Source organism: Alkalimonas collagenimarina (assembly GCF_030717845.1).
Taxonomy (GTDB): Bacteria; Pseudomonadota; Gammaproteobacteria; order Enterobacterales; family Alteromonadaceae; genus Alkalimonas; species Alkalimonas collagenimarina.
On the sequence record NZ_JAUZVZ010000013.1, the window covers coordinates 57,672 to 115,342 of the forward strand.

Consider the following 57,671-nt stretch of genomic DNA (forward strand, 5'->3'; position numbering starts at 1 on the left):
TTGTTTATTATCAACGGCATTCAACAACGTTACCAGCACATCACTGGAGGCTTAAAATGAAGCCATCCAGCACCCTGAATAGCCAGCAACGCTGGCTACGGCCACTGTTGATTGGCACCGGTGTTACCCTAACGGTGGTATTGCTGGTGATCCCACTAGTGTTTATCTTTTATGCCGCTATGTCGGCTGGGTTGGGTGGCCTTTGGCACAATCTGAAAGATCCGGATATGTTGCATGCCATCTGCCTGACCTTGTTTGTCGCTGGCCTGACAGTGCCAATCAACCTGGTATTTGGTACCCTGATTGCCTGGTGCGTGACCCGCTTTACCTTTCCGGGCCGCCGCTTGCTGCTCACGATGATAGACATCCCCTTTGCCGTTTCGCCGGTAGTTGCTGGCTTACTGTACTTACTGCTGTATGGCGCCAACGGGCCTTTTGCCAACCTGCTGGATCACTACGACATGCAGCTAATGTTCGCCTGGCCCGGCTTGGTCATGGTAACCGTATTTGTCTCCTGCCCCTTTGTGGTGCGGGAGTTGGTGCCTTTGATGTCCACGCTTGGCACCGAGCAAGAAGAAGCCGCGGTGCTGTTAGGGGCCAGTGGCTGGAAAGTGTTCTGGGATATTACCTTGCCTAATATCCGCTGGGCCTTGTTGTACGGCGTCATTTTAACCAACGCCCGGGCTGTCGGTGAATTTGGCGCTGTGTCGGTGGTCTCTGGCACCATTCGCGGCCAGACCAACACCCTGCCGCTGCACATTGAGTTGCTGCAACAAGACTACAACACCGCCGGCGCCTTTATCGCGGCAGCTTTATTGACACTGATTGCCATTGCTACTCTGGTGGTGAAAGCCTTTTTGCAGTGGAAGCTGGCCAAGGACTAAAAGCAGTTACTACATATATCAAAATGTAATTTAAAAACACTTCAACGAAACTAATTTGCATATTAAATTAATAACTCCACAGCAGCATTGCCCCCCAAAAAACACCAAAACTTCTTAGCACACACAGGACAAATTTATGAAACAGATCGTTCGTAGCCCACTTGCTGCGGCCATTTTACTGGGCCTTATTGCCCCACTGCAGGCTGCCGATTTAACCATTTACGGCAGAGCCAATCTTTCCGTCGATCAACTGGACAATGGCGTGGATAGTGCTACCAATGCCTCCAGCAACTCCAGTCGATTGGGCTTTCGAGGTGCTACTAGCCTGGAAGGCGGTTTGGAAGCCTTTTTCCAGATTGAGCAAACCATTTTTCTTGATGAGGGTCGCGGTAACTTTGCTGATCGTGACACTTTTTTAGGCCTGCGCGGTGACTTTGGCAGCCTGCGTATTGGCCAGTTCGATACCCCGCTAAAAGTGATCCGCGCCCGGGTAGATTTATTTGGCAACCGCATTGGTGATATTCGGAATGTAAGCCGGGTGAATACCGGCGGCGATCTGATTGGCAATGTGTTTGATGAGCGCTTTAAAAACGGCATCGCCTACCGCAGCCCTACCGTCAATAACGTCTCTGTTGATGTGCATTACAGCCCACATCATGCCACAGGCGCGACCACTGACAATAAGCGGGAAGCGCTGAGCACAGCCATCACCTATGCGGCCAAGGGGAGTTATGTATCTCTGGCCTATGAACGCTCTGAGGGAAATGAAGAGTTTAACCCCAGCGCCTGGCGCCTGGGTGCTTTTTATGATGTGACAGAACAACTGCGCCTGACTACTTTTGCTCAACTGGATAAAGATCTGCCAATTGGCGATCGCACCCTGTTTGGCGCTGGTGCTGCTTACAAACTGGAGCAATACACCCTCAAGGGCCAGCTCTATCGGGTGAACAACCGGGATGCCGATGATGCGGACGCAACCTTGCTGGTCCTGGGGGTTGATCGCCAGTTTGGCCGCGCTCTGGTGGGCTATCTGGCCTATGCCATCAGCAGCAACGAGGACAATGCTGCTTATCGGGTGTCTGGTGGTGGCCGCAGCACTCAGCAAGCGACCGTGGTAGGAGAAAATGCCAGCGGTCTGTCGCTTGGCCTGGAATACCGCTTTTAACGATTTGGATCCTTGCAGGGATGCCATGGATGGTGTCGGTTTACTTGGTGCTTCACCTGTTGTTTTGCCCCTGCTTGCAGGGGCTTTTTTTAGCTGATACTTAGCGACAAAAAAACCGGCCGCATTGGGCCGGTTCATTGGTATCTTCGGGTTAAATCCCTTCGCCCAAAAACACCTGGCTATACTTAGGCTTGATCCAGGCGGCATCGCCTGATTTTAAATTTAGAGCTTTGAATTGCTCTTTAGGTAATTCAATATGTACCAGCTTACCATCCTGTTGGTTTAAAACCTCCAGCCGGGCAGTTGGGCCGACCATGGTGATCAAGTCCAAAGTGACTGGCAGTGCATCTGGCTCAGCAGAAGTCAGTACTTCAATTTCATGAGCGCGGACATAAGCCAGTCCATCCTGTTCATCAGCCTGTTGTGCAGTATCATCACTGGCAGAAGTAAACTTTGTTTCACCACTGGCCTTCACTCTGGCGTGAAACAAGTTCACGTTGCCCAGAAACTCATAGACAAAGGGGTTCGCTGGGTTGTCGTATACTTGCTCTGGGGTACCATCCTGCTCAATGCGGCCTTTGTTCATCACCACGATACGATCCGCTACCTCCAGCGCTTCTTCCTGATCGTGCGTGACAAACACACTGGTGACGTGAATTTCATCGTGCAGGCGACGCAACCAGCGGCGTAGCTCGGCCCTAACTTTAGCATCCAGCGCGCCGAAGGGTTCATCCAGCAGCAAGACTTTGGGCTCAACGGCCAGCGCACGTGCCAGCGCGATTCGTTGCCGCTGGCCACCAGAGAGTTGCGACGGGTAACGATCGGCCGTCCAGTCCAATTGCACCAGCTCCAGCAATTTATTCACTTTTTTGGCGATCTCGGCCTTACTTGGCCGCAGCTTTTTCGGTTTTACTGTCAGGCCATAGGCCACATTTTCAAATACCGTCATGTGCTTAAACAGCGCATAATGCTGAAACACAAAGCCAACGCCACGCTCACTGACATGCTGGCCGGTAATGTCTTCGCTGTTAAAGCGGATCACACCGCTATCCGGGTGCTCCAGACCAGCGATAATCCGCAGCAAGGTGGTTTTACCGGAACCCGAAGGGCCCAGCAAGGCGGTCAATTCGCCGGTTTTAATGTCCAGGTTCACATTGTCAACCGCGACAAAATCACCAAAGCGCTTATTTACGCCTTCAATATGGATACTCATAACGACCTCTTCACTCTTTAACGCGCTGTTGACGATGTTTTTTTGCGTTCATCTTTCCACTCAATCCAGCTTTTTACCACGATGGTAACCAGGGCCAACCCGGTCAATAAGGATGAAACGGCAAAAGCAGCAGTGAACATGTATTCGTTGTACAACACTTCTATGTGTAGCGGCATGGTATTGGTTTCGCCACGAATACGGCCAGAGACAATGGCGACAGCGCCAAACTCTCCCATAGCCCTGGCATTACACAGCACCACGCCATAAATCAGCCCCCATTTGATGTTGGGCAGGGTGACATACCAGAAGGTTTTCCAACCACTGGCACCCAGCGTCAGGGATGCTTCTTCTTCCTCTTTGCCTTGCTGCTGCATCAACGGGATCAGCTCGCGGGCAACGAAGGGCAAGGTACCAAACAAAATAACGATGACGATGCCGGGTACGGCGAAAATAATCCGCAAATCGTGCTCAGCCAGCCAGGGGCCAAACCAGCCTTGCGAGCCGAGCAAAATAACAAAGATAAGCCCGACCACCACTGGCGAAATAGCAAAAGGCATATCGATAATCGATATTAAAATGGTTTTGCCACGAAACTCAAACTTGGCAATGGCCCAGGCTATGGCCACGCCAAAAACGGCATTTAGTGGCACCACAATCAGCAGCACAAACAGCGTCAACCGGATGGCCGCCAGCGCATCGGGCTCTGTGACCGCTTGCCACCATACCTGCATGCCTGCTTCAAAAGCACCATACAATACCACCATCAACGGCAGTATTAAAAACAAGGTTAAAAACGTCAGGGCGGTACCGACCAGTGTCCATTTAACCCAGCGCGGCTCGGCTGTTGCTTTAGGTGTATCCTGTACAGCTGCAGCACTAGTCAGTGGTAAAGTGTTCGTTGTTGTCATTAGCTTATCCTCGGCGACTCGCCCACCACTGCAGGCCATTAATCAGCAGCAGCAAAATAAAGGCTGCACCCAACATCACCACACCTATGGCAGCAGCACCGTGATAATCGTACTGCTCGGCTTTGGCGACAATCAGCAACGGGGTGATCTCAGTGCGGTATGGCAGGTTACCGGAAATAAATATAACCGAACCGTATTCGCCAACAGCACGGGCAAAGGCCAGTGCATAGCCAGTAAGCAGTGCTGGTAAAATAGCTGGGAAAATCACCCGCCGTATGGTGGTCAGCCGGTTAGCGCCTAATGCTGCCGAGGCTTCTTCCAGTTCTTTTTCAAAATCTGCTAACACCGGCTGCACAGTTCGAACCACAAAGGGCAAGCCAATGTAGGTTAGTGCAATCACCACGCCAATCTGACTATAAGCGATACGGATGCCAAAGGGCTCAAAGTACTGCCCTACCCAACCAGTACCGGCATAGAGCGTCACCAATGCGATACCAGCCACAGCTGTTGGCAAGGCAAAAGGCAAGTCCACCAGGCCATCAATAATACGTTTACCGGGGAAGCGGTAACGCACAAGAACCCAGGCAACCAGGGTGCCAAATACTGCATTAATGCTGGCGCCAATAAAGGACGCCAGAAACGATAATTTATACGAAGCCACTACTTGCGGATGGCTGACTGCACGCCAGAAATCTTCCCAGCTCATTTGCAGGGTAAACAGAATTAGCCCGGCTACAGGGATGATCAATAACAAACTTAAGTACAGTACCGAAAAGCCCATGGTCAGTCCAAACCCTGGGATCACCGGTTTTAAGGCTGCAGTACGCATCTTGCTCTCTCTTATCACGATGGACGGCCTGACTGTCAGTACACTATTGGCAAAGTACAGTTCAGGCCGGCTTCACACTTAACTGTGACTCATTACTTTATAACGACGGCTAGTGGCTTTTTAACGGCGGCTAATGGCTTCTAAAATCCGGTCAAAGTGGCCACCATCATTAAAATGGTCATTTTGTGCTTTGTCCCAACCACCAAATACATCGTCGATACCGAACAGATTCACTTTTGGAAACTTCTCCAGATACTGTTCTGCAATTTCCGGCCGACCAGGTCGGTAAAAATGCTTTGCTGCCAGATGCTGTGCTTCATCGCTATACAGATAGTTCAGATAGGCTTCGGCCACAGCGCGGGTCCCTTTGCGATCAACATTGCGATCCACCACAGTGACTGGTGGTTCAGCCAGAATGCTGACACTGGGTACCACAATTTCATACTCGCCACGGCCCAGTTGCTCGACCGACAAAAAGGCTTCGTTTTCCCAGGCAATAAATACATCACCAATCCGACGCTGGACAAAGGTGTTGGTGGCACCGCGGGCTGCAGGATCCAGTACTGGTACGTTTTTGAAAATTTTCTCTACAAAATCATAGGCTTTTTCTTCAGAGCCGTATTTTTTCAGGGCATAACCCCAGGCCGCCAGATAATTCCAACGGGCGCCACCGGAGGTTTTCGGGTTCGGCGTAATCACCTGTACATCATCACGTGCTAAATCATCCCAATCCTGAATGTTCTTCGGGTTGCCTTTACGCACCAGCAACACGATGGTCGAGGTATAGGGCGAGCTATTCAGTGGTAAACGGCTTTGCCAGTCTTGTGGGATCAGATCGGCTCGTACCCGCAGGGCATCCACATCATAAGCCAATGCTAAAGTAACAACATCGGCATCCAGCCCATCAATGACTGAACGGGCCTGAGAGCCTGAGCCGCCATGCGACTGTCGTACTCTGGGTGCGGTATGCCCCTGTGCACTCCAGTGATCGCTAAATAACTGGTTGTATTCACGATAAAATTCGCGGGTTGGATCGTAAGAAACATTTAAAATGGTGTTGCTGGCTGTAGCAAGGCTAGATACCACTAATGCGGCACTGGCCAGAATTGTTTTAAACTTCATGCTGAGGTCCTTTATAGTTTGCTAATAAAGAGCCAGGCTTCCGGTGGTCCGGTCAGCATGGGGTGTTATTCAAAGTGCTGGTTTATCCAGTCGAATTTTTTCAATTTTCTCCAGTTGAACCAGCTTGCCGTGGTGAAACACCAGTTCAATAGAGCCGTACTCAATTCGACCAACCAGCTGTTCAATACGGCTGGCTAATTCCACCAGTTGTTCCGCTGTTTGCTGAGTGTTGGTCATACTTTCTCCATGCAGGCAATCAATTACCTGCATGCAGCATAATTCGGAGTTTTAATAATTAAAAATAATAAATTTAGATATATTAATTCCAAAAAGGAATATAGAGATATCGACTTATAAGGCAAGTAACGGCTAACCGGAAAAATGCGCCAGGCAGTGTTGATAAAACTTGGCTACCAACCTGGGCATCGGGGCGTAAGCAGAGTAAATAAAACCGTACTGATGCTGGATCTTCGGCCGAAGATGAATAAGTTTCATCTGTGTGTCCAGGTATTGCTCAGCCAATACCTCGTTCAAAATGGCAATACCCAGCCCTTTTTTCACATAAGCGCAAGCAGTTGCCACGGTATGAGTTTCCAGCCGGACATTCATCCGAACTCCGGCTTTTTTAAACTCATTCTCTAACCTGATCCGGCTTGGTCTGCCCTGCCCCAGCATGATTAATGGCTCGGATCCCAATTCACTGATAGCCACTGAATCTCGGACTGATAGCTCATGATGCTCTGGCACAGCGCACACCAAATCACTGCTAAGCAAATGTTCACAGATCAGACCCGGGTGATTTTCTGGTAACTGAATAAAGCCACAATCCACTGAGCGATGCGCCACTAAATCACGTGCAATTTGCGGGCTATGGGCATCAATACTGACAGAAACCGACGGATATTGTTTAATAAAACTAGTCACTACATCGGCTAAGGGACCGGCACTAAAGCTGGCTGGTGCCACAATTTTCAACGAGCCCATTTCCGACTTTGCAATGGAGTCTGCCAGTGCTTTAAAACGATCCACACTGCTAAGCAATAGCGCGATTTCCTGCTCTAAGTAACGAGCTTCATCCGTGGCAATTAACCGGCTATGCTCACGATAAAACAAGGCAAAACCCAGCTGCTGTTCAAGCACGCTGATCAAGCGACTAACAGCGGGTTGTGTCACACTTAATTGCTTAGCTGCCGCAGTAGCTGAACCGGTTAGCATGATGGCCTGGAAGCACTCCAGACTTTTTAAATTCAGTGAGCTCATAACAAAATGTTATCGGTTAATGATGGTTTCTAATAATATTGCATGGATTATATGCCTTTGCTAGCTTGAATTTCGAACAGGCACTCAGATCAGTGCTTTGAGTTCAAAGGCACAAGGGGAAAACAATGACAACAGGACATTATAAAAAATCACTACTGGCATTGGCCGTTATGAGTGCATGCTCGATTGGCACACAGGTTTATGCAGACACAGATACCAACGACGGCGAAAACGCCAGCAACCGCTCTATGGAAGTAATTGCCGTGACAGGGACTCGTATCATGCGTCGCGGTGAAACCGAAGCGAGCCCGATACAAACCATTGATCGCAGCGAGCTCGACTTAAAAGGTGCTTTATCTCTTGGTGAAGTGCTGCAGGAAATGCCATCGGTAGGTGCCAGTCTGAACGACAATGGCTCGGCCGGCATCAGCCATGGTACCTCCAGCATTAACTTACGAAATTTAGGCGACAACCGCTCTCTTGTGCTGGTGAATGGCAACCGCTGGGTTAATGGAGCTGGTACCCGTGGTTTCCGTGATTTTGTTGATTTAAATACCATTCCATTTGCCATGATTGATCGGGTAGAGGTATTGCAAGACGGTGCAACTGCCATTTATGGTGCTGATGCCATCGCTGGTGTAGTGAATATTCATACCTTTAAAGATTTCACCGGTGTGCATACCAGAGCCTATTATGGCCAGACTTCAGAAAGTGATCGTGAAACTGTTAATCTTGATTTACGATTAGGTCATGACCTTGGTAACCATAATTTGATGTTCGTTGCCAGCTATTCCGATCAAAAACCTATTTTGACCCAAGACCGTGAATTAACGGCGATACCACTGAATGGGTTATCCCTTGGTACTGGTGAAGGGTTATTTCGTAGCAATGCACTTAGCTCTGTCTTTGGCTTTGATATTCCCGCACAAGGCATCACCCGTGAACCCGGCACCGATGGCAATCAACTGGCCAGCTGGCGCCCTGCATCGACCAACGATCGATTTAATCGTTACCACGACAACTATGTTGTAGGGCCGAGCAAACGGTTAAGTTTGTATGGCCAGGGCGTGTTTGAGCTGGGTCAGTTGGGCTTTTTACAAGATACCAGCTTTCGGGTTGAAGCGGTGTACAACAAACGTGAATCTGACCAGCAATTCTCTGCTGTTATCCCTACGGTAAATGGTAGTCGTGGTTTTGTCGTCCCCAACAACCCACTGGTGAACCCTTTTGGTGTTGAGTTATCAGGCAGCGACTTTGTGGCCACCAACTTTTTTGTCAATAACGGCTTACGGGTAAATGCCCAGAAAGTTGAAACCACGCGGCTTGGTTTTGGTTTTGAAGGCTATACCGCAGGGGATTGGCACTGGGATCTATTTGCTTCATTTGCCCGTAACAAAGGGGAGTTCACCTCAAATAATCAGCTGCATCTGGACAAGCTGGCTTTAGGCATGCGTGCCTGTGATAGTACGGGCATCACAGCAGATATAAGCGATTTAATAGCTGGCTGCGTTCCAGTCAATCTGTTTAATACACTGACTCCGGATATGGTGAATTACATCAACTTTACCGGTTACGATAGCAATGAGGCCAAGCAACAACATGTTCGTTTCAACGTAACCAACAGTATTTTTGATTTACCGGCAGGTGATGTGATGATGGCTGCAGGCATGGAATACCGGAAAGAAACCGGAACCGATGTACCAGATAGTATCATTAACTCTGACGCCAGAGTGAACACCTTCAGAACCACCTCTTCAGCCCCACGCACCGGCACCGAAGGCAGCTACGATTTATACGAAGCCTATGCTGAACTCAGCATCCCTTTGCTGGCAAATCATCAGTTGGCAAGGTACCTGGAAGTGAACCTGGCCAGTCGTTTTTCTGATTACAGTACCTTTGGCAGCACCGTCAACAGTAAAGCTGGCATTTTGTACCGCCCAGTCGACGATCTGATGATACGTGCCACCTGGGCCGAAGGGTTCAGAGCCCCTTCTCTGCTGGAGTTATATGAGGGTGAGCGCGAATCCTTCGCTCCGGTGAATGATCCTTGTTCCGGCGGTGCCAGCCTGCCAGGATGTAGCGGTGTTCCAGCAGATTATTCACAAAATGAGGCAGCAGTGCCCATTAGGGTAGGTGGTAATATTTTGCTTGAGCCTGAAACCTCAGAGAATATTTCCATGGGTGTGGTGTATACACCATCTCAACTTGATGGTTTTAGCCTGACGCTGGATTGGTACAATATTCAAATAGACAATACCATTAGCTCTTTCGGCAGTCAGAACCTGTTGGATTTATGTGCCACCACCAACCGCAACTGCGGCGTGATCCAACGTAGCGCCAGCGGTCAAATTACCAATATCATTGATGGCCCTGTCAACCTGAACAAAACCGAAGTATCTGGCATGGATGCAGTGGTACGCTATGCCTTCAACACAGATCATGGCCGCTGGAACTTATCAGCCAATTTGTCACGGCTTGGTAAATTTGTTGAATCCTCCACCTTACCGGATGGCACCTTTGTCGAGGTTGATAAAAAAGGTACCGCAGCCTCACGGGAAGCCTTTCCTGAATGGCGTGGCTTCTTATCTGCTCAGTGGAACCAGGATGCATGGAATGCTGGCTACACGCTTCGTTACATTGGTGATACCACAGAAACCTTTGCCGGAGAACCGCTTAGTATAGGCTCTATGGTGTACCACTCGGTGTCAGCAGGATATAACTTCGACAATGGCATTGGTATTAAATTAGGCGTGAACAATCTACTGGACAAGCAACCGCCAACCTCACGGACTAATTTGAACATTAACTTTGATCAGCAGACCTATAATGCCATAGGCCGCTTCATGTATGTTCAGGTTAGTTACGACTTTTAATTGAGGCATGCAGACACAGCAATGCTGTGTCTGCATGAGTGTTGCTACCCAGGAGTAAATACATGACGACGAACCCATCCAAAGCCAGCTATGCGCTGTTAAATCCTGAAACCCCAGAAAAAATTCCACTGGTATTCGATTCACCGCACAGTGGGCTTGAGCTGCCGGCTGACTTTCAGTATGCCGTTACTATCGATGAATTAAAAACTGGCTGGGACGCCTTTATTGATGAACTCTGGTCCCCTGCCACCACATTTGGCGCTTATTTACTCAGCGCAAAAACTTCACGGATGTACATTGATTTAAACCGGGCACCTACCGATATTGATCCAGCGTTACTTAATGAGCCCTGGCCTGAACCACTTCAGCCAACCAAATACACAGAACGAGGTATGGGGCTTATAAGACGGTTCGCCTTGCCGGGCTTGGCTATCAATAAAAAGCCTCTTAGCGTTGCAGAAATTCAACACCGAATAAAGCACTACTATCAACCCTATCATCAGCAACTGGCTCAGTTGCTATCCAGCTTGCATCAAGCTTATGGCGGTGTCTGGCATATCGATTGTCATTCGATGAAATCACGAGGTAATGCTATGAACATCGATCAAAACCAGACCCGGCCTGACATTATTCTGGGCAACCTTGATGGCACCTCGGCCAGCCCTGAATTTACCGAGGTCATCCAGCAAGCCTTTGCTGATCTTGGCTATAGCGTGGTACTGAATACCCCATATAAAGGGGGGTATCTAACCCAATGCTTCGCCAACCCAGCAGAGAATAAACACAGTATTCAGATCGAAATAAACCGCGAGCTCTATATGGACGAAAAAGAATTTAGCAAGAACGAAAAATTCAGTGCTTTTCAATCTGATTTAACCAAGGTTAGCGCTTGTATTGCCAACTTCGTTAAGAGCAAGCTATAACTTAGCCGTTGCTGCGTCAGTACACTCTTGGGATAACAATTTCGTTGGGATAACTATGTCGAACAACAAACAGGATAAAATCGCTGCTCACCTGACGGGACAAACTACCTCTGCAAGCAAGGTATTGGCCAATCACGAGCACAAAGGCAATAACCCGATCATTATTTTACTTGGTATTTTGTTGTTTGCAGCAGCTCTGACCTACTTAGTGGACGCCGGAGAATTTGCCCGCGATGGCAACCTGGTGGTACCTGGCTCCTTTCAAAAAATAGAAAAAAGCAACAGTCTGACCAATGTATGGCGCTTAAGTGATGACCCGGATATCGCCCAACCAGCCAGCCTTGCTCAGGTTGCCATGGCGATCCCTCAAGGCCTGGAACGCGGCGCCAATTTGATTTTTATGGTGCTGATTATTGGAGGTATGTTCGGCATTCTTACCAAGGCAGGCGCCATCACAGCAGGTTTGGAGCGCTTATTGGGCGCGGTTCGGGGCAATGTCTATCTGCTGGTTCCTTCGCTTATGATCGTGTTTGCCGCAGGCAGTACTTTCCTTGGGCTTGCATCCGAGTATTTACTCATTATTCCATTGATGGTTGAAATGGCTCGTCGACTCGGCCTTTCAAACCTGATGGGGTTGGCAATTTTAACCGTCCCCGTTAAAGCAGGTTTTCTGGCATCAGTCACCAATCCGGTGGCATTAACAGTCGCCCAACCACTGGTGGACGTTCCCATCTTCAGTGGCATTAGTATGCGTTTGTTTGCCTTCGTGGTGTTCACACTGGTCGGTATCATCTTTATTATGCTGATGATCAAGCGAGAGGGTTTTGATCCGACGGCGAAGATAGAATTTGACAGCTCTCGTTTAAGTGGCCGCCACACGCTGATGCTCAGTATTTTATGTGTTGGTATTGCCATGCTGGTGTATGGCTCGACCACCTTTGAATGGCACAATCAGCAGTTAACCGCATTTTATATTGCCTTAGCCGTGGTCATCGCCTGTATAAGTGGCTTAGGAGCGAATGGAGCAGCTGATGCATTTGTAGAAGGCATGCGGAAAATACTGCTGGCAGCTATTCTGATCGGGGTAGCCTTTGCCATCGCTGTCACCCTGCAAAATGGCCAGATTTTAGATACTGTGATTTATCAGCTCACCAGCATTGTTGGTGAAGACAACCCAATCCTGGCGGTGCAAGGCATGTTTATCTCACAGTTGCTATTGGATTTTTTAATTCCATCCACCTCCGGCCAGGCCGCTGTTAGTATGCCTATTCTAGGCCCAATCGGTCAGTTGGTTGGTGTAAGCCCACATACAACGGTGTTGGCTTTCCTGTTTGGTAATGGCATTACTACCATCTTCACCCCAACTTCAGGCACATTGCTCGCTTATTTAGCTACTGCCCAGGTCGCCTGGACCACCTGGGCACGATTTGTGTTACCCCTGGTTGGCATTTATATCGTGCTTGCTGTAGCTATGCTGGCCATGGCAGTGCTGATTGGTTATTAAAATAAACATCGCCACCGCAAGGTGGCGAAATTACCATTTAGTGACATATAAAAAATATTTGTATCAAAAATGTTCTTACGATACAATTTCGCAGCTTCAACCCAGCTGATAAAGACATGCAAATGGCAGATATTTACTTTCCAAGGACCACTGAGCGGGCACAGGAGTTTTTTTCCGCAGAGCCTGATTTACTTGCTCAGTACCAGCGCCAAAACCCCAGCCGACATGGCTTACTGTTCCCTAACCAACCGTATTTGCTGAGCTGCCAACCAGGGGATGAAGGTGTACTGTCTGCCTTTGATCGCTATTCTGCCCGTGAGCTGCAGCGCCTGCAGCAAATTGCTGATGCATACGACAACTTCACCATAGCGCTTGCTTACGTCACTGAGGAATTGATCAAGCCGGTTATCCACCTGATCGATGAACATGGACTAACCGCAGCTGGCGCCATGGTTGGCGCTACCAACAGCAAATACACCGCATTTCAACGCTCCATTGTGCGCTATCAGCAAGCTCTGCTGGATTTGCACGAAGCCAGTCAGGCCAAGTCACAGGTGCGCGGAGCCAGAGCCAGAGGAGCCCATAACCCGTTGCTGGCAGCAAAAGAGGCCCATGCCCGGCGCATGCATGCTGATATGACTGCTCGCTTTCAGGCTCAGCTGCAACGCTATCATGCAACCTTAGGAGCAAATGCCAACCGCTCTGCCTTGCTGAACCCCGATCGCGCTGTGAATGTAGCTCGCTATGGCCGCAACAATCAACGAACCGGTCAAACCCTGCGCTTTGCCAATAGCCAGCAGGTAAACACAGTGCAGCGTTTTGCCAGAGGCACCCAAGTAGCTAGCCGAGGGCTGCTTTTTATTGATGCCGGAGTACGTGCTAATAGTGTCTACCGTTCAGATAATCGTCTACGGGAGTTTATCACCCAGTATTTAGGTTTGGGTGCTGGAGCAGCAGCCGGCTGGATGGTTGGAAAAGGTGCTATCATCGCAATCAGTGCTCTAAGCTTATCTATGGCACTAACCCCGGTAGGCTGGGTCTTAATGGTAGGGACTGCAGCTGCTGTTGGTTTTGGGGCAGCCTATCATACAGACAAGGGCATGCAAAGAATAGCAGGGTATGGTTATGACACAGCCTCAGATTATATTCGGAGCCGCCGTTGATGGAATACACAGTACCGCTGTGGTATACGTTTCTGACCATTGCGTTCGCGCTTTCAACTTTCATTGCCTATCCAATAGTTGCATTGTTTGTTACACGTCCTATTCAACGCTTCTTGCGTCAGAAGAATCAGGATCACATCAGTGACTGGATAGTTTGGCCTTTTAAAAGTGGTTGGTATGCCATGGCCATCGTAGTGCCATTTGAGCGCTGGCGACATGAACGTAATCAAGGCTTTATGGACACAGTGTTGCCGATTAGACAAGCCGCAAACCGGTTGCAGTGTTGGTTATCCCTTTGGCTGGAAGTTAGCATGTTTGGCATGGTTTTCTTAATGTTTTGCGGTCTTTTACTTGAGTTCATGGGTGTATGGTCACTTGGTAGTGGTTAGCGCGGGCCGCTTGTATGATAGGCACTTGCAAGGACTATTTAATGGATGACCCCATTCCTTTTTGGTACGACGCCTTTTTCTTTGGGTCGCTTATTTCAACTATTATTGCTTACCCAATAGTTGCGCTGCTCGTAACACGTCCTATTCAGCGCATCTTGCGACACAAGAATCAGGATCACATCAGTGACTGGGTAGTTTGGCCATTTAAAAGCGGTTGGTATGCCATGGCCATCGTAGTACCATTTGAGCGAATCAATCGTGGACGTAACCCGGAGTTTATGAATACTGTCCAGCCTATTCGACAAGCTGCGAACCAGTTGCAGTGATGGTTATCGCTTTGGCTGGAAGTTAGCATGTTTGGAATGGTTTTGATTGGCTTCGCCGGTATGTTATTCCAGTCTTATATCGTTTAATCAGCCTTATAAACCAAGGCAATATTCGCTCTGTGGCAACATCGGTCGCTGAGCGCATGCTATCGTGTGGAATGGAATTCCTGTGGAAAAATTTCAGGTTAAAATAAAACGAATTTTTCTCCCCTTTCTGATCACCTCAACGGTCGCTATCGTTATTTTTTATGCCATAGTTTGGGTTTTCCTAATAAAAGCCCGGCTGCCCATAGCGCCTTACAAAGATTATTTTTTTATGACTTCGATGGCACTTCCTGTGCTGTTTAGTGCATGCCTATTTCGCCCACGCTTGCAGCTATTGAAGAAATCATACGGCGGCTACATTAGTAACTACAGCTTATACAATCTGTTTATTGCATTAGCCATGATGCATCCTATGATGTGTGCGCTTGGCTATATTGGGTACAGCTATTTCGGGCTAATAGAAGTAGAGCATGCCAAAGAGGTAACCGAATATCCTAACGAACAGTTTTTCCACATCAATCACCTTAAAATCGACACAGCTAAATGCAAACAGCATGCAACTTTAACTCCACCGACCAAACCAAAAGGCTATACGTATGACTTTGGGCTGTTTTATAGCTGCCCTATTGAAGGAGCATCCGGTGTTATGCTGGCTGCGCGTTACACAAAAGGTCACAAAACTTCCACCAGAACCCCCTTTCATCACCTTAGCGAGCAAAGTGTATACAATGCCTTTTATGACTTTGCGCTGGAATCACATCAAAAGTTCCAGCGATTGGATGTCAACAGCATAACTTACTTAGAACAAGTAAAAGGCACATACAGCAAGATTGGTTTTTGCGAAGCCGCTTCAAAAGCAGGCGCTGATTGCGGCCAACAAAGCCTGCTATTTTTGACGCCACAAACCAAAGCTTTCGAAGTCAGAGGGCACTACCTCATTGTACTGTCGATACTTTCTTACGGGGTGTACTCCTGCATCGTATTGCTGATGCTTCTATTCAGTAAATTGCATGATGATTATGACAGCATCGAAAACACCACCTTTACAGAAATCCTTGCTGCTCTTTTTCAGCGCTTTCAAGACTACCGAAAGCCAGCATCAGCCTCTAACAAGGGCAGAACTGTCGGTTGGCAACATCCTAAGAGCCGAAGAAACAGAAAACGCCGCGGATTTTAGCTTCGTTTCAGGTGCGCAGCCTATGGCTGCGCACCTAGACCCACTATTAATTATTCAAACTGCCACACCTTATTCGCCCAACGGCTACTGCCGTGCAGCAGCCGGCTGGTCGCTTCGCGCAGCCGCACCAGACCATAGTAAGTGAGCGGCACCAGCAGCAAACTGGTTAGGGTGGAGAACAGAAGGCCTCCGATAATGGCAATCGCCATCGGAGCATAACTTGGGCCATCACCTGCCAACTGGGTACCACCAAGTGCCAGTGGCAATAAGCCCAATACTGTGGTCGAAACTGTCATTAAAATCGGCCGCAACCTGGCTTCACAGGCACTGATGATTAATGGCCGTAAATCAGCCTCTGGCGCAGCAGCGCGATCCTGATTGATGCGGTCGACCAATACAATGCCGTTATTGACCACAATACCCATCAGGACCAGCATACCAATCATGCCCATCACACCCATCGGCGTGCCGGTGAGGAAAAAAGTCCAGAACACGCCGACCATGGAGAACAATAGCGAACCAATCACCGCATTCGGCAGCAATAGAGATTCAAACAAGGCAGCCATCACGATGTAGATCATCGCCACGGCCAGCAACATATTCACCATCATCACCTGCTGCTCTTCATTCTGGCGCTGAAAACTGCCCTGAAAAGACCAATTGTAACCATCTGGCAAAGCAACTTGCTCCATCAGCTGGCGGATCTGGGTTCTGGCTTGATCCATATCCGCATCGCTGGCCAACTCCATCCTAAGCGCCAGACCGGTTTGTCGATCAAAGCGACGAATTTGATTTAACCTCGGCGCTACCTGTAGCTCAGCCAGCTGAGCCAACTGAATACTAACGTTGTCCCGCACAGCAATGGGCAAATCAGCCAGTTCTGACATTGAGTGACTAATACGTTCATCGTAGATCAACCGCATCTGCAATTCGCCTTGGTCCTGACTGCGAAAGGTTCGCAGATTCACACCGCGAAGTGCCAGTGCCACACTTTGTGCCACCTGCTCTGCCGAGATGTTGTAGCGAGCCAGTTGGTCGCTATGCAGCAAGATCTGTACTTCCTGCTGCCCTCGTGCCAAATCGCTGTTCACTTCAGCGATAGCCGCCAGGCTTTGCAATGATGGCTGTAACTCATCGGCCAGTTGCATCAACACTTCAGTCGACTGCCCATTTAGATGCAGCTGCAAACCACCGCTACCTCCAGAAAAACCGTAGGCAGGCCGTGATCGCACCAGCGCTGGCCAATCGTGTCGAATGGTCTCTTTTAAGGTATCGATTGGCATCGGCAATCCCTCGTGCAGCATTACCATGGTAAAGGCATAACCAGAGCGGTAATAACTGTAGACCGACTCAATATGAAATTCCTCTTTACGGCTATACAAGAAAGCTTCCATGGTGCGAACCTCGTTGCGTACCTCGTCCAGACTGTAATTGCCTTGAATATGATAATTAATCACCAAGCGGGTATCGTCTTCACCGCTGTAGTTATCGCTCCCTATTCCGCCCATGGGCACAACAATACTGGCCAGTGTTAATAAGGCCAGCAAGGCGGATACTTTTGGAAACCGCATCACCCGGCTTAAGGTGCTGCGATACCAACGCTCGCAGCGACTGCCGTTGGCATTGTCGCGGACAGTGACATTCAGCCGCGTTGTCAGCAACGGAATAATACTCAGCGCCATCACCAGTGATATGGCCAAACACAGGCAAATGGCAATCGCCACATGCTCCAGAAAAATGGTCAGTTCCATTTTCTGGCCAATGATATTGGGTAAAAATACGATGGCCGTAGTAGCAGTACCGGCCAACACCGCCAGGCTGACCCGCTTAACACCTCGTTCAGTCGCTGCCCGTACATCGCCACCCTGCGCACGTTCGCGGAAAATACTTTCTGTTACCACTACAGCATTGTCCACCAGCATACCAATGGCTAGCATCAACCCCATCATGCTAAGAATATTCAGGCTGTAACCCAAGGTATGCATGGCACCAAGCGCAATGATAATTGCCGCTGGCACCGAGAGTACCACTACCAAGGTGGTGGTAAGATGGCGCAAAAATAAAAACAGCACGGCGAAGGATAATAAGGCCCCGATCCCCCCTGCCATCAGTAAGTCCTTCAGCGAGGAGGTCACGCCTTTGGCCATATCATCCATCACATAGAGACTAATGCCCTGAAAGGCCGGATTCTGATCGGCGGCCTGCACCACCGCCAAAGCGGCTTGTGCCACATCGACTAAGTTTGCCCCCGATTCGCGGTAGACATTCATGCCAACAGCATAGGTCTGATTCAGATGGCGGCCGTCTTCCAGTTTTGGCAATTCCAGCGCCACGTTCGCGACATCACCCAGTTGCAAGCCAGGCCGAATAGGCAAAGCAGCAATCTCAGCGATCTCTTTGTACTCGCCAATTGGTTTCACCAGTATGCTTTGGTGATCATTGCGTAACTCACCGGCTGTCAAGGCAAAATTACTTTGCCGTAGCTGGCTCAGCAGCTGCTGGGCATCGACCTGCAGAGCACGCATTTTTTCCGGATCGAGCCGGATAATGACCTGCCGTTTGGCTACGCCATACAGCTCGACTTTCGATACACCTGGCACCCGCTCCAACGGCCGTTTAATCTGCTGCTCCAGCAAGTCATACGACATCGCCAAATCGCGTTCACTGGAAATCCGTAACTGAAAAATAGGCATATCGTCAGTATTGAACTGAAACACCAATACCCGCTCCACATCGCTGGGTAACAGCGCGCGAATACTATCCAACCGTTCCCGTACTTCTAGCCCTTTCGCGCTGATCGATTCATCCCATTTGAAGTCGAGCGAGATATCAGCACTGTTTTCATTAGAGCTTGAGCGGATGGCCTGAATGCCGGGGATCGTTGCCAGCGCTTCCTCGATGGGCCTGGTGATCAAGCGTTCGACCTCGGCTGGGGTAGCATTGCGATAAGGCACATTAATGTAGATTTGTGGAATATCAATGCCGGGGAATTTCTCCAGCGGCAGCATCCGGCTAGCCAGCACACCAAACAGCAGCAAGGAAATAAACAGCATGCTGATGGTCACTGGCCGCTTCAATGCCAGCCGGGTCAGCCATAAAGGTTGCTCGGTCATAGGGCCTCCTGCACGCTGTTATCAGTCTGTGTCAACTGAGCTGGCGCTGCGTGATCACGTGTAACCAGCCGGTACAGCACAGGAATAAAGACCAGCGTCAGTAAGGTCGACAGGAGTAAACCAAAAATAACAGTAATGGCCATTGGCGCCCTGATTTCACTGCCATCACCGCTGCCAAGCGCCAGCGGCATTAACCCCAGTACCGTCGTTAAGGTGGTCATCAACACCGGGCGCAAACGACTGCGTCCTGCTTCGATGATGGCATCATGCACAGAAGTACCATTTTGCCGCAGCTGATTAATACGATCGATCAGCACGATGGCATTGTTCACCACGATACCGGCCAGCATGATCAAGCCGATAAAAACAATAACCGATAAGCGAGTACCCGTCAGCCATAAACCCAGCACGGCACCAGCGCCAGCCAATGGGACGGTAAACAGGATCAGCAAGGGTTGCAGCAAGTTTTCAAACTGCGATGCCATCACCAGATACACCAGAAAAACGGCCAGTAGTAATGCCATTAACAACGAGTGGTAAGCACGGCTCATTTCTTCGCTCTGGCCTACTACTTCGGCACTGACACCAAAGGGCATCACCTGCGCTGCCAGTAACTGACGAGCAGTCTGAGTGGCTTGCTCCAGATCGCCATAGGCCAGATTGGCACTAATGACCGCCACCCGCTGCTGGCCAATACGGGTAATTTCACTGGGACCAAGTTCACGGCGGATCTCCGCCACGGCTGATAACGGCAATGGCGTGGCACTGCCAGGGTTGATAATCAGTTCAGCCAGCTGTTGTTCGTTCTGCCGAAACGGTTCGTCCAGCCGCACACGAATATCAACTTTGCGATCCAAAATGGAATACTGCCCGGCCACATCACCACCGACATAAACAGCCACCCGCCGTGCCACCTGCTGTGCGGTCATGCCAAGCTGTGCCAGCCGGCCATGATCAAAATACAGCGTCAACTCTGGCTGGCCCGGCCGCAAACTGGTTTTTACATCAGTAAAGCGTGACTCGGCCGCCAGCGTTTCAACCAGACGATCAGCTGCATTTTTTAATTCAACCAGATCATAGCCTGCTAATTCAATTTCCAGGGGAGTGCTGAAGCTCAGCAATTGCGGCCGGTCAAAGCGGGCACGAACATCCGCCATTTGCTGCAGCTGCTGCCGGATTGCAGCAATCACTTTGGCTTCCTGCTCGGCGCCACTACCCGGTTGCAACACCACATTTAACCGCGCCCAGTGACTGCCCCCAATGCTGGGGTCAACGGTCATCTGGCTGCCAGTACCAGCCTGACCATAACTACGATTCACCTCTGCCATAGCGCCAATCTGTTCTGCCAGTTGCTTGACCACTTGATCAGTTTGTTCAATAGCTGTGCCTACCGGCAACTGCAACTCAACATAGAACTCACCCTGCTGCAGTTCAGGCAGCACATCAGCCCCTAAACGCGGCAACAGGCTATAGCACAAACCAGCAATTACTAAGGTGGTGACAATGGCCTGCCCTTTAGCGGCGAGCGCCCTGGCCAGCAGCCATAAATAGCCTCGCTCCAGTAACTTCAGGCCACCTTGAACCAGCCACAATAACGGGCTGAACAACCAAGCCGTTAACCAGCTTAGAGCCCGCCACAGTAAGGTCAGCAAGCCAAGCAGACCCATCAATATGGCCCGACAGCTAATTGCCAGCCAGCTGAATGGTAAAGCTGCGTAATATTTGATCTGACTAAAGCGGCTATTTTTAGTGTGGGTAGTCTCAGAGGAGACTGCTGCAGGGCCTGTTTGCTCAGAGCTTGCTTGCTCAGCTTCTGCCGCTACTTTCCTGGCGCCGCGGGCAGCCATGGTTGGGATCAGGGTTAACGCCACCACCAGGGAGACCAGCAAGGCAAAGGTCACTGTCAGAGCCTGATCTTTAAACAGCTGACCGGCAATGCCTTCGACGAAAACCAATGGAAAGAAAACAGCGACGGTCGTCAGGGTTGAAGCCGTAATCGCCATGGCCACTTCGCCGGTACCCCGGCGAGCCGCTGTTTTAGCATCGGCGCCTTCTTCTTTATGGCGGGCAATATTTTCCAGTACCACGATGGCGTTATCCACCAGCAAACCAACAGCCAGGGCAATGCCACCCAGACTCATCATATTCAGGGTAATGCCCTGGCCGTACATCAGATTGAATGTAGCAATCACTGATACCGGGATCGACACGGAGATAATCACCGTCGCCCAGGCGTTGCGTAAGAACAGATACAGCACCAGCATCGCCAGCACACCACCGATCACGGCTGCCGACTTCACATCGGCAATGGCTTGTTTAATAAAGGCTGATTGATCGTACACCAGTGTCAGGTTATAGCCGGCAGGTAAGCTTTGCTGCAATGCAGGCAACCGGGCCAGTAAACTTTCGGCGACTTGCACAGTATTGGCATCACCCTCTTTGTAAATCGCAACCTCAATGGCTTCCGTACCATTGATATAACTAATGCTGCGCCGGTCAGCATAACCATCACGCACTTCAGCAACATCACTTAACAGTATCCGGCTCTGGCCAACCGTGGTCAGGTACAATTGCTCAATGTCCTGCAACGAATCAAACTGATTGATGGTGCGTACCAGATAATCGTAGCCAGGCGTTTCCAGCCGGCCACCAGACAGGTTGATGTTCTCTTCTTTCAGCCGCTGACTGATCAGGTGAATATCCAGCTGCAGCTGACTGAGCTTTTGCGGATCAACCAGGATCTGAATTTCCTGCATCAAGCCACCATCAGGCCGAACCGCGGCTATGCCTGGTAATGCTTCGACACGGCGCCGTAAATCTTCTTCAGCATAAGTGCGCAGCTCGGTAAGTTCCCGCTCGTTGCGGATACCTTCATCCTTACTCAAGGCCAACCGCACCACCGGCTCTAAATTTGGATTAAAACGCAGCAACAATGGTTTTTCGCTATCCAGCGGCAAGAACAACACATCCAGCTTCTCGCGTACTTCCATACTGGCCAGATCCATATCCGAACCCCAGCCGAACTCCAGCACCACATCAGAACGTCCAGCCCTGGAGACAGACTCGACCCGCCGCACGCCTTTGACAATACCAAGTGCTTCTTCAATGGGTTTGCTGATTAACTGCTCGACCTCCGCCGGAGCGGCGCCAGCGAACTCAGTTCGCACCGTCAGTGTCGGATAAGACAGGTCAGGTAACAGGTTGACCGCCAGGCGGCCCATCGAGACCAGACCAAACAACAGGATCCCTAAGGTAAACATCCAAATCGTCACCGGCCGGGCTACAGCTACATCCACCAGTTTCATCCAAATTTCCTCTTATTATTGTTTGTGCCAACAGCATGGTCAGATGGTGGCACCTGGGCCTGCCATACAAACCATGCTTTGCATTTCATGTTTTTGAATTAAAACTGACGGGTCGATACCACCTGGACCAGACTTTGCTCTTTCAGTGCTGCATGGCCTGCTACCACCACCTGAGCACCAGCTTCCAAGCCAGACAAAACTTCTACCGTGGTTTCAGATTGATAACCCAGATGCAGCGTTTGACGGCTCACCTGACCTTTAGCATCGACCACGAAGACACTGGCTGTGTTATCAGCCATCATCAATGCCCGCTTTGGCAGCAGTAACGCATCTGGTTTTACATCAAAGTGCAGTTCAACCTGAGCAAACATGCCCGGACGTAACTGACCAGCAGGATTATCCAGTAATAAGGTAGCGCGAACCGTGCCTGAACTGGCATCAACCACCGGTGCAACCCGGCTCAGTTGAGCCTGCACCGGTGCCAGACCGGCCATGGTCAGCACACCGGCCTGGCCAGCTTTGGCCTGGGCAATTTGTTGTTCAGGCAAATGCACAACGGCTTCCAGTTCGGCATTCGACACCAGATGAAATAAAGATTGCGATGCATACTGATTGATCAGCTGACCAGTTTTGGCGTAGCGGCGTGATACCACCCCGGCAATGGGCGCGCGGATCTCGGTTTCGCGAACTGCCAGCTCTGCCAGATCGACGGCAGCTTTGGTGGCATCCATTTGCCAGCGGAGCTTTTCGTACACTTCGGTGCTAACCAGTTGACGCTGATACATTTCCTGCATCCGTTGCCACTCGCCAGCCATACGGCTTAGTTCAGCCTGCTCTCTGGCCAGTAAAAACTGCTGCCGCTCATTATCCAGTACGGCCAGCAGCTGACCAGCTTCAACCTGATCACCTTCTTCTACCAGAATGCGCTGTACTATACCGGTGGTTTTACTGATGACTTCGGTTTCCGCCCGTGCTGTTAACGTGGTGGTGGTGCGGTAGCTGCTGCTGATTTCACCATGACGTGCCAGCGCTATTTCAACTGGAATAGCGATCGTTTCTGCAGACGTCGTGTTAGGGCTGCTTTGCGCCTGATTGCAGCCGGTCAGAACCAGTGCAGAGCTTAGGGTTGCAGCGAGTAAAAGTAATTTGTTCATCCTGGTATTCCTTGCCTGAGTCAAATTTAAGGTTATAAACCGTTATTGCAGCAGGTGTGCCAAGATGAATTTAAAAATTAAATAATTGATTATATTGAATTTAATTTAATTCGCTTGTTTGACTTTACCAAACAAGCGACTTAAGGCTAGTGAAAATTACTCTTTTTTAGTCAAATTCGTCACTTATCAAGTGAGTTAAATCATAAGCTTATTTTATTCAGCTCAGCCAGCAAGTTCTTATCCTGACTATTGGCTTTCAATGAGGCTATTAACTGACTGGCTTGCTCTTGCTCATCCTGCAACAGATAAAGTTGTGCCAGACGAAGATCAGCCCATTCGTTATAATCGTCCTGGCTACGGTAATGCTGTAAAGCCGCGATTCCTTTTTCCAATTGAGTCTTGCCCAGCAAGGCACTTCGACCTATCTGATACCAGGCAGTAAAAACTTGCTCCATCGCCTCGGAGTCATCGGCATCAATGGGTAATTGAATGGCTTGTTCAAACTCAGCAATGGCCTGATCATGCGCATTCTGTTGCTGATGGTAAAAACCACGAAATACATAAGGCTCAGGACGCTTGCTTAAATCATCTGACCTGGCAACCAGGGCTTCAAATGCTGCTAAATCCTCATTGGCAGCATGCACCTGTAGCGCCAGCAACTGACCTTGCAACGAGTCAAAGCTTTCAATCCGCTCAGCAACTGCCAGTGCCTGCTTAATATCGCCACCGGCAATGGATGGCGCCTGCATCAAAAACTGTGCCAGCGCATGTTGATACATCAGCATCTCAGGTTCTAAATCAGCTGCAGCCTGAAACGCATCGCGACACCGAATAGCAAAACCACGTGCCCGCAACATATTGACGCTTTGCGCACGATTGCAGCTACTTTGGCCATACCAGAACTGGTAGTGTGCATGATCACTCGCCAGTTCAGCGGCCTTTTTTAAATGCTTCTCTGCTGTAGCACTGTCATCCAGTCCCATGGCTGCCCGGCCATACAGATACCAAAATTCAGCATCTTTTGCATGGCTGCGCTGAAGTGGTTCCAGCAATGCCTGCAACTCCTGGTGTTGTTTTTGTTCCAGCAATTGCTTAGCCTGCTCCAATGCTGACTGTTCAGCAATCACGCTGCTAGCGCATAAAAGCCCCGCTAAAGCACTGTATCGTAACCATGTCATAAATCGTCTCCTGGCGATAATTTCATCTGGCAGATTACATGGTTGTGGACTACTGTTCACGCTTAAACTTCGATCTATATGCAACAAATTGTAACGATGCGTTAATGCTAGCCAGACCCAAGCAACGAATCGCTGTGCGTAGAAATAAATAATAAGAATCAGCTATTAACCTATCGTTAAAACCGATAGTAAGTCATTTTCAAATCATTGATCCCTTACTTAGAGTGATGGTTTTACGGCCTGTTTAAACCAAGTGGTGGTATTGTGGATTGTGCTCTGCGCTACGTTTTACTTTTAACACTTCCTTGCCTTCTGGCAGCCTGTGGAGGCGACTCTGACCATGCATCAGGCACGCCTTCGTCCCCCGTCAGTTCTGACATTATCTGGCAGCAACAAGATAACCTAAACCTGCCTGCCGGGGTCACATTTCATCGTGGACAAAAAGAGGGGCATACTCAATTTTCAGCCTGGTACCTGAAGCTTGATCCCAGCGTTGCTGAGCTGGCTTTAAACCCAATCAGACTTTCACCGGTAAAAACACTGGATCAACTGACTGAACCACACCTTGTTGCAGCCATGAACGGTGGCTTTTTTGGCGGCGATCAATCGTACTCTGCCGCAATAAAGGGTAATGAGGTGTTGAGCAAAAATATTGCCGCTCTCAGTCGTTTTAATAAAACTTATCCAGTTATGCGCGCCCTGTTTTTAACGGATACAGCAGGCAAAAGCGAAGTAACCTGGATCTATCACTTTGGTGATTCGGTTGCAGACATCCGACAATATGACCAGCCACTAGCCTATCAACGAAACTCTGATACGCCACAGCCGGCTCCTCAAGCTGAAGATGGAAGGCTCCTGCCCTCACTGGGTATGGCCATTGGTGGTGGACCTATGTTGGTTCAGGATGGCGCAACAGTATTAAGCTACGATGAGGAGATTTTTTGGGGGTCTGGTGTTGAGTTAACAGATACCCGGCCACGAAGTGCTATCGGATATACCGCCCAGGGCTATATTATCCTGTTCGTCACCAATGCATTAACTTTAACCGAACTGCCCGGGCACTTACTGAAGTTAGGTGTTGAAGGGGCTATTAACCTGGATGGTGGTGGTTCCAGTGCGCTGCGTGTCCTTGACGACACCGTGTTTAATCAGCACCGGCCCGTGCCCATTGCTCTGACCATCAGTCAGGAGCCATAGTATGTACGCCTGGCTTATCCGAACCCTCCTTGCACTATGTTGTGCACTGGCTACTTTCAGCAATCTGGCTAAAGATAGTTCAACGGATGAGATGACTTCGTCCGTTCGAATTGCCATCGTTGGCGATATCAATGGCGCTTATGGCAGCACTGACTACCCGGCTCTCAGTTATCAATTACTTGATGCTGTGATTCAGCAACAACCTGACATTATTCTCTCGGTCGGTGATGTGGTTGCCGGACAAAAACGCAGCCTGACTCCCGGGCAACTAGCCAGCATGTGGCAAGCGTTCGATGAAAAAATGCTGCAGCCTATGATCAATCAGCAAAGTGTCTGGATCCCGGTGATTGGTAATCATGATGGGTCTAAAGCTTTTAACCGGCTGGGCAAACGACTATTTGCTCAGGAACGGCAGCTGGCAGAACGCTTCTGGCAATCAAAACGCCCTTCCAGCCCGAATCTGACATGGCTTGATGACGCACACTATCCGTATTATTTCAGCCTGCTCTGGCAGGATATCGCCATTATAGTGATCGATGCATCTGGCGCAGAGCTTAGCGAGACTGAGATTCAATGGTTAACGACCACATTGCAATCACCTGCGGTGCAGCAGGCCAGACACCGCTTGGTCAGTGGTCACTTGCCCCTTATTTCAATCGCTGAAGGTCGCATGGCCCCTGGCGAACGTTTGCAGGACACGGAATCGCTGATTGCACTGTTTAATCGATACCAGGTCGATTGGTATATTAGTGGTCACCAACATGCCTTCTATCAGGCAAAGATAGGTAAGCTTGGCTTGCTGATGGCAGCGGGGATCCCGGCACGCCCGATCCTGACCGAGGCAAACAGCTACCACGTTTTCAGCATGATCCAAATTGACAGCGGTGTCACCCTTGAGCACTGGGATATTCAGCGGCAAGAGTCATTTTTACTCGATAAGCTGCCAGCTACCATTGATTCTGAACCTATACCACTGCGTCGCTGGCCGCAGCAATCAGAATTTTCAACTCCGACATACACTAAGGAAAACCCATGAAAAAACTGGCTATTATCCCCCTGAGCATTGTGTTAGCTGCCTGTGGCGGAGGCTCGGACTCAACATCAGATCCTGTGGCTACACCACCACCGCCACCTACCCAGCCTGATCCACAGCAAATCACCGTGGCGGAAAATAAACTATCTGCCTGGATCTGGTACATCGATCAACCCGGCTTAGTCAGGAACAACCATGCTGACATGGCAGAGTACCTGGCCGATCTTGGTGTTAAACGGGTCTTTATAAAAATAAGCGATATCAACTATCGATGGCAGGATAACAAAATTCGCTTCGAAGAAAGTGGTGTCTTCTGTGGTGAATGGCAGGATGCCTGCGAACCTGACAACATACAGCACTACATAGATGCCGGGATCGAACCCTGGGCCTGGACCTACAATGACACCCACTCTTACGCGGAACAGGCGGATATGTTGTACGCCGCAGCCAAAGTTGGCTACCAGGGGTTTGTACTGGATATTGAAGAAGAGTTTAATCGTGTCGATCAACCCTTGCATGACTTACTGCAGGCTCATCATGTGCGCTTACGGCAGGCTCGGGCAGAGGGGATTATTGATAACCGTTTTCTGCTGGCGGCCACTAGCTGGGGCAACCCGGAAGATCAGGGCATGAATATCGGCATCATTGACCAGTATGTCGATGCCCATATGCCACAAACCTATATTGAAAAATGGGGCGGTAGTTACCTCAGTGACATTGCAGCGACCATTGAGGCAGGTGATTGTGAGTATCAGCGTTTAGGCGCCACCAAGCCGGTGTGGCATATTGTTTCTCATGAAGATAATATCCTGACCGCGGAACAACTGGACACCTTTATCGCTCATGCCGGCCCCAATGCATCGGTGTGGCGTATCTCGGATGCTACCCTTGCCAACGCCATCGAAGGCATCAACTGGCAACAATTAGACTATACAGTGAATGATTGCAGCAACAGCAATATGGAGTTACTGCAACACTCCAGCTTGCCGCTGGTCCCTTATTACCACCAGCTTGAAAACCTTTACCAGCCGACAGCAACCTGCAGTGTGACCTCGCTGGCGATGGTGACTGACTTTTTTGCTATCACCACAGCATCCGATGATGAACGAGTCCCCGACCAACTGTACCAACGCTTCGGCTTGCTACAAACCGTTCCTGAACTGACCGCCGCGTTTAACGAGTTAGCGACAGAAGCGGGTATTCATGCCGAATCAACGGGCCTGATTGATGGAACCTTTGCTCAACTGCAGCAGCATGTTAGTTCGGGCTTACCTGCTATCGTGCATGGCTGGTTTACTCCACCCGGTCATATACTGGTGGTCACAGGTTATGACGGCGACTACTACACAGTGAATGATCCCTATGGAGAATGGAATCTGGAACGAAATGGTAGTTACGACACTGAGGCCTCTGGTTTTAACATCCGCTACCCTAAAGCTGCGTTTGAGCAGGCCATCAATGATAATGGCACGGACGGGGATTTATGGCTGCACTTGTTTCAACCAGTGTCCGACTAGAGGCTGGGATCTAACGGCAATCAAACAATCAACCACTGTCATTCAGTGGTTGATTGTTGACAGACAGTCGCCAGCTCGATAGTCACTCAGAAACCAGTACTATCGGTAACGGGCCATTCAGGCGTTGATTGGCTGGATTCACATCACCAGATAGTCGTTCCGGGTCCAGCTGAATTCGAACGATAGTTTCCGTGCTATCCAGCCATAGATCTAACACCCGTTCCTGCTGTGCCGCCCGCCAGATATCCACGGGCAACTGTAGTCGATACTGCTTATCATCGGCCGTAATGACCTGTACAGTGACCGGCATTGGAATGCCGCCCTGATTACGCAGTTGCAAACGCAACCACTGCCCTTCGATGGGCTCTGGCTGCCAGTTGTTTTCATCCAGAGGCCCAAAGTCATCCTGTGTTGAATACCGATCCTGCAGTGACAGTCGTTGCTCCACCTCAGCAGCAACAGTCGACGGCAATGGCACTAAAGCTCCTTCCTCACGCCCGGCCTGACGCCGCTGCCAACTGGCCAGCAGGGCAGGATCAGCGGGTGCAGCCATCACAATACTGGCTTGTTCCAGCGCGATATCCACATGGCGGTTAGAGAAAAACCAACCACGCCAGAACCAATCCAGCTCCAGCCCGCTTTGCGCTGATACAAAACGAATAAAATCGGCGAAGTACGGTCGCTTACCGGCCCATGCTGCCGTAAAGTCTTGCAAGATAGCGTCAAAACGCTCAGCACAAAGTGATCTGCTCGTGTGACCGGTGCGGAGTAGTCTGAACGTTGCATAGCAGCCGCTACCCCCGCCGGATCGCCATAAAAACTCTGGAACGAACGACTCCAGCTTTGCTCCAGCAGGAATGCAAGATAACTGGCAATACCTTCATCAAAGAAGCCTTCCCGTCGCTCATCGGTATTCACCAGCATCGGGTAATAGGCATGGGCTACTTCATGCATAATGCCGCCCAGCACATCGTGCTTTTCGGTGCGGCTATAAGCCGGAGCTGGTCCGTCGATGGCCGCATCCGGCCCGCGAAAACCAAGCAATTTTAAGCCAGGAAACTCCATGCCAATGCCTGCGATGTTGGCAATGGTTAAGGTGCTGCCCGGATAAGGGCCAACCAGCTGCTGCAGCTGACGAACACTGTGTTCAGCCGCAGCCAGTGCATAGCGCTGCCACAACCAGCGACCATTATCCGGAAAGGCGACTTGTAACCGAACCGGCTGCCCGGCTACATCGATCTGCTTCGTTTGCCAGCGCCAGGCATTGCCAGCGACCAAGGCAAAATCACGTTGCTGACTGGTGCTAAAATGCCATTCCCGCCATTCACTGGCCGCCCCTGCCTGAGTGACCCGGCTTTCACCACTGGCTTGCTGCCAGTGCTGACGCTCATCATCAGTCAGTATCTCCGGGTTATTTAGTTCAGCACCGGCAAACAACAGATAGTCGGCAGGTGCTGTCACCCGGACCTGATAATTGCCCAGCTCCAGACTAAATTCAGCATCACCAAGAAATGGCGATAAGTCCCAGCCGCGCCGATCAGTAAAAGCCACTGCCCTTGGATACCATTGCGTTAAAGCCAGCAGCTTACGCCCATCAGACAACCTTTCCACCCCGGCTCTGGGACGACGGGGATCAGCCCGATCCGGTAAATGCAAGCTCCAGTCAAAGTGCAGAGCCACCTGTTCCCCGCTGGCTACCGGTTCTGGCAAGACCACCCCATAAAAACTACCTTGCTGCCGCACTTCAAGTAACTGCTCATCAAGAAACACCTGTAACCTATCCAGGCCAGAGTGGTTTAAAGCAGGACGTGATGGTGGCTTTACCCCCTTAGGTACTGCACTCAGGCTGCTCTGATCTGTGACCAGACGTTGCAAAGGAAACTCAAACCAGAGAATAGGCAGTGACTGGGGTGACCGGTTGTGATACTGCACCTGTGCACGCCCTTCAACTAACCCAGCGGCCGGGTCCAATGTCGCTTCCAGTTGATAATCGACCTGCTGCTGCCAGTAGCCCGGACCGGGCTCACCGGTGGCAGTTCGAACCGCACTGGCTGGTGGCAGATCCAATGGCGCGAACCAGTCCGCCTTGACTGGCAGTCCGAGCAATAACAGGACACAACAACAGCGGTATAAATTCATACTAAGAGGCTTCCGGTAAGGCTGAGTTGTACTGCAGACGCGGGTTTTGCAGCAGTGGATCGCTACGCACCGGCGGCTCCGTCACCGTCAGCAAATCAATAAATAAAGCCAGCAACTCAGGATGCGAGCCGATATTTAGTTTCGCATACAAATTCTTCCGATGCATCTTGATGGTTTCCAGCCCAAGTTGCATCTGATGCGCAATGGTCTTCACACAATAGCCCTGCAGCATATAACACAACACCTCATGCTCGCGCGGTGTACAGACTTCGCTGCCAAAACGACGATAGAATGCTTCAATGTAATCATGCTCGATGCAGCCACTACCCTCGTGCAGCGGCAACTGTTGCTGATGCTGGATCACCAGGCTGGCAATCACATCAAACAATTGACTGGCTTGTTGCAGCTCGGCGGTCGGAAATAATTCCCGCCCGGCAAAACGTGCCAACTCGATATGCACAAAGCGCCGTTCAGCTGGTAAAGGGATCAGATAACCCACTTCATCAGCAATTTTCAGGTGGCGAAAATAACTGTTGTAGTACTGATCGTAATCATGGAAATCAGCGGGCACTATATCGCGTAATCGGAACACGCCCTGTTGTCCCTGTTGCAGCCCTTTGCGGTAAAACGGGTCCAGTACATAGGCCGACTTCAGGTAACGATCAAAATCATCACTTTGCAGCGGATGGCGCTGATGAAGTAACTCGGGTGGACGCTTGGGATCAAACATCAGCACCAGATACTCATCGGCAGGCAGCAGTTGCTGCAGCAGCTGGCCAAGCTCGGTGTAAAAACGGGTTTTACCACAAGCCTGCTGACAGCTTAATAACGCCTGGCTCCAGCCGGCCAAATTCAGGGTTTCATCAGAGTGTTGCATGGTATCTCCTCCTTATCAGCGCCGCTGCACGCCAGGCAATACGCAGAGCATCTCAAACAATAAATTAGCTGCCAGCAAGGCTGTATTGCCAGACGGATCGTAGGGTGGTGACACTTCGACTAAATCAGCTCCTACCAGATCCAGACCATGGCAACCCCGGATAATTTCCAGTGCTTGTGGCACCGTTAATCCGGCAATTTCTACCGTACCGGTACCGGGCGCATAAGCCGGGTCAATGCCGTCAATATCAAAAGATATATAGGTCGGATGATCACCAATTTTTTGCCTGACTTGCTTCATTAATGATTGCAACGAGCGCCCCCAGCACTCTTCTGCGGTAACCACCTGAAAGCCCTGTTGCCGGGGCCAGTCAAAGTCATCCGCCGCATAACCACTGCCGCGTAAACCAATCTGCACCACTTTATCGCACTGCAATAAGCCTTCTTCTACAGCGCGGCGAAACGGCGTACCATGCGCGATGCGCTCGCCAAACATGTGCTCATTGATATCGGCATGAGCATCCACATGCACCATGGCAACCGGACCATACTTTTCTTTCAGAGCCCGTAAAATAGGCAACGCGATGGTGTGATCACCACCGATCGTCAGTGGGGTTACATCGGCAGCCAGCACGTCACGGTAATGCTGCTGAATAATGTCGATGCTTTTGCTCAGATTGAAGGTATTAATCGGCACATCGCCAATATCGGCAATTTGCAGCGAATCAAAAGGTGCCGCCCGGGTTGCCATGTTATAGGGGCGAAGCATACGGGACTCATCACGAATTTGGCGTGGCGCCAGCCTTGCTCCTGGCCGGTTCGACGTACCGATATCAAATGGAACCCCAATAAAGCCAACATCGACATCGGTCAGGTCCTGCGCCTGTGGCAGCCGCATAAAACTGGCCGGGCCACCAAATCGCGGCATCTCGTTACCACTTAACGGTTGATTCAGGATGCGCTCAGTCATGCGCTGCCTCCTCATGGACAATGGATTTCAACTCCAGAAACTCTTCAACCCCGGCCAGCCCTAACTCGCGGCCATAGCCCGATTGCTTAAAACCACCAAAAGGTGCGGCATTGTGCCATTCGGCTGCATTGGTAAAGATTAATCCAGCTCGGATCCCAACGGCCAGCCGCTGGCGTTCGTCCGCATCGTCAGCCCACACCCGACCACTTAAACCGTAAGGTGAATCATTGGCCAGGCGCAGTGCTTCGTCTTCGTCGCTGTAGGGGATCATGCATAGGACCGGACCAAAAATCTCTTCCCGGGCGATACGCATGTCATTGTGCACATCGGCAAAAATAGTCGGGGCAATGTAATAGCCCTGACTCAAGCCAGCCGGACGCTCGCCCCCACCTGCAATCAACCGCGCTCCGTCTTCGATACCAGATTCAATGTACTGCAGTATGGACTGATATTGCTGCTGATTGACCACTGGCCCCAGAAAGGTATCCTCTGCTTTGGGGTCACCAACCACCAACTGCTTGGCCACATCAGCTGCCAGGTCGCATGCCTCCTGATACCGATCGGCAGGTACCAGCATGCGTGTCAGCGCGACGCAGGTCTGGCCGGAATTCATCATCACATCCTCGACCCCCAGTTTCACTGCGTCGGCCAGGCGCTCAGTCTGACCAATGATAAAGGCAGACTTGCCACCCAGTTCCAGACAAACCCGCTTTACCGTATCGGCGCAATTGCGCTGGATCAGTCGTCCAACCCGGGTCGAACCGGTAAAGGAAATACAATCAACATCAGGGTGCTGACAAAGGATATCGCCAATCTCAGCACCACAACCCAGCACCAGATTGAAGACGCCAGCAGGCACACCAGCCGCTTCTGCTGCCATAGCCAGCAATAAAGCACTGCGTGGCGTTTGTTCAGCGGGTTTGACAATCAGGGTACAACCCGCCAGTAAAGCAGGCGCAACCTTGGCTATCAATTGATGCAGCGGATAATTCCACGGCGTGATCAAACCGCACACACCGACCGGTTCTTTGCGTACTTTCAGCCGGGCATCCCATTGCTGCTCACGTTCAAGCGCTCTGGCATAACCAACATGCTTTGCCAGCGCGTCGATAGGGTCATCCACCTGCACCATTTTGCTGAACCAGAGCGGGCAACCCAGTTCATCAGTAATGGCCTGGGTTAGCTCCTCAGCATGCGCCTGCAGATAATCGGCCATGCTCTGCAAATACTCTGCCCGCTCGGTAAACTCCAGCCGGCCCCAGCTATCCTGTGCATGGTAGGCTGCAGCAACGGCTTCGTTCACCATGGCAGCATCGGCTCTGGCGACGCAGCTAACCGCCTCTTCAGTCGTGGGATTAATCAGCGTAAACCACTCTGGCGCCGCAACCGTCCGCCAGCTACCGTTGATATAGTGGGCATTAATGCGTTGTAACATGGTCAAGCTCCTTACAAATAGTCAGGTCAAACCCTTGCTGACAGGCATAATCGGCCAGTGCCAGTGCCACGGCATCAAATAAAGGTGCAGCCCACTGCCGGCCAGCTTCGATAGAGCCAACCTGATCGATAATATCGATGGCACGACTGACTTCCATAATGGTCACGGTGGGGCCATATTCAGCCGCCCGTTCAATCAATGGGTGCCAGGCAGCTGAAGAACCTTCCTCATCGGAATGACCACCACGAACACGAGGACCTTGATTACCCAGGCCTACCTGCTGGTAAAAAGGAGCTATGTAACGCTGGATCAATTGCTCCCACTCCTGGTTACGCGGGTTGGTGCCGGTCACCAGCATCTGGGCACCAGGCAAAGGATTTTGTGCATTCGGGTCGTGCGCATCAGCCGTCAGCAACACAGTTTGTACATGGGCATTGCCCTTATGGACACCAGCGATAAAATGCTCAAACCCCTGGTAGCCATCCAAATCTTCACTGTACTGCTGAATACTTGGTGTCAGCACGAAGAAGCCCAACGATTCCAGACGTTTTGCTAATTCCTGCTGGGTAATTTCATTCCATTGCCGGCCGATATTTTCGCCCTGCACACTGGCGCCTGGCATCATCTTGCCCGGCGAGGTGTATTGCTGCGGTACAATGGCAATAGGTTGTTCGGTTTGCACCTGGATCGCTGCAACATCGGCGTGGGTCCAGTTGTCACCGGTGTAATTAAAGCGAACCCGGTAATCGCCATCACCTCGCTCAAAGGTATAGTCACGGCCATCATCAAGGATCACCAGCCCGGTTGATGCCTCATGGTTTTGGTCTATATCTGGCGCATTGGATGGTGAACAGCCAATGATGAGTAAGCTACTGAAAAAATAAAATAAAGAACGTCCTGCGTGCATAACGAACCTACCTATTCAGGGGAAGTGTTCAGATGATGCTAGCAGGGGCTTGCAGAGGTGGCATGTTGGCTTCTATCGGTTTGGCCGATAAAAGCCGGAAAGTCGTTTATAACAAGGCTGATGCCGCAATCAGCTCAGTCTGTACAGGAGATTGAATCGCATAATTAAAGCCTGACTGCAGGCAGAAACTGCCATGCTCACCCATTTTGTTGATGGCAATAAAACCGATTTGCGTATCGGCAATCGCGGCCTTTCGTTGCACCAATTTCTGATGAATACGCCGGACAGCCTCCTCACAGGCCGCTTGAGGTGATAGCCCCTGGCGCATCAGCTCCACCACCAAAAAAGAGCCAGTGACTCGGATCACTTCTTCACCATGTCCGGTCGCAGTGGCGGCTCCGACGTCATTATCGACATAAAGCCCGGCACCAATGATGGGCGAATCACCGATCCGGCCGTGCATTTTATACGCCATACCACTGGTGGTGCAGGCTCCGGATAAATTACCCTCGTTATCCAATGCCAGCATACCAATGGTATCGTGGTTTTCAATATTGACGACAGGCCGGTAATTGCCATCGTTTAGCCATTGCTGCCATTCTCGCTCGGATTGCTCGGTCAGCAGGTTTTCCAGCACAAATCCTTGCTCAAGAGCAAATTGCTGAGCTCCCTGACCTACCAGCATGACATGGGGTGTCTGCTCCATTACAGCACGGGCCACAGCCACCGGATGTTTAATCTGCTCCAATGCCGCGACCGAGCCAATATTGGCCTGGTGATCCATAATGCAGGCATCCAGGGTCACCTTGCCATCCCTGTCTGGCCGGCCACCATAACCGACACTGCGTTCAGCAGGATCGGCCTCGACCAGCATCACCCCCTGTTGCACCGCATCCAGAGCGTTGCCACCTTGTTCAAGTACCTGCCAGGCCACTTTATTGGCCTGCATACCAAAATCCCAGGTGCTGATCACCACTGGCTTGGCCGCAGTAGCTGGCGTAGCTACCGATGCTCGTAGCATGCCATGTGCCTGCCAACTCGTTGCCAGACCAAGGGCTGAGGCCAACTTTACAAAATTGCGCCGGGTCATCATAAAGGTGTATCTCCTGTGTGTCCGAGTAACTGCAGAGCCTGTGCCAGGCGATCTGGTAGCAGCCGGTGTTGCTGTAATAAATCACGATGAAAGTGCCAGTAAGCTGGCTGTAGCTGTTGTTGTAGCTTCGGCAATAACCCTAGCGTGACACCACCACCAAACACCCATTGCCCGCCGAATGAGGACTGCTGCAAACGCCGGAGCTGACTGATACCTGCTTCAATGCCAAGGCCTGATTGCCAATGGGTACCATTGGTTAAAATGCGCTGTAATGGGTAATCCTGAAGTTCGTACAGCACCTCTTCAGGGGACTGACTGGCATCAAAAGCGCGGTGAAAAGTACTGACTAACTGGTAATCGACGCAGCGTTGCATCAACAGTTCCATTGCCTGGTGATCAACCGCACCATCTGCAGTCAGGCAACCGAACACCACGCCATCAGCTCCCAGATCGGCTGCTTGTTTCATTTGCCGGGCCATCAGCTGCAATTCATCAGCTTGATAATGAAAACCGCCGGCTCTGGGTCTGATCATGACCATTAAGCGAGTCGTATCAGTACAATGCCGACGAGCCTGCGCAATAACGTCACTCGCTGGCGTCAAGCCGCCTTGATGCATGCTTGCGCACAACTCAATACTGCCAACCCCAACAGCACTGGCCAGCTGAATATTCTCGGTCAGCGGCCCTTGATCACTGGCTAAACAGACTTCTAATTCTGCGCGCATACCATCACTCAATCGCCAGTTGACCCAGCCAGGCTTTATAATCTGAGATCCCTTCGGGTAAGTAAATGCCAATACGCTGAATTGTCTGGCCTACATAATCAGCCAATGGAAAGCGCTGTTGCTGCCAATGCTCATGACCAGTTGGCAATTCGTAATGAAGGGTGCTGCCATCATCCAGCTCAAGCCACAGCTGCAAGCCGATAGCACCTGCTGGTTGCCGGCTTACTGCAGTTAATTGTGGCTCACCAGTCAGCAGTAACTCAGTCAGATACAGTGGCACCACTACACTGCCTTGACGGGTATCAGCCTGTAATTGCAATGAACTGCCTCCCTGCCAAGCATGCTCAAAATCATAGTGGATTTCTGCTTCACCTGCACCAAGCACCGCAAATTGCCAGCTCGGTAACCGATCTTGCTGACGAATATCATGCCAGCCTCCCGCCAGGCGCTCGCCCTGATCAAACAGATAGTTGCCATGCCCGGTGTTGAAGCTGGTATAAAAAGGCAACGAATGGCTTACTGTCCGGGCCGGAATATAACGCTGCAAGCCTGCCCAACCTACCTCATTGCCCTCACCAGCGGCATTCAGGCTATCACCGGCAAACAGGCGTTGCTCGGTCTGATAAAACTGCTGAACCTCTGCCGGGTTCTGACTGAACTGATGAAAAGCAGCCTGACGCTCATCGCCATCAAACCGGTACGTGAAATTAACCCCAAACAACGCCAGTGATGTCCAGGCCTGAGTGCTATCAGGCTGGAATAAAGCCGATAGCCAGCGAGTATCACGAAAAGCAGGCTGATCGTTTCGACCGGGCCAGAGATCAGCTCCGGTAAAAATCCTAAACGGGTCAACACCATGCTGTCGGGCCAGTTGATGACTGCGCTGTGGCTGGCCTGCCTTCCAAAAATAATTTAAAAACACCGCATCAGCCAGTAAGTCTTGCTCGGGCCGGAGAAAGTCGGCCAGTCGGTTGTTGTATTCATTTTGCCAGCGAACCGCTCCCGAGGTTAGCATGGCATCGTACCAGTGAATTTCCATGCCCTCAGGGCGCTGTTGCATTAGGTACGCCATAAATTGCTGCATCTGACTGGCTATGTGCCGGGCTTCCTGCTCAGGCAAAGCCGATAAATCGGTCTCTTGATTCATCAACCAACCATCAAAGCCATAAAAAGTGGCCATCGCCAGCAGTTTATCAGCCAATGGAAAACCACCTTGCTCGTCTTGCTGCAGGGCTGCGGCCAAGCGCTCAGGCTGCCCTCCCCACGCGGTTGGCGCAAAAAACACCGAACCAATCACTTTTACGCCATTGCGATGCGCCACATCAACCCAGGACGCGGCGGGCAGATTCACTGTGTTATCCGCCGTGCCAGCAAACCAATTGAGTACGTCAATACTGCTCCAATGACGAAACAGATAGTAATTCATCTCTGACTGTGGCTGTTCAAATGCCAGGTTATCCATACCATCTGGTGCGATCAATACTTGCAGCCTCGGGTCTAGCTCAGGCCACAGCTGTCCCTGCTCCGGGATACTGCGCGGGGCCAGAGGTTCACTGGCTCTGACATGTAATTCAGAGACCGCTTGTTTTTCTGACCAATCCAGTGCTTGTTGTAGTGTAAAAGACAATGAACTTGCCTGCACAGATTGGCATGAATAAAACCACACCAGTATAGCTAAGTACCATCTCATCCCATTCTCTCCATACGGTGCTGCGGGTATTCTCGACGAGCCAGCCAGATAGCCCCTTGCTGCGCTGAAGCTGCTGGTGACACCAGAGCCTGACGAGTCTGAGCAGACAACCAGGGAGTGATAGACCCGGCAACTCCGCCCAATAAGCACAGCGGCAATGAGCCATCTTGCAGTAAGCGAGTGACAACCAGCTCAATAAACGCAGCGCCTTGCCTCAAAATAGCGCAGGCGACTTCATCTTGTTCATCGGCGGCGGCAAAGACCAACGGCGCCAAACGAGCGTATAGTTCTGGTGTGGCACTCAACAGCTTCTCTGCCAGCAAATAACCAGAACACCCCAAATCATCATGCAACCGTTCACTTAACTGGGTTGCAGGCCCCACCTCATCCAGAGCCAGCAAGACTGCTTTCACGGCTTCCAGCCCCAAGCCAGCACCACTACAGGTGGCATTGACCGGAAAGCCATAGCCTCCAATCAAATGCTCCTGACCTTGCCGAAGTGCGATAGCACTAAAGCCGGTGCCAAGAATAATCACAGCGCCATCTTGGCCTGCATGTGCTCCCAGGCAAGCGGTATGTAAATCCGTGGTCAATTGCCAACTGGCAAAAGGAAGCGACCAGTTCAGCGCTTGCTGCCTTAACTCTGGTAAATGTGCGCCAGCCATACCGGCTGCCACATGCAGCCGGTTTATATCGTCAGGTTGCAAACCGGCCAGCTGTATTGCCGTTTGCAAAGCCAGCATGATTTCTTGCTGCACTCGCTGCGGCCCCAACCCCAGGTTGGACGGACCACTTTTCGCGGTTGCCAATTCATCGCCGACCGCATTTTCCAGCCGCACCCGACAATGACTACCACCAGCATCGATTCCTGCAAATAGTGGCGGGTTATCAGCAAGCCTCATGCAGACCTCCTGTAGATGCCTGACGAAAACTATCCATCAGTCAGCTCCTCGATTGCTGACTGAAAAAAGCAGCCAGATCCGCGATGTCTTCATCCGTTAACTCTTGCGCCATCGGTGTCATCAAAGCAGCCATCCCTCCTTGCCGGCTTCCCTCCCGATAGGCAAATAGTGCCTGCTTTAAATCATCTAGCGGCTGACCAGCCAGTGACGGGTACATAGTAGGAACAGGGCTGTTGCCATCCGCACCATGGCAGGCACTACAGACTGCCGACTTTTGCTGGCCTGCTTCAGGGTTCCCAGCAGCCTGTACCGGTAAAGAGCCCAATAAAGCAATAGCAGCCACACAAACGAAGTACTTCAAACAAAAATAGTGTATGTGCATTTTTTGTCTCCAACGGCGGGGGCAAAGCACCGGCTTGCCCCGCCCGTTAACAGTTATGCCTAGAGGCCTATCAGCTCAAAGTTTGCCACCTGCATCAGACTGTCATCGCCTTTATTCTTGCTGATTTCAATCCGATAATGACTAAAACTGCGGCCATTTAACAATGGGAACTCCCGACGCTGAAAGCGCTGGTCAAATGATTCACCCGCCCAGTCACCTAATAGGGTCCATTGGCTGCCATCCTGTGAGCCTAACAAGCGGAAATTTTCAGGATCCCTGCTCGGTGCATCATTGGCACTGGTCACCGCCAGGCTGCTTACCACCACAGGTTCAGGCAGAACCACTTCCACCCAGGCAGGTTCTTCCGCAGTCGGCACGCCCGCATTATCGAGCCACTTGGTTGCTGCATTATTATCAAACGCCATAGCCCCTGCCTCTGAATCACTGATACGAGCCCGCTCTGTGATGCTAATACCAGGCATCAGGCTGTGATTAACCGCTTGATACTGCGGCCCGATTAGCTCTACTTCCGCCACTTGCATTAAGCTGGTATCGCCTTTATTCTTGGTGATATTCAGTCGGTAATGCTGAAAACCGAGCAAGTTAGAGAGTGGAAAGACTTGCCTTTCAAAGCGTTGCTCAAAAGAGACGCCTGCCCAGTGACCCAAGGTGAACCACTCTGAACCATCATGTGAGGCCTGAAGGCTAAAGTTTTCTGGATCGCGATCCGGTGCATCGTTAGCACTGAGCAAGCCTAGCATGGTCACTGCCTGAGGCTCTGGCAGTTCAATTTCTACCCAGGATGGCTCCTCCGCCGTTGGAATGGCGGTATTATCCAACCACTTGGATTGAGGGTCACCATCAAAAGAAAAAGCACCCGCTTCGCCAGCACTAATGGCTCCCCGTTCTCGGATCTCACTATAGGCAAGACCATGATTTAACGCTGGGACCTCAGGACCAAGCAGCTCGATTTCAGCCACTTGCATCAAGCTGGTATCCCCCTTGTTTTTACTGATATTCAGCCGGTATGAGCTAAACGCCAACCCATTGCCAACCGGAAAAATCCGTCGCTGAAAGCGATCATCAAAAGACTCTCCGGCCCATTCGGCTAACAGAGTCCAGCTAGCTCCTCCATCATTTGACGCTAATAAACTAAAGTTTTCCGGATCACGATCCGGGGCATCATTTGCACTGGTCAAAGCCAAGTTAGCAACCGCTACAGGCTCAGCGTAATCCACCTGGACCCATGAAGGCTCATCCACCGTTGGGATCGCCGTGTTATCCAACCACTTGGTATTGATGTCACCATCAAATGCCATATCGGCCGCTTCTGCATCACCGATAGCGCCACGGGCACTGATTTGAGCAGGCACATGGCGAGTATCCGGGTAAACCGGACCAAAAAACTCAATTTCAGCCAATTGCAGCAAACTGCTATCACCACGGTTTTTACTGATGTTAAGACGGTAGTACTGAAATGGCAGGCTATTCATAACACTGAAGTTTTTCGTTTCAAACCGCTCATCAAAAGCAGCACCTGCCCAGTCTCCGAGCGTAAACCAGTGCTCACCATCATGAGATGCTAAGAGGCTAAAGTTCTCTGGGTCACGGTCCGGCGCATCATTCGCACTGGTTATTGCCAGCACACTGACCGCGACAGGATCTTGAAACTGCACCTGGATCCAACTTGGCTCTTCCTCGGATGGAATCCCAGTGTCATCCAGCCACTTGGTATCCTGTGAGCCATCAAAGGCACTTTGCTCACTCTCAGCTTCGCTAATAGCACCCCGGCCAGTAATAACGGCCCCTTGCATCGAGTCGGTTCCAGTATATGCCCTAATGGGGCCTGTACTACCTGCCGATTGCTCCAAAGATAAGTCAACATCAATAATAGCTTCAGCTGTCAGACCCAGCTCATCCAATACCGGATGGGCCTGTAAAGCGCCTACTAATTGCTGACGCAACGAGCTAGCCGCTTCAACGTCACCAGTTGACGCAGCCTGAATCCACTCTTTTGCTTGTAGCATAGTGTCCGCCAGGGTGCTATCAGCAGCAAAGCCAGCAAAAGCCGCATTGACCAAAGTCAGTCGCTGTTGCAGTGGTGATAGCTCTGATAACGCATGCAGTGACTCAGCACTGACCAGTGGTAACTCAAATAAATTGACACCACTGACATCAACCCCCAGGATCCGCAGCAACAAAGTAGAAAACTCTTGCTGAGCAGGCTCAAATGTTGCCAGCGCGGAGATATTGCGACCTTCAGCCATAGCCGCCTCAACCAGTACCGTCGCCAAGTGGGTCAGAGCATTGATTTGAAACGATGTATCCCCACTCCCGGTACTGCCAAGCGGTGCCCGTAACCACATTAAGCTATGCAGTTCAACCGCCCCCAACAGTGCAGCGTCAACATCTCCACTAAGAGGAATATCGCCACAGATCACAGCATCACAAATCATCTGGCTGTCATCGGTGACACGGGCACTAGCACGATATAAACCATTAAATGCATAACCTGGCGCACTGTTGAGTGTTGCTGACACCATCCCGTGCTGATCAGAGATCAAACTGCCCGAAATCTGATGTGTGGTTCCACTCAACGACTGGATACTCAGCTCGGCCCCGCTTAAAGTGCCTTTGATAAATTGACCCGATAAGGCCACTGAAGTGGATACCGGTGTTGGAGCGTCCTGAACATCCGGGTCATCTCCAGCATCACAACCGGTTAATGCTCCGAGGATGACAGCAATGGAAAGTGCTAACTTTGTTTGTTGTATTGTTTTCATAATAATGTCTGCCTTCTAAGCTTGTCAGTTCACAACTTGCCTGCCCTATCAGCAGGCTTGATGGATTAAAAGTTGTAGGTAAATCCTGCGTAAAAACGTCGCCCGCTGTAACTGGTATTGAGTAACCTTGCCTGGGTATCACTCCCCAAGCGGGAGGTCGACTCAGAGCGGGTCAGGTTGATCACTGACGCATTTAGAATAAAGTTTTCCGACAAGCTATAGGAGCCATTCACATCAATCTGAGCATAAGGATCCTGGTACACATTCAAGCCACTATTGATGCCAAGAACGGTCTGCCCGCGCTTGTTATAAGATGCACGCACACTGTAATCATCGGTTTCATAATAAGCAGACAGGTTGTATTGATATTTGGCGCTACCAACCAGAGGTGACTCACCAAACTTTTCACCTTCCACATTGACATCTGCTTTATTGGTGCTGTTGTAAGTGTAATTGGCATACACACCAAAGCCGCTGTCAAAACTGTGCTGCATGAAGAGCTCAACACCTCTGGATTTAGCGTTACTGCCATTACCGACAGTGCTGTAGGGGCTGATGGTAATTTGTCCCTCTTCGACGATGCCTGGCATACCGGCGAAGTCTCGTGTTGAGTCGATGATCAGAGGCACAACAAAGTTATCGACATCTTTATAAAACAGCGCCATCCCCAGAGCCGAACCGGTGTCGTAGTAGTACTCAATCGATAAATCAGCCTGGGTGGATAAAAAGGGCTTTAAGTTTTTATTGCCGCCACTGCCCCGAAAGCCCGGTAATTCATTAAATTCAGCACGATCCTTGGCCCATTCATCGGAGATAAATGTAATCCGCTCCTGACTGCCCATAGAATTGTAACCCGGACGGGACATCACTCGCGCCAAAGCCCCACGCACCACCAGATCATCCGATGCATCCCACACCAGGTTCAGGCTGGGCAGAGCATAGGTATCGGTATTCACCTGCGTGATTAAATCCCATTGTTCTATAAAACGATCATCACCCGTGACTGGCTCACCGGTTTCATCATCAGTATGATCAAGAAAGTAGGTGTACAAATCCGTAGAGGAGCCTACGGTCTTGGTACGAACTAGGCGCAACCCCATATTGCCGCGAAAGGCACTAAACTCAAAATCACCCTGTAGGTAAGCCGCTGTTGTTTTTTCTTCAATATCGTAGACAAAGTTATCTTCAATCCGGGTGTAAAGTTGGTAGTTAGCCAGAATAATATCGCGATACTTATCCCAATCAATGACCGGCATCAGATTGATATTGAACCCACCAGCAATATTTCCTTCCCCTTGAGTTTTAAATACATCTTTTGCCAGAGGCATGCCATCATTCCATTGATAACTATCGAACACATCAATGCCTCGGCCACTAGCCAATGCTCCCTCGATATCAAAATCAGGATCTAGAAAGAAATTATTGCCTGTCTCTCGGTGTAGTTCAGCATCGCGTAGCTTCAGACCGGTTCGTACCGTATGAAATATCCCCCAATCAACATCAACATCGAGATCTACCTGAGCGTAGCGCTCTTGCAAGGTACTGCGCACAAAACTGGAGCTGGATGAACCGGGGTCTCGTCCACCTCCCATGCCATTTAGCATATTCGTTAATGTATTTGGGTCCATGTACATACTAACCCGATCACCGAGTGACCAACCGGCATATTGAGCAGCATTCACAATACTATCTTCGCCCTCACCCCAGTTGGAGCTTTTATAAGCGGCCTCCCAACTTTCGGTCGGTCCACCTTTGGCTTTGGTATTACCAGCCACAAAACGAAGGGTGAAACGATCACCGTAATAGTTGTAATTAAAATCAAAGGTGTCGGAGGTCGACTTTTCCCGAACATAGGTGCCACGCATCCACGGGAATTGCATATCATTCTGAACACCGCCAGCCCCAACGGTGTAATCCATGCCGGTGATAATGGTACCAGAGTCATCCACAGTCACATTGGTCAAAAAGTTAGGGTTAAGTGACCACTCCGGAATATCGACCACGGATAAAGTGCGATCTTGCCCTAGCCGAAAACCAAAGTAATTAAAACCAAACTCAGTGCGCTCGGTCGGGCGCCATTGGCTCGATAACTGAAAGCCGTCTCGTTCGCGACTCTCATTAGTCACAGCTGTGCGTGCAACCTGAGGAAACCAATAGCCTTGATAACGGTTGCCGAATGCATCGTTGACAGCTCCCCAGCCATTGTCGTTATCAACCGGATTCCCATCCACATCAATTGCGTCTTCTTCACCATTCCAGCGCCAGATATTCGAGTTGGTACCACCGGATAAGGTGCGGTTGGTTCGATGCTGCCGGGTAAAGCCAACCAGCACCCCAAAAGATTCAGCCTCATTTTTCCAGGAATACACACCGGTAAACTGCGGCTCATGCTTGTCAGTCACATCAGCATAGGTACTCTCCAGATTAAGCACTCCGGAACCTGCAGCCATTTCCAGAGGCTTACGGCTATGCAGCAGCACGGTCCCGCCCACCCCTCCGGCGTCAAGGCGTGCTTCAGGTGACTTGAAGACCTCAACCCGCTGGATCATTGCCGATGGCAATAAACCATAGTCAAAGGAACGCGATGGCTCGCCCGGCGACGATGCAATGAAATTACCGTTTAACTGAGTAAAAGTTAAATCGGATGACAAACCACGAATACTAACGGTGGAGCCCTCACCACCACTTCGCTGGATCACCACACCCGGCACTCGTTGCAACGAGTCCGCGACGTTTTTATCAGGAAACTTACCGATATCCTCAGCCGTGATCACATCGACAACAGCACTGGAGTATCTCTTGAGCAGCATGTTTTCCGCCATACTAGCCCGAATCCCCCGCACTTCAATGACTTCCACGTCGTCGTGATTCGCTTCTTTATCTGGAGACCCGGTATCCGCAAACACTGCCATAGATGCCGAAGCACTGAACCAAAGTATCGATGAAACCAGAGTCGCCACCCGGGTTTTACGACTATACAATTTACTACTGTTTTTCCTCGTCTTGTTGCACATAATTTGCTCTCTTTTTATAGTTTGTTAAGTTCTGAGCAATAGTTCCTCTAACCGCCTAAACGCAGCCCGAACCCTGTTGTCGTATGATGAGCAGAGCTTCTTTACAGAAGCTCATAATGTTGCGCCGGCAGGCGCTTTATGATTTGAGTTTCAGCATTCGCAGTACCTCATCTGATGGGCCCTCGAAAGTCTGCATAGGGCGGTTTCCGATGTAGCCAATATCAGCCATACCTTCAGTGGTGGTATAAAAAGCGGTGGCAGCCAAATCCCGCACTTTGGCAAAGAAACGAGCACCATAACGATGCTCAGGTTTGGCTCTGGATTCCAGGCAAATATCATCGCAAATCTGTTCGCGCTGCATTGCATTTAGCTGTCGAAATGACTGATTGAAACGTTTCCTGGCTTCCGCGTTCAACCACACAATGCCGCCACGCACCAGCACCAAATCACGTTCTTGCTGCGGATACGGTGCACTGACCCACTCATTGATAAAACCAGGAGCCCCAAGGCTACTGGCAGCTGGAGATTGATCGTCAGCAGGAATAATCACATCCACAAGGACCGCCAGCTCTTCCAGCTCTTGTTGGGTTAATTTCATTGACCAGTGCACCACCGGATTTAACAAATCCGGATCGGTCGGACTAAAGATAACCTCCGCACCTTTGGTTTTTGCCTGCACCGCAGCAGAGCTGGCAGAAAAGCCAAGTAATGGTGCCGAAGCGGCCGCAGCTCCCAGCAGTTTCAAGGTCTGACGACGGTGCAGATTAGTCGTTGAATTACTCATGTTAAATAGCCCTCTGCTTGAACTGTTCCACGATGTAATCGCTGGTACGCCAAGCCAGCGCCATAATGGTCAAAGTTGGATTTTTATCAGCTTTTGAAGGAAAAGGTGCACCATCAGTTACAAAAAGATTCGGTACATCCCAACTTTGGCAGTATTGATTTAGAACTGACTTACCACGATCAGCCCCCATAATGGTGCCACCAATTTCATGAATGATGGAGCCACCGTTACTGATCGCTTTGCTGCCATCCGAGTGAATTGTGCTGGTTACCTTACCGCCCATTTGCTCAATGATTTCAGCAAAGGTTTTGTGCATGTGTGCCACCATATTGGTTTCATGATCAGACCACTTCCAATGAAACTTCAGGATAGGGATCCCCCATTGGTCAACCCGATCTGAATCAATTTCGCAAAAGCTATCCTCATTTGGGATCATCGATCCCCGGCCAGCAAAGTGAACAAAAGTGCCATAGTATCGCCGGCAAGCGTCTTTATAGTCTTTGCCATAAGCCCCATCAGTGAATGATTCCAAGCCACCAAATACGCCGGCTCCAGGCATGGTTCGACCACCACTCATTTCAATATGATACCCCTTAGCAAAATTCAGCTTGCCCGCTTTTTGCTCCTTATACAGCCACCAGGGCTGATACAAGTGATGGCCGGAGGAGCCATCTTCATTCATCGGAGGCAAGCCTTCCAGCGCCGGGATCTGACCAGTGACACCACCTCCCACTGAATCCATCAAATATTTGCCCACCAACCCGGAACTATTGGCAATGCCATCAGGAAACAAGCTGCTGCGAGAGTTCAGGAAAATCCGTGAAGTTTCTGCCGCGCTGGCGGCAACCACCACAGCACGCCCTTTCACTTTTCGTTCCTGCCGGCTGGTTTTATCAATGTAAATCACTCCATCTGCTTTCCCTGCAGCATTAAGAGTGACTTCACGTACCATGGCATTGCTAATAATATTCAGATTGCCGGTGGCCAATGCAGGCGGGATCAGAACGGTGGTTGACTGGAACGCCGCTTTGATCGAGCACCCCCGACCACAATGGGTTGCCCAAAAGCAGGCTGCTCTGGCTTGCATAGAATCTGCAGTCACTTTCTGGCCTAGTGGATTATTTGGAAAAAGCTTTTTTGGTAAGACTTTATGGTCCTGTCGCTTCGTCAAAATCGCCAGATGGCCGGGGATCACCGGAATATCCATTTCGTTGCAGGCTTTTTTTGCCAGCAACTCGTAAGCTCTAGGCTTTGGCGGCGGCTGTAAAATCCCAGCTGGCGAGTCCGGCGTATTTTCTAAGTTATGCCCGGTCTCGCCATACACTCCCACCAGCATTTCTGTTTTATCGTAGTAAGGGGCTATATCTTCATAACTAACCGGCCAATCAAAGCCCAAACCATCCCGACTGTATGGTTTAAAGTCATAGGGGCCATTTCGTAATGAAATACGCCCCCAGTGGTTGGTCCGGCCCCCCATCATCCGTGCACGCCACCAACTAAATTGTTGTTTTGGATCAGAGCTGGCCTGACTATAGGGCTCACCTGGTACCTGCCAGCCACCATCCACAGTGGCATTATAAAAGCCAAAGGGTCTATCCGGTGTACCAGCATCACGCAAGGGCGCATCTTTGGGCCAGTTAAACATTGGTGTTTCTTTTACCGGGTCGTAATCGCGACCTGCTTCCAACATCAGGACTTTAAGTCCTGCAATAGTAAGCACATAAGCTGACATTCCACCACCAGCCCCTGAACCGACAATAATAACGTCGTATTCTTGTGTATCCGCCTGCATTACTGACATGGCACTCCTCCTGTATCATTGTCTTTTTTATTATTCGGGTATTGCTCCAGCACTGTAACCGGTTACAGTCAAAGGTAAAATAATGACCGGCTAGCTTGTTACCCATACCTGCTTAATCATGTTTTCTAATAAATGCTGACTGCGTCTGATCCCGGTCACTTCATCCGGATCGTCCCCTTCATACTCGATCCCGATGTAGCCTTGATAGCCGGATTTATGAATAATTTCCAGCAAACGACGATAATTCATGCTAGTTTCCCGGCCATTGGCATCAAAATCAAAGGTTTTTGCACTAATACCTTTGGCAAATGGCATCAGCAACTCAGTCCCTTGATATAAATCCCCGGAAAAATTACCAAAATCAGGCAAACTGCCTACATCTGTACGACCACTCTGCTTTAAAACAGCCGCTAGCCACTCAGCATCCATTGAGTGGCCCATATGATTTTCAACAATAATTTGAATGTTGAAATCGTGTGCAAATTCAGCCAGTTTATTTAAACCAATCACAGCAGCTTGTTTTGCAGCGTTTTTTTCGGTTCCTGAATCACCAATACTCACCCTGATTGAGTGGCAACCTAACGCATTAGCAGCCTCAACCCAAGGATAATGATTTTCTATCGCTTGTTGTTGTAACTTTGTATCAGTAGCGGCAAGATCGCCCTCGCCATCGATCATAATTAATAAATTACGCACCCCAACATCATCGGCTCTGAGCTTTAACTGGGCGAAGAAATGCGAGTCACCAGCTTTATCGGCAAAAAACTGGTTCACATACTCAACAGCCTGGATACCAAACCAATCTTTCGTAGCTGCAGGAAAGTTCAACGTACTTAATTGCCCCGAGCGCAAGGTGCGATGCAATGACCACTGCGCCAATGAAATAGATGGTCTACCAGATGCCTGGCCTGCCAATACCCAGCCACTTTTGCAGCTTAATGCCGTTGCACCAGCCAAGGCTGCGCTTAACTCCAAAAATTGACGTCGGTTCATACTTCGTCCTTAACCTTTTGCTCTGCTTCTGTCGGCAATTCGCTAGACTGCTGCAAGCTGTGACGAAGATCTTGCAATGCTCCACCGGCATCGCGCCCAAAGCTACGTAACTTTTTCGTGCCGAAAAGCAGCATAACAATCACCAGAACAATCAACAATTGCCAAATACCAATGCCAGAAAATCCCATGCTGCCTCCTTCAGTTAGCGCTAAAAGTCACCTTACAGCGGGCGAATACGAATAGCACGAAATTTCACCACATCATCATGATCCTGCAGCGCGATCCGGCCTTCAGGCAAACGACCAAATAACTCAAGATCGCTAAATTTACTGTTGGCGACACGTTGATTCCAATCATCGGATCCCAGGGTAAAACTCACCACTTTAATCCCATTTAACCAGTGCTCTACCTGTTGATTTTTAATACGAATACGGGTTTGGTTCCATTCACCCGCCGGCTTGGCTACACTTTGTTGTGGTGGATATAGATCAAAAACTGAGGCACTTTGTTGAATTGGATCAGGGTGCGCCGGGTAATTGGCATCATCGAGCAGTTGATACTCGGGCCCACTAAACCAAACTGGACGAATATCACTATGCACTCGATAGAAAATTCCGCTGTTGCCACCATGAGAGATCTGCCACTCCAGCTCCAGCTCAAAGTCTCCAAAGCTGTCACGGGTCAAAATATCCCCGCCGCCGCCAGCCGTAAGGACTAAGGCACCATCAACAATCTCCCATGGTGCCCGAAGCGCACTGCCATCGGCTTGCATCCAGGCATCCATTGAACTGCCATCAAACAACCACTGCCACTCATTGGCTGAATGATTCGCAGTATCCGAATCTGTGTAATTACACCCCTGCAGTAGTAAAGCCAGGCAACATAGCACGGCAGACCCTGTACTTTTAAAAAACATATATTCTCCTAAGCTTTTATTGTCATTTGTTGTTTAAATAAACACTGTAACCGGTTACATAAACCTTAGTGACTCCATTATTAAATGTCAAGCCCTGATGCAGTTGATCGGACCAGACTACGAGTGAACTTTCTGCTGGGTGCTATCACGAATGATTAACTCATACGGTAACACCAGATGTGACTGAGGCAATGGCAGCTGGTGCATCAATTGATATAATGCTCGCATAGCCTGCCGGCCAATCGCCTCGGCCGGTTGATCAATGGTCGTTAGGGCCGGATTGGTGTAAGCAGAAAATTCAATATTATCAAAACCAGCGACTGAGATATCATCAGGAATACGCACATCTTGAGCTTTCAAGGCTGCCATTGCCCCTATCGCCATTTCATCATTCATCGAGAAAATCGCATCAGGCAAACTATTCTGCTGCAATAGTTGCTCTGCTGCAGCAAAACCAGACCTCATTGAAAAGTCACCTTGTACAATACGCTCTGCTGTCAACCCCAGCCCGGCAGCAAGCAACGCATCCTGCATACCAGACAAACGATCCCGAACTATTGGACTGTCTGGGGGGCCGGTAATCACTGCTATGTCTTTATGGCCACAGTGGAGTAAATACTGACCCATTGCTCTGGCTGCACCACGGTTATCCAACTCGACCACTGGATAGGTTGCATCCGAACTGATCCGTTCACACGCATTGACGAAAGGCACCGCTGCCGCTAAAGCTTTATCATCATCAGAAAAAGGAAAACGCCGATCCAATTGAATAAGCCCATCAGCCTGGCTCGTCAGCCCCATGCGAGCATACTCTTGCTCTCGCTCAATGCAGCCTTGCGTGTCACCTAGCAAAATAGCATAGCCTTTCGTTTGTGCTTCTTGCTCAATACCTCGTATCACTCGGGAAAAAAAAGGGTTCGCTACATTGGGTACTAACACCACCACATTGTATGAGCGACCAGAGCTGAAATTTTTTGCTAACTGATTGGGCCGATAACCAGATTGCCGCACCGCTTCCATCACTTTCTGTCGTGTTTCAGTTGCAACCAGCTCTGGGTTTTTCAAAGCCCGGGAAACCGTTGCCGTAGACACTCCAGCCAGTTTCGAAACCATTCGTATGGTGCTCATAACAACTCTTTTCCTTCGATTTTCTTTCTGCTAGCTTACACCAATTCAGCAAGAACAGTATCAAGTAAAATGGTCATAGCAACAGCTAATCACATTAACTCAAACCCAGAATTTTTCTATTTCGTTCAGTATCCGCACCTGAGCCAGCAAAATCATCAAACGCATGTTCAGCCTGCTTAATCAAATGACGGCGAATAAAAGGTGCTCCTTCAGCAGCCCCTTGCTCGGGATGTTTTAAACAACATTCCCATTCAAGAACAGCCCAGCCATTAAAACCATATTGCGTTAACTTACTAAACACGGCTTTGAAGTCAATTTGGCCATCACCAAGGGAGCGAAAACGGCCAGGTCGCTCTTGCCAGGAAGCAAAACCGCCGTATACACCGGCTTTACCTGAAGGGCGAAACTCCGCATCTTTGACATGAAATGCTCTGATCCGCTGATGATAAAAGTCAATAAACTGCAGATAGTCCAGCTGTTGCAAGACAAAGTGACTGGGATCATACAAGATGCAAGCACGTGGATGTTGCTGAACCGCCTGTAAAAAACGTTCAAAACTCAAGCCGTCATGCAAATCTTCACCGGGGTGCAGTTCATAACATAGATCGACACCCGCAGTGTCAAAAGCATCCAGAATCGGCAACCAACGCTTCGCCAGCTCAGCAAAACCTTGCTCAACTAAGCCTTCAGGCCGTTGCGGCCATGGATAGACCGTATGCCAGAGTAAAGCGCCAGAAAAGGTGGCATGTGCTGTCAAACCAAGTCGCTGTGAAGCCTGGGCTGCTAAAAATAGCTGCTCTGTAGCCCATTGTTGCTTTTGTTCAACGGTGTCTACACCTACCGGAGCAAAGCCCTGATACATCGCATTGTATGCAGGATGCACGGCAATGAGCTGTCCTTGTAAGTGAGTGGATAATTCAGTGATTTCCAAACCATAGCGAGCACACATGGCGCGAACTTCATCACAATATGCTTGGCTTGCTGCCGCCTGCTGTAAATCAAACAGTCGCTTGTCCCAGGTTGGGATCTGTACGCCAGCATAACCGTGACCAGCCGCCCACTTTAACATCTGTTCAAGGTTAACTGAGTTATCTGACGGGATAAACTGTGCCAGAAAGACAGCTGGCCCCTTTATTTCAGTAGATGACATGTAAGCTCCAAAATACGTAATACAAAATCAATCAATTTGCTTCTGCAAGGCCAAGGGGTCCACACTGACCCAGCTGGCATTGTTTTGACTACTCAGTAAAGCAGCCCGAATAAATGCCATGCCACGCACAGCGGCATCAATAGATAAGCCATCATCCAGTTGCTCACCATTTCTTACTAGCAGTGCAAAATCACGGTATAAGTTAGCAAAGGCTTCAATATAGCCCTCCGGATGACCAGCCGGCGTGCGGCATAGATCTCGTACAGCGACGTCCAGATAGTCGCAATCGGCGCCCGCAGTCCATAACTGTTGCGGCTCTCCTCGACGTTGCAACCATAATTGATTCGGCTGTTCCTGTTGCCAATAGAGTGAAGCCCGATCGCCATAGATGCTAATTTGTAAGTTATTGCCAAGGCCGGTACAAGCCTGACTCGCCATCAATGTTGCACGGGCACCATTCGTTAAACGCAACATGGCAGCACCATCATCATCCAGTAATCGGTCTTTAACCTGAGTCACCAGATCAGCGGCAATCTCCATCACCTGCAAACCTGATACGTACTCCAATAAATGGAATGCGTGGGTGCCAATATCAGCAAAACAGCCACTCTCCCCCGAACGCTCCGGATCTGTCCGCCAGGATGCTTGCGCACTAGCCTGAGTATCTGCTGAGTCTGCCAACCACCCTTGAGGATAGCTGACACTGATACGTCGAACGGTACCTAGCTTCCCTTGAGCAATCATCTGTCGGGCCTGTCGAACCAGCGGATAGGCTGCGTAGGTATGTGTTAACCCATAATGTAATTGCTGCTGTTGCACCAGTTGTTGAAGTGCAATCGCCTGCTCAAGTGAAGTGGTAGCAGGCTTATCACTTAACACATTAAAGCCAGCAAGTAATGCCGCTTTAGCCACTGGGAAATGCATATGGTTCGGAGTCACGATACTGACAAATTCAATCCGCTTATCGGCTGGTAATGCGGCTTCAGCTTCAAACATTTGCTCATAGCTGGCGTAACAGCGTGCACTTTCCAGCCCCAACTGTTGCCCCATTTGAATAGATTTCGGATGCTGTCGGCTAAAACAACCGGCGACCAATTCAATGCTGTCATCCAGCCGTGCTGCCATGCGGTGAATACTGGCAATAAAGGATCCCTCCCCTCCACCGACCATCCCCATCCTGATTTTTCTTGCCATTCTCAGCTCCTTACCCATCGCAAACCCACCCAAATGTAACCGGTTACAAAATACATATACTGCAAATAGTTCTACAACGCTGCCAACTACTCACTGGCAGTCGCTTGCTTCTCACGAAACAAAACAATAAAAAGTAGCAAAACCACCACCGCAAAGCCGGCAGGGATCAGCCAAATCTGCTCCCACTGATAGCTTCCTGCCGAGGTATAGGTATCCGTGATCCAGCCAGCCAGCCTGAAGCCAATCAACATGCCAACACCATAGGTCGCTAAGGTAATCAAGCCTTGAGCAGCCGCTTTATTTTTCAAGCCGGCTTTTTTCTCAGTATAAATTTGCCCGGTTACAAAGAAAAAGTCATAGCAAATACCATGCAACAGAATACCGACAAATAACATCCAGATTTGATCGCCTGTATCCCCATAGGCAAACAACACATAACGGATAACCCATGCCAAAATGCCGATCAGTAAGGTAATTTTGATACCAAATCGTTTCAAAAAAAGCGGCAGCATAAGCATAAACAGAATTTCAGATACTTGCCCTAAGGACATCGTTGCGGCAGCACCCGCCATACCAATATCATTTAAAAACAAGTTGGTATTCTGATAATAAAATGCAAGTGGAATACAAATCAGCACTGAGGTGATAAAAAATACCAAATAGGTTTTATCACGCAGCATGCCTAACGCATCCAGTCCAATCATATGTCGTAAACCAGCGCCATCTTGTTTGGCTGAAGGTGGCGTGTTTGGCAGAAAGAAGCTTAAAACACCAAGCAAAGCAGATGCGAATGAGGCCAGTAAAAATGTATTCTGCAACTGCCGACTTGATTCCCAACCGAAGTAACCAATCAGTACCCCAGCAATAATCCAACCGACAGTCCCGAATACACGGATTTGGGCAAACTTCTCCGGGTTATCTTTCAATTGCTTAAAGGCGATAGTATTCACCAGCGCCAAGGTTGGCATATACAACAGCATGTATATAAGTACCAATGGATAAAATGCTGCAAAGCTATTGGTCGTTGCTACAAAAAATAATAAAGCGGCTCCAGTCAAATGCATAAAACCAAGAATTTTTTGCGCCGAAAAGTATCTGTCCGCTATCAGGCCAATAATAAAAGGAGCAATAATGGCACCAATAGATTGCGTTTCAAAAGCAAGCCCCATCTGAGAGCCTGAAGCGGAAAAATGCTGCGCTAAAAATGTCCCTAAAGTAACAAACCAGGCTCCCCAGATAAAAAACTCGAGGAACATCATGCTGGATAATTGGATCCGAGTCGTTGCTTTCATCGAATGTCCTTTAATTTTAATTATTTAATGACGCATGCCACAGTGGGTATGCTTCGATAAAATTAACTGTAACCGGTTACACTGATAAATTCAAGCGTCTCTATAAAAATACAGTCTCGCTTTATCTTGGGTAGAGCAAGGTGGTAAATAACTATGCAGGGAGGTCCTCCACCGGCCCTGGCTGGCCTAACAGATAGCCCTGAAACTGCCGGCAGCCCATATGGTATAAGGTTCGATATTGCTCGTGGGTTTCTACCCCTTCAGCAATCACATCCAGTTCAAGGCTATCGCCCAGAGCCAGAATGGTTTTTATGATGGCTTTATCGCTGCTATCATCCAAAATATCACGCACAAATGAAGCATCTATTTTTAATTGCTGTAACGGCAGGTTTTTCAAATATTGCAGTGAGGAGTAACCGGTACCAAAGTCATCCAGAGCAAAGGAAATCCCCATCGCAGCCAAACGAGTGATCTGGCTCACTGCCTCGTCAATATCTTCCAGCAATTGGCTTTCCGTGATTTCAAGCATCAACTGGCTGGCTGGTGCGCCGGTTTGCTGCAAGATGTCCTGTACTTCATCAACAAAATGACCATCATGCAGTTGTCTTGGGCTAATATTCACCGCTAGCTGCCAATGTTGCTTCTCAGGATCGTGTGCCCACTCGGCCAGTTGTTGACAGCTTTTTTCCAGCACCCAACGCCCTAAAGGTAAGATTAACCCTGTGGTTTCAGCGACAGGAATAAACTCAGCCGGCGGGTAATTTCCATGCTCTGGATGGTGCCAGCGAAGGAGTACTTCGGCGCCTAGCACTTGATCGCGTTCATCAAATTGTGGCTGAAAATGCAGAAAGAACTCTTTCCGTTCCAGGCCTTGTCGCAGACGATTGGTCAGGGTGGTTCGCTGGGTCACTTCCACCTGCATGCTTTGATTAAAAAACCTTAAACGATTGCGCCCCCGGCTTTTCGCGTCATACATCGCCATATCAGCCCGTTTCATCAGCTCATCACAATCGTCCCCATCCGACAACATTGCAATGCCAATACTGGCAGAAATCTGATGGACATGCTGCTGCAGGAGAAAAGGCTCATGCAGGCACTGCAGTACTTTTTCAGCAATGACTTGTACACGTTGACAGGCCCGCTCCACACTACCCGGCAACTCTTGCAGCAGCAATACAAACTCATCACCCCCCAAGCGCGCCAGTGTGTCACACTTTCTGACACAACCTTGTAAACGCTGCGCCACCTCAATCAGCAACTCATCGCCAACGGCGTGACCCAGCGTATCATTCAAATCTTTAAAATGATCGAGATCCATAAACAACAAAGCACCTTGTTGTTGCTGCCGCTGAAACAAATCGAACGCATGCTGCAAACGATCCAACAACAAACGCCGGTTGGGTAGCTGAGTCAAGGCATCATAAAAAGCCAGCTGATGAATCGCTTCCTGCTGTTGTTTGTGCTCGGTAATATCGGTAGAAATACCACAGAGCGCATAAATCTCACCATTTGGCTTGCGTAGTGGCAACTTCACACTCAAAAAAGTACGAGTTACTCCGCCATCACTGATGGTGTTTTCCTCTTCCCGAACCTCGCGGATGCCTTGCTCCAGAATTTGACGATCGTGGTACTGTAGCTTTTTAGCCGTAGCGTGGTCGAAGTAGGCATAATCGTTGTGGCCGGTCACATCCGGGATCTGGCTTTTAAATAGTTCTGCTACCTTCTTATTCACATAGCGATAGCAAAGCTGCATATCCTTGATATAAATATAAGCATCTACACTGTTTAGAATGGTGTTAAGCCGATCTTCGCTGGCTTGCAAGTGTCGGGTTTTTTCTGCCACCTGCCAGCGAAACACTAAAGCTCCTCCCCCAAAGATAAGCAGTAACACGCCGCTAATCGCGAGCAGCGTCCAATAGGATCGAGCCAAACGATTTGTCTCAACTTGAGTCCCACTCCAGCGTTGAAGAATTTGGTAGTAGGGTGAGTCTGGCTGCTGTTGCCATTCAACAAGATAAGCATCGATGCGCTGCAGTATTTGTTGGTGCTGATTGGGTAAGGTGGCATAAAAAAGCTGAGTTGGTTGAAACAAAAACTGACTTTGCTGCAACTGATATTGCTTGGCTTGTTGTTGACCAAAATAATGGTTCGCAGCCACCAGTTGAGCACTGCCGGCATACACCAGAGCAAAGCCTTCAGCAATGGAGTCCGTCAGCAGTAACTCGACTTCAACCTGATGTTGATGAAATTGTTGTTGCAAAAACTCGTACTGCACCGAGTCGGCTAACACCGCAATACGCATGCCAGCCAGATCTGCAAGCTCATGCACTGGCACACCAGAGCGACTGTAGAATTGCGACCAACTGTATAACGCAGGTGTTTGATGAAAGGCTAAATCACGTGAGCGTTGCTCCGTAAATGCAACATCGGGCAGTAAGTCAATGATACCGGCCTGCAGGAAATCTAAGCAATAAGCCCAGTCGCACGATACCGCCTGCAACACCCATCCTTCCCGTCTGGCGATTTCAACCAATAAATCACCCAACATGCCTGAAGGAGAACCATCGTCAGCCGCGCGGAGCTTTGGTGGGTTATGATAAACGCCCACCACCAGCTTGACAGGCTCAACCGTTTCACCCGATGCTATCGGCCAAGAAGCAGACCATAGCAATAAGGTTAAGCACATCACCAGTCGGCGCATAGCGTTCCATCTGATAGCATTTGATGGTTCAAGCTTATGTCATTACTACAAAAAAGCAAAAAATAGTATTAGACTTTGAAAACCCAGCGCTTTTTACTGTAAGCCTATTTGCTCTATCCCTTACCAGCATCTAGGCTTAAAGCACTGAGGCTAAAAAGAGAGCAGTCATGACGATACAAGTACTAGGATTATGCGGCAGCTTACGATCAAAATCGACCAATCGGGGCTTGTTGCTGCATGCGCAAGCTCACGCGCCCGATGAAATGAAAATTCACATCGCCGATTTATTGGATGTGCCGTTCTACAATGCAGATATTGCAGAAAAACCAGCTGCAGTGGAGCATTTACTGCGCGAATTTGCTCAGGCTGATGCCTTATTGCTGGCTTGTACAGAATACAATTACTCCATAGCCCCGGCGTTAAAAAACGCGCTTGACTGGGCCTCTCGTGAACCGGATAACTACTTGCTGGCAGGCAAACCCGTTGCCATCATGGGAGCTGGCGGAGGCATGGGTACA

Annotated in this window: 47 protein-coding genes (2 of these 47 cut by a window edge); 14 read left to right on the top strand and 33 right to left on the bottom strand. The window is 50.0% G+C overall.

All coding sequences use genetic code 11. From position 1 onward, the window contains the following. The 3 genes from cysT (Q3O60_RS10565) to Q3O60_RS10575 form a co-directional block, all read left to right on the top strand. On the top strand, window positions 1-60 hold the 3' portion of the coding sequence (gene cysT, locus Q3O60_RS10565) for a sulfate/thiosulfate ABC transporter permease CysT (protein WP_305893897.1). It extends 786 nt beyond the left edge of the window; 60 of the gene's 846 nt are visible here — the last part of the coding sequence; the start codon falls outside the window, past its left edge; its stop codon occupies window positions 58-60. After that, window positions 57-884 (top strand): sulfate ABC transporter permease subunit CysW, encoded by an 828-nt coding sequence (gene cysW / locus Q3O60_RS10570; RefSeq protein WP_305893898.1) that lies wholly within the window; start codon window positions 57-59, stop codon window positions 882-884. The genes cysT (Q3O60_RS10565) and cysW (Q3O60_RS10570) overlap by 4 nt, the downstream gene beginning before the upstream one ends. 136 nt (window positions 885-1,020) lie before the next feature. Beyond that, window positions 1,021-2,049: a porin gene (locus Q3O60_RS10575; RefSeq protein WP_305893899.1), complete on the top strand. Its 1,029-nt coding sequence runs from the start codon at window positions 1,021-1,023 to the stop codon at window positions 2,047-2,049. A gap of 151 nt (window positions 2,050-2,200) precedes the next feature. Here the strand turns inward: Q3O60_RS10575 and Q3O60_RS10580 are convergent, their stop codons facing one another. From Q3O60_RS10580 to Q3O60_RS10605, 6 genes are all read right to left on the bottom strand, one after another. Continuing rightward, window positions 2,201-3,262 carry a sulfate/molybdate ABC transporter ATP-binding protein gene (locus Q3O60_RS10580; protein WP_305893900.1) on the bottom strand — a complete coding sequence of 354 codons (1,062 nt, stop codon included), beginning with the start codon at window positions 3,260-3,262 and terminating at the stop codon, window positions 2,201-2,203. Between the two features lie 17 nt (window positions 3,263-3,279). After that, window positions 3,280-4,170: a sulfate ABC transporter permease subunit CysW gene (cysW, locus tag Q3O60_RS10585; protein ID WP_305893901.1), complete on the bottom strand. Its 891-nt coding sequence runs from the start codon at window positions 4,168-4,170 to the stop codon at window positions 3,280-3,282. Window positions 4,171-4,174: 4 nt separating this feature from the next. Continuing rightward, complete coding sequence (gene cysT / locus Q3O60_RS10590; RefSeq protein WP_305893902.1) at window positions 4,175-4,999, bottom strand: sulfate ABC transporter permease subunit CysT; 825 nt, start codon at window positions 4,997-4,999, stop codon at window positions 4,175-4,177. Window positions 5,000-5,119: 120 nt separating this feature from the next. Continuing rightward, entirely contained in the window at window positions 5,120-6,121 is a 1,002-nt protein-coding gene (locus Q3O60_RS10595) for a sulfate ABC transporter substrate-binding protein (protein WP_305893903.1), read from the bottom strand. Between the two features lie 69 nt (window positions 6,122-6,190). After that, complete coding sequence (locus Q3O60_RS10600) at window positions 6,191-6,358, bottom strand: YezD family protein (RefSeq protein ID WP_305893904.1); 168 nt, start codon at window positions 6,356-6,358, stop codon at window positions 6,191-6,193. 132 nt (window positions 6,359-6,490) lie between these two features. Further along, the gene (locus Q3O60_RS10605) at window positions 6,491-7,381 is read right to left on the bottom strand and encodes a LysR family transcriptional regulator (RefSeq protein WP_305893905.1); all 891 of its coding nucleotides are present in this window, start codon (window positions 7,379-7,381) and stop codon (window positions 6,491-6,493) included. 125 nt (window positions 7,382-7,506) lie between these two features. Between Q3O60_RS10605 and Q3O60_RS10610 the strand changes: the two genes are divergently transcribed. The 7 genes from Q3O60_RS10610 to Q3O60_RS10640 all read left to right on the top strand — a co-directional run bounded on the left by Q3O60_RS10610 (window position 7,507) and on the right by Q3O60_RS10640 (window position 15,781). After that, complete coding sequence (locus Q3O60_RS10610) at window positions 7,507-10,254, top strand: TonB-dependent receptor (RefSeq protein WP_305893906.1); 2,748 nt, start codon at window positions 7,507-7,509, stop codon at window positions 10,252-10,254. Between the two features lie 62 nt (window positions 10,255-10,316). After that, a complete protein-coding gene (locus Q3O60_RS10615; protein ID WP_305893907.1) occupies window positions 10,317-11,177 on the top strand; it encodes an N-formylglutamate amidohydrolase in 861 nt (286 codons plus the stop codon). Between the two features lie 55 nt (window positions 11,178-11,232). Further along, window positions 11,233-12,681 carry a YfcC family protein gene (locus tag Q3O60_RS10620; RefSeq protein ID WP_305893908.1) on the top strand — a complete coding sequence of 483 codons (1,449 nt, stop codon included), beginning with the start codon at window positions 11,233-11,235 and terminating at the stop codon, window positions 12,679-12,681. A 122-nt stretch (window positions 12,682-12,803) separates the two neighbouring features. Next, a complete protein-coding gene (locus Q3O60_RS10625) occupies window positions 12,804-13,844 on the top strand; it encodes a hypothetical protein (RefSeq protein WP_305893909.1) in 1,041 nt (346 codons plus the stop codon). Beyond that, window positions 13,844-14,233: a hypothetical protein gene (locus Q3O60_RS10630; protein ID WP_305893910.1), complete on the top strand. Its 390-nt coding sequence runs from the start codon at window positions 13,844-13,846 to the stop codon at window positions 14,231-14,233. The genes Q3O60_RS10625 and Q3O60_RS10630 overlap by 1 nt, the downstream gene beginning before the upstream one ends. A gap of 41 nt (window positions 14,234-14,274) precedes the next feature. Beyond that, window positions 14,275-14,559: a hypothetical protein gene (locus Q3O60_RS10635; protein ID WP_305893911.1), complete on the top strand. Its 285-nt coding sequence runs from the start codon at window positions 14,275-14,277 to the stop codon at window positions 14,557-14,559. Between the two features lie 169 nt (window positions 14,560-14,728). Then, window positions 14,729-15,781: a hypothetical protein gene (locus Q3O60_RS10640; RefSeq protein ID WP_305893912.1), complete on the top strand. Its 1,053-nt coding sequence runs from the start codon at window positions 14,729-14,731 to the stop codon at window positions 15,779-15,781. Between the two features lie 50 nt (window positions 15,782-15,831). On the opposite strand, the gene Q3O60_RS10645 is transcribed toward Q3O60_RS10640, so the two are convergent. The 4 genes from Q3O60_RS10645 to Q3O60_RS10660 form a co-directional block, all read right to left on the bottom strand. Further along, window positions 15,832-18,894: an efflux RND transporter permease subunit gene (locus Q3O60_RS10645; protein ID WP_305893913.1), complete on the bottom strand. Its 3,063-nt coding sequence runs from the start codon at window positions 18,892-18,894 to the stop codon at window positions 15,832-15,834. Next, on the bottom strand, window positions 18,891-22,199 hold the full coding sequence (locus Q3O60_RS10650; protein ID WP_305893914.1) for an efflux RND transporter permease subunit: 3,309 nt from the start codon (window positions 22,197-22,199) through the stop codon (window positions 18,891-18,893). The genes Q3O60_RS10645 and Q3O60_RS10650 overlap by 4 nt, the downstream gene beginning before the upstream one ends. A 98-nt stretch (window positions 22,200-22,297) precedes the next feature. Next, window positions 22,298-23,353 (bottom strand): efflux RND transporter periplasmic adaptor subunit, encoded by a 1,056-nt coding sequence (locus Q3O60_RS10655; RefSeq protein WP_305893915.1) that lies wholly within the window; start codon window positions 23,351-23,353, stop codon window positions 22,298-22,300. A gap of 200 nt (window positions 23,354-23,553) precedes the next feature. After that, window positions 23,554-24,531, bottom strand: a complete 978-nt coding sequence (locus Q3O60_RS10660) for a tetratricopeptide repeat protein (RefSeq protein ID WP_305893916.1) — start codon at window positions 24,529-24,531, stop codon at window positions 23,554-23,556. A 264-nt stretch (window positions 24,532-24,795) separates the two neighbouring features. Here Q3O60_RS10660 and Q3O60_RS10665 point away from each other — a divergent pair, with 264 nt between their 5' ends. Genes Q3O60_RS10665 through Q3O60_RS10675 form a run of 3 tightly spaced genes read left to right on the top strand, consistent with a single transcriptional unit; the run spans window position 24,796 to window position 28,278 of the window. Beyond that, window positions 24,796-25,728, top strand: a complete 933-nt coding sequence (locus Q3O60_RS10665) for a phosphodiester glycosidase family protein (protein ID WP_305893917.1) — start codon at window positions 24,796-24,798, stop codon at window positions 25,726-25,728. A 1-nt stretch (window position 25,729) separates the two neighbouring features. Next, the gene (locus tag Q3O60_RS10670; protein ID WP_305893918.1) at window positions 25,730-26,764 is read left to right on the top strand and encodes a metallophosphoesterase family protein; all 1,035 of its coding nucleotides are present in this window, start codon (window positions 25,730-25,732) and stop codon (window positions 26,762-26,764) included. Further along, window positions 26,761-28,278, top strand: a complete 1,518-nt coding sequence (locus tag Q3O60_RS10675) for a C39 family peptidase (protein ID WP_305893919.1) — start codon at window positions 26,761-26,763, stop codon at window positions 28,276-28,278. The genes Q3O60_RS10670 and Q3O60_RS10675 overlap by 4 nt, the downstream gene beginning before the upstream one ends. Window positions 28,279-28,360: 82 nt before the next feature. Here the strand turns inward: Q3O60_RS10675 and Q3O60_RS10680 are convergent, their stop codons facing one another. The 23 genes from Q3O60_RS10680 to Q3O60_RS10790 all read right to left on the bottom strand — a co-directional run bounded on the left by Q3O60_RS10680 (window position 28,361) and on the right by Q3O60_RS10790 (window position 57,153). Beyond that, window positions 28,361-28,831, bottom strand: a complete 471-nt coding sequence (locus Q3O60_RS10680) for a hypothetical protein (protein WP_305893920.1) — start codon at window positions 28,829-28,831, stop codon at window positions 28,361-28,363. Further along, window positions 28,831-30,417: a gluzincin family metallopeptidase gene (locus tag Q3O60_RS10685; RefSeq protein WP_305893921.1), complete on the bottom strand. Its 1,587-nt coding sequence runs from the start codon at window positions 30,415-30,417 to the stop codon at window positions 28,831-28,833. The genes Q3O60_RS10680 and Q3O60_RS10685 overlap by 1 nt, the downstream gene beginning before the upstream one ends. A 1-nt stretch (window position 30,418) precedes the next feature. Further along, a complete protein-coding gene (locus Q3O60_RS10690) occupies window positions 30,419-31,294 on the bottom strand; it encodes a helix-turn-helix transcriptional regulator (RefSeq protein WP_305893922.1) in 876 nt (291 codons plus the stop codon). A 15-nt stretch (window positions 31,295-31,309) separates the two neighbouring features. Further along, window positions 31,310-32,263, bottom strand: coding sequence for an agmatinase (speB, locus tag Q3O60_RS10695; RefSeq protein WP_305893923.1), 954 nt, complete (start codon window positions 32,261-32,263; stop codon window positions 31,310-31,312). After that, complete coding sequence (locus tag Q3O60_RS10700) at window positions 32,256-33,698, bottom strand: aldehyde dehydrogenase family protein (RefSeq protein WP_305893924.1); 1,443 nt, start codon at window positions 33,696-33,698, stop codon at window positions 32,256-32,258. The genes speB and Q3O60_RS10700 overlap by 8 nt, the downstream gene beginning before the upstream one ends. Further along, entirely contained in the window at window positions 33,682-34,605 is a 924-nt protein-coding gene (locus Q3O60_RS10705; RefSeq protein ID WP_305893925.1) for a hypothetical protein, read from the bottom strand. The genes Q3O60_RS10700 and Q3O60_RS10705 overlap by 17 nt, the downstream gene beginning before the upstream one ends. A 106-nt stretch (window positions 34,606-34,711) precedes the next feature. After that, window positions 34,712-35,698 carry an isoaspartyl peptidase/L-asparaginase family protein gene (locus Q3O60_RS10710; protein WP_305893926.1) on the bottom strand — a complete coding sequence of 329 codons (987 nt, stop codon included), beginning with the start codon at window positions 35,696-35,698 and terminating at the stop codon, window positions 34,712-34,714. Continuing rightward, the gene (locus tag Q3O60_RS10715; RefSeq protein ID WP_305893927.1) at window positions 35,695-36,423 is read right to left on the bottom strand and encodes a copper homeostasis protein CutC; all 729 of its coding nucleotides are present in this window, start codon (window positions 36,421-36,423) and stop codon (window positions 35,695-35,697) included. Before Q3O60_RS10715 ends, Q3O60_RS10710 begins: the two co-directional genes overlap by 4 nt. A 4-nt stretch (window positions 36,424-36,427) precedes the next feature. Further along, the gene (locus Q3O60_RS10720) at window positions 36,428-38,113 is read right to left on the bottom strand and encodes an endo-beta-N-acetylglucosaminidase (protein ID WP_305893928.1); all 1,686 of its coding nucleotides are present in this window, start codon (window positions 38,111-38,113) and stop codon (window positions 36,428-36,430) included. Further along, entirely contained in the window at window positions 38,110-39,015 is a 906-nt protein-coding gene (locus tag Q3O60_RS10725; protein WP_305893929.1) for a glucosamine kinase nucleotide-binding domain-containing protein, read from the bottom strand. The genes Q3O60_RS10720 and Q3O60_RS10725 overlap by 4 nt, the downstream gene beginning before the upstream one ends. Window positions 39,016-39,055: 40 nt before the next feature. Beyond that, window positions 39,056-39,397: a c-type cytochrome gene (locus Q3O60_RS10730; RefSeq protein ID WP_305893930.1), complete on the bottom strand. Its 342-nt coding sequence runs from the start codon at window positions 39,395-39,397 to the stop codon at window positions 39,056-39,058. Window positions 39,398-39,456: 59 nt separating this feature from the next. Next, window positions 39,457-42,180 carry a discoidin domain-containing protein gene (locus tag Q3O60_RS10735; RefSeq protein ID WP_305893931.1) on the bottom strand — a complete coding sequence of 908 codons (2,724 nt, stop codon included), beginning with the start codon at window positions 42,178-42,180 and terminating at the stop codon, window positions 39,457-39,459. Window positions 42,181-42,245: 65 nt separating this feature from the next. Continuing rightward, window positions 42,246-45,194, bottom strand: coding sequence for a TonB-dependent receptor (locus Q3O60_RS10740; RefSeq protein WP_305893932.1), 2,949 nt, complete (start codon window positions 45,192-45,194; stop codon window positions 42,246-42,248). Window positions 45,195-45,330: 136 nt separating this feature from the next. Beyond that, a complete protein-coding gene (locus Q3O60_RS10745; RefSeq protein WP_305893933.1) occupies window positions 45,331-45,978 on the bottom strand; it encodes a gluconate 2-dehydrogenase subunit 3 family protein in 648 nt (215 codons plus the stop codon). Between the two features lies 1 nt (window position 45,979). Continuing rightward, a complete protein-coding gene (locus Q3O60_RS10750; protein WP_305893934.1) occupies window positions 45,980-47,779 on the bottom strand; it encodes a GMC oxidoreductase in 1,800 nt (599 codons plus the stop codon). A 90-nt stretch (window positions 47,780-47,869) separates the two neighbouring features. After that, entirely contained in the window at window positions 47,870-48,772 is a 903-nt protein-coding gene (locus Q3O60_RS10755; protein WP_305893935.1) for a sugar phosphate isomerase/epimerase family protein, read from the bottom strand. Continuing rightward, window positions 48,769-48,960, bottom strand: a complete 192-nt coding sequence (gene tatA, locus Q3O60_RS10760; RefSeq protein ID WP_305893936.1) for a twin-arginine translocase TatA/TatE family subunit — start codon at window positions 48,958-48,960, stop codon at window positions 48,769-48,771. Before tatA ends, Q3O60_RS10755 begins: the two co-directional genes overlap by 4 nt. 32 nt (window positions 48,961-48,992) lie before the next feature. Further along, window positions 48,993-49,688 (bottom strand): 3-keto-disaccharide hydrolase, encoded by a 696-nt coding sequence (locus Q3O60_RS10765; RefSeq protein ID WP_305893937.1) that lies wholly within the window; start codon window positions 49,686-49,688, stop codon window positions 48,993-48,995. A gap of 117 nt (window positions 49,689-49,805) precedes the next feature. Beyond that, window positions 49,806-50,816, bottom strand: coding sequence for a LacI family DNA-binding transcriptional regulator (locus Q3O60_RS10770; protein ID WP_305893938.1), 1,011 nt, complete (start codon window positions 50,814-50,816; stop codon window positions 49,806-49,808). Window positions 50,817-50,910: 94 nt separating this feature from the next. Further along, complete coding sequence (locus tag Q3O60_RS10775) at window positions 50,911-51,966, bottom strand: sugar phosphate isomerase/epimerase family protein (protein WP_305893939.1); 1,056 nt, start codon at window positions 51,964-51,966, stop codon at window positions 50,911-50,913. Between the two features lie 27 nt (window positions 51,967-51,993). Further along, a complete protein-coding gene (locus Q3O60_RS10780) occupies window positions 51,994-53,160 on the bottom strand; it encodes a Gfo/Idh/MocA family protein (protein WP_305893940.1) in 1,167 nt (388 codons plus the stop codon). An 86-nt stretch (window positions 53,161-53,246) separates the two neighbouring features. Beyond that, window positions 53,247-54,452 (bottom strand): nucleoside permease, encoded by a 1,206-nt coding sequence (locus tag Q3O60_RS10785; RefSeq protein ID WP_305893941.1) that lies wholly within the window; start codon window positions 54,450-54,452, stop codon window positions 53,247-53,249. Between the two features lie 151 nt (window positions 54,453-54,603). Then, window positions 54,604-57,153 carry an EAL domain-containing protein gene (locus Q3O60_RS10790; RefSeq protein WP_305893942.1) on the bottom strand — a complete coding sequence of 850 codons (2,550 nt, stop codon included), beginning with the start codon at window positions 57,151-57,153 and terminating at the stop codon, window positions 54,604-54,606. A 167-nt stretch (window positions 57,154-57,320) separates the two neighbouring features. On the opposite strand from Q3O60_RS10790, the gene Q3O60_RS10795 reads away from it, so the two are divergent. Next, on the top strand, window positions 57,321-57,671 hold the 5' portion of the coding sequence (locus Q3O60_RS10795) for an NADPH-dependent FMN reductase (RefSeq protein WP_305893943.1). The gene runs 201 nt beyond the window's last position; the window shows 351 of its 552 coding nt (coding positions 1-351); its start codon is at window positions 57,321-57,323; the stop codon falls past the right edge of the window.

Bases quoted from the DNA above. Each gene is read 5' to 3' on its own strand.
- Q3O60_RS10715 (WP_305893927.1), bottom strand. From the start codon at position 36,423: ATGCGCGCAGAATTAGAAGTCTGTTTAGCCAGTGATCAAGGGCCGCTG.
- Q3O60_RS10645 (WP_305893913.1), bottom strand. From the start codon at position 18,894: ATGACCGAGCAACCTTTATGGCTGACCCGGCTGGCATTGAAGCGGCCA.
- cysT (WP_305893902.1), bottom strand. From the start codon at position 4,999: ATGCGTACTGCAGCCTTAAAACCGGTGATCCCAGGGTTTGGACTGACC.
- Q3O60_RS10780 (WP_305893940.1), bottom strand. From the start codon at position 53,160: ATGGCAAGAAAAATCAGGATGGGGATGGTCGGTGGAGGGGAGGGATCC.
- Q3O60_RS10670 (WP_305893918.1), top strand. From the start codon at position 25,730: ATGTACGCCTGGCTTATCCGAACCCTCCTTGCACTATGTTGTGCACTG.
- Q3O60_RS10740 (WP_305893932.1), bottom strand. From the start codon at position 45,194: ATGTGCAACAAGACGAGGAAAAACAGTAGTAAATTGTATAGTCGTAAA.
- Q3O60_RS10690 (WP_305893922.1), bottom strand. From the start codon at position 31,294: ATGCAACACTCTGATGAAACCCTGAATTTGGCCGGCTGGAGCCAGGCG.
- tatA (WP_305893936.1), bottom strand. From the start codon at position 48,960: ATGGGATTTTCTGGCATTGGTATTTGGCAATTGTTGATTGTTCTGGTG.
- Q3O60_RS10635 (WP_305893911.1), top strand. From the start codon at position 14,275: ATGGATGACCCCATTCCTTTTTGGTACGACGCCTTTTTCTTTGGGTCG.
- Q3O60_RS10680 (WP_305893920.1), bottom strand. From the start codon at position 28,831: ATGGCTGCACCCGCTGATCCTGCCCTGCTGGCCAGTTGGCAGCGGCGT.
- Q3O60_RS10675 (WP_305893919.1), top strand. From the start codon at position 26,761: ATGAAAAAACTGGCTATTATCCCCCTGAGCATTGTGTTAGCTGCCTGT.
- Q3O60_RS10770 (WP_305893938.1), bottom strand. From the start codon at position 50,816: ATGAGCACCATACGAATGGTTTCGAAACTGGCTGGAGTGTCTACGGCA.
- Q3O60_RS10700 (WP_305893924.1), bottom strand. From the start codon at position 33,698: ATGTTACAACGCATTAATGCCCACTATATCAACGGTAGCTGGCGGACG.
- Q3O60_RS10600 (WP_305893904.1), bottom strand. From the start codon at position 6,358: ATGACCAACACTCAGCAAACAGCGGAACAACTGGTGGAATTAGCCAGC.
- Q3O60_RS10615 (WP_305893907.1), top strand. From the start codon at position 10,317: ATGACGACGAACCCATCCAAAGCCAGCTATGCGCTGTTAAATCCTGAA.
- Q3O60_RS10630 (WP_305893910.1), top strand. From the start codon at position 13,844: ATGGAATACACAGTACCGCTGTGGTATACGTTTCTGACCATTGCGTTC.
- Q3O60_RS10710 (WP_305893926.1), bottom strand. From the start codon at position 35,698: ATGATGACCCGGCGCAATTTTGTAAAGTTGGCCTCAGCCCTTGGTCTG.
- Q3O60_RS10685 (WP_305893921.1), bottom strand. From the start codon at position 30,417: ATGAATTTATACCGCTGTTGTTGTGTCCTGTTATTGCTCGGACTGCCA.
- Q3O60_RS10730 (WP_305893930.1), bottom strand. From the start codon at position 39,397: ATGCACATACACTATTTTTGTTTGAAGTACTTCGTTTGTGTGGCTGCT.
- Q3O60_RS10605 (WP_305893905.1), bottom strand. From the start codon at position 7,381: ATGAGCTCACTGAATTTAAAAAGTCTGGAGTGCTTCCAGGCCATCATG.
- Q3O60_RS10775 (WP_305893939.1), bottom strand. From the start codon at position 51,966: ATGTCATCTACTGAAATAAAGGGGCCAGCTGTCTTTCTGGCACAGTTT.
- Q3O60_RS10755 (WP_305893935.1), bottom strand. From the start codon at position 48,772: ATGAACCGACGTCAATTTTTGGAGTTAAGCGCAGCCTTGGCTGGTGCA.
- Q3O60_RS10785 (WP_305893941.1), bottom strand. From the start codon at position 54,452: ATGAAAGCAACGACTCGGATCCAATTATCCAGCATGATGTTCCTCGAG.
- Q3O60_RS10625 (WP_305893909.1), top strand. From the start codon at position 12,804: ATGGCAGATATTTACTTTCCAAGGACCACTGAGCGGGCACAGGAGTTT.
- Q3O60_RS10650 (WP_305893914.1), bottom strand. From the start codon at position 22,199: ATGAAACTGGTGGATGTAGCTGTAGCCCGGCCGGTGACGATTTGGATG.
- cysW (WP_305893898.1), top strand. From the start codon at position 57: ATGAAGCCATCCAGCACCCTGAATAGCCAGCAACGCTGGCTACGGCCA.
- Q3O60_RS10655 (WP_305893915.1), bottom strand. From the start codon at position 23,353: ATGAACAAATTACTTTTACTCGCTGCAACCCTAAGCTCTGCACTGGTT.
- Q3O60_RS10725 (WP_305893929.1), bottom strand. From the start codon at position 39,015: ATGAGGCTTGCTGATAACCCGCCACTATTTGCAGGAATCGATGCTGGT.
- Q3O60_RS10750 (WP_305893934.1), bottom strand. From the start codon at position 47,779: ATGTCAGTAATGCAGGCGGATACACAAGAATACGACGTTATTATTGTC.
- Q3O60_RS10745 (WP_305893933.1), bottom strand. From the start codon at position 45,978: ATGAGTAATTCAACGACTAATCTGCACCGTCGTCAGACCTTGAAACTG.
- Q3O60_RS10660 (WP_305893916.1), bottom strand. From the start codon at position 24,531: ATGACATGGTTACGATACAGTGCTTTAGCGGGGCTTTTATGCGCTAGC.
- Q3O60_RS10790 (WP_305893942.1), bottom strand. From the start codon at position 57,153: ATGCGCCGACTGGTGATGTGCTTAACCTTATTGCTATGGTCTGCTTCT.
- Q3O60_RS10595 (WP_305893903.1), bottom strand. From the start codon at position 6,121: ATGAAGTTTAAAACAATTCTGGCCAGTGCCGCATTAGTGGTATCTAGC.
- speB (WP_305893923.1), bottom strand. From the start codon at position 32,263: ATGACTGAGCGCATCCTGAATCAACCGTTAAGTGGTAACGAGATGCCG.
- Q3O60_RS10610 (WP_305893906.1), top strand. From the start codon at position 7,507: ATGACAACAGGACATTATAAAAAATCACTACTGGCATTGGCCGTTATG.
- cysW (WP_305893901.1), bottom strand. From the start codon at position 4,170: ATGACAACAACGAACACTTTACCACTGACTAGTGCTGCAGCTGTACAG.
- Q3O60_RS10765 (WP_305893937.1), bottom strand. From the start codon at position 49,688: ATGTTTTTTAAAAGTACAGGGTCTGCCGTGCTATGTTGCCTGGCTTTA.
- Q3O60_RS10580 (WP_305893900.1), bottom strand. From the start codon at position 3,262: ATGAGTATCCATATTGAAGGCGTAAATAAGCGCTTTGGTGATTTTGTC.
- Q3O60_RS10705 (WP_305893925.1), bottom strand. From the start codon at position 34,605: ATGCACGCAGGACGTTCTTTATTTTATTTTTTCAGTAGCTTACTCATC.
- Q3O60_RS10720 (WP_305893928.1), bottom strand. From the start codon at position 38,113: ATGAGATGGTACTTAGCTATACTGGTGTGGTTTTATTCATGCCAATCT.
- Q3O60_RS10620 (WP_305893908.1), top strand. From the start codon at position 11,233: ATGTCGAACAACAAACAGGATAAAATCGCTGCTCACCTGACGGGACAA.
- Q3O60_RS10575 (WP_305893899.1), top strand. From the start codon at position 1,021: ATGAAACAGATCGTTCGTAGCCCACTTGCTGCGGCCATTTTACTGGGC.
- Q3O60_RS10735 (WP_305893931.1), bottom strand. From the start codon at position 42,180: ATGAAAACAATACAACAAACAAAGTTAGCACTTTCCATTGCTGTCATC.